Below are 57,671 nucleotides of genomic sequence, written 5' to 3' on the forward strand. Positions count from 1 at the left end.
ATTTATTCGGATACGTACGTTCCCAAGAACCAGGTTTTACGCTGTGGACCTGTACGTAACCGAGCAAGGCTGAATGCAGCTATCTCGATTCTTGAAGGTCAGGGAGCAATTCAGGTCTGCAGTGGGTACCGGGACAAGAGGACGTATCTTCGCTTGATGAATCACTACTTTGACCGGAGGGCGCTGTAAGCAGTCTTTGTACCAAGGGAGCCCCGGCGATAGGCCGGGGCTTTTCTAACGTGGTCAGCAGATGTCATTGCGATTCTGCGACTTTGTAGCAGAATCGCGGGTGAGGTACTGGCCTCTGTCTGATTTTAAGTGTCTGAAGCTACCTGCGCTTCTTTACGACATTGAGCATACTGCGACTTCTCGGCGTCGGCCATCTCCTTAACGAAGCGTTGGCCGAGGTGGCGCTCAGGGGGCCTGGAAATGCCTTGATCACGCAAGCTGCGGTGGTCTACGCGGGTTGAATAACCGTTTTCTTCAAGGAACTGATTCTGGGTGTCCGCTACAAGCTTTCGCTGTGCAGTCACCTGCTGCTTCAACTCCATTGGGCTCTTTCCGCCACTATCCTTGCGGCATCCGCCTGCGGAAGGATTCTTGGCGTTGTAGCGGGCGAAGGTCTGTTCAGGTGTACGGGGGATGCCATCAGGCAGTCTGTCTGAGCACATCAGATGGATGTGCGGGTTCGGATCCCCACCGAGTTTTCCTTCAGGTGCATGGAGCGCGTACTGGTAGGGTTTGATCCCTGCGAGATTCTTTGCAAGCCGGTCGGCAAGTTCGACCTGCTGTTCAGTACTGAGCTCACTCGGAAGAGTGATTTCGTGTTCTCGGTACACTGCTCCGTTGGCACGCTCATGCTTGTCAGCAACGCTCCAGAACCGTTTCGGATCATCTCCTGCCCATTCGGGCATGTTCCCATGTCCTGTTTGGATAAGGTCCTTCTTGTCACTATGAGATCCTTTACGATCGATATAGTTGGCGTGCCTGCGTGCGCTGCCTTTCTTTCCACTTTTGATGCTGTAATGGAAGCTTGCCATTGCTGTATCACCCTTTCTCTAAGGAGAATAAAAAAGCCGACAAGAGTGATTCTTGTCGGCTACCGGTAGATACTCATGATCGAAGATTGTTGTGATTAGATAGAAAGGGTAAGTGCGCGTACCACACCCTGCCTGTAATCTATCGTAAGTTCTATTTGATTCTATTCCCTTCGATGCCTTTCGTTCTTCGTGTTGTTACTTCGAAGGACGGGAGTGAGTTTCTACATATGTATAAGGGTGATGCAAGTTAAAAATTACATTGCATGCGAGGTGGCTTGATCTTCGATATATTGAATAAGGTCTTCGCAAAACATGTTGATCTTTACCTCGTATTCGTTGCCTGCTACGAGATCGAAGTGAGAATGAGCTATGGTCATGTGTTTCAGGTAGGCGAGCTGAAATTTCATGAATGCTTCCATTCGGTTGTTGCGTCCGAATAGTAATGATAAGACGATGCAGTATCGATGATAGAGAGTAATCATTGCGCCTTGCGGAATGTAATCCTCTTCATACAGCTCTCCGATGTCTCTTGATGGATCCAGGTGGCTCAGTAGACGAGATACCGTTTTTTCACTAGAGATCTGCCCTTTCCAGTAGGGCGTGTACTTCGTTTTTATCTTCTTTTGTATCTTTATAGCTGATATGGCTGCGATGCAGTCTGCCATTGAGATATTGACGGCCTCGGGATCTGTTCTGTGCCACTCGTGGAAGACATAGGCATGCAGAACCTTCTGCGTTTCGTCAGCTATGTTTGGGATTTCGCTGGATCTAAACTCTTCACCAGTGGCTTGGTGAACCAGACGTGCCAGCTCCTTTGCATGGGTTTTCAGGAAAGAGTGAATAGCTGCGAGTGATGTGACAGGTCGCAATAGGTCATCGCTCTCTGACGGTGAGGAGAGGGCGTGAGCGAAGAGTGGCTCTATCTTGTATTTACTTAACGCTTCGTTTTCTGATTCGATAATTCGTTGATACTCGCCAACGAAGTGCAAGAATGGAAGGTTTATCAAGTAGATGTATAGTCTTTCGTGGATGGGGGCGGCTTCTTTGCTGGTCAGGAGTGATGAGGGTTGATAGCTTTCTATTTGATGTGCGCCAAACATAAAAGCGCTTGCTATGGCTTCATCATCGCCGGCGAAAGCTATGTAGATGGGATCAATAAGTTCCTTTATTTGTCTGGCGTAGTATTCAAGGAGTTTCGAAGGCGTGAGCTTGTTGGTGTGTATGTGCTTAAGTATCTCCTCGTCGATCTCACGCTCAAGTGTGGACATGAGATAGGAGACTGCTTTGATGGTTTTTTCGTTTCTTGGGGTGTTGCGTTCCGTCCAGTGCTCGAAGGTGGCTTGGGATGGCCCTGGGAGGGAGATTCTTTCGAAAAGTTGTCCCTTAAATGATCTGTTGCTGCGATAGAGAAGCTTGATTGTTTTGATGGTCGTGATTGGTAGTTTTGAATTTATCGATGGTATTTCTATATTAAAGTTTGATTTGATGAAATTGATCGCCCCCTCTAAATTCTCTTTAGTTATTTCCTCTCTGTATATGGCTGGATTGGATTTTTGGCTGCCTTTTGGCTCATGTGGGGGCGTGCGGTTGAGCTCTTCTAAAAGTTCGTTGATGCTTCCAGTTGCTGATTGATCTGTTAATTGATCTTTTTCGAAGTTAAAGCGCGGCTTATACTTCCCTGGTTCGATGTTGCTGTCTTCCATTTTCAACCACCATCCTTTTGGTTGTGTATAGTGTTTGATGATCGCTATTTCGCCGATCCTTGTCAGCGCACCTGCAGAAGGTCGCCCCACTTCGTTGTATAGCTGGGCGACAACGAATGCAATATGGGTCGCCATTGAGCGTTGATAGTCACGTTGGACTGCTCTCCAAGTCTGGCTCCACCAACCCGCCAGCCCACGTTGCCTACTCCCACAGTGCCTCTGCCGAACTTCGCATTGATCTGGTCCAGCACGGCCATGGTGCGTTCGGCTTTCTCGTTAGGGCCAACGAAGAGGTCTGCCTGACGGGCTTCAGCCTGTACCAAGTTGGTCAGACCCACACCTCCACGTTTATAGGCCTGGATGCCTTGGCCACGGTCTGCCTGATCCATTATCGACTTGGCCAGGCGTCGCACTGTCCGTAGGACTTCCCCTGTGTCCTGCGTAGGAAAGGGGAAAGGTGCGGCTCTGCTGGCATGGAACGAATCGCCCTTGAAGGGGTTGCCGTCCAGCCAGACCCACAGTGCACCTGCCGCTTGGCCTCGCTTACGTAACTTCTCGCAGGCCACGCTGCAGAACGTGGCCAGGGCCTCCATCGGGTCGGTCACGTCACGACCAAAAGTACGGCTGACCACCAGTTGCTGGCGTTCGGGTTCTTCCAGTTCCAGATCGCTGCAGGGAATTCCCCGCAGCTCCATTTGGGTGCGGGCCAGAACTACCCCATAGTGCGCACGAACATGGTCGGTGGGGAGTGCGGCCAAATCTGCAGCAGTTCTTACCCCTTCGCCTGCCAGGCGTTCGGCGTAGCGCCTACCCACTCCCCACACATCCTCGACGGCCAGAGCGTTGACGTTCTGTGCGGTGGCATGGAAGACGGCCAAGGAGCCCGCATGGACGGCACGCTTGGACTGGTCCTTGGCGAGCTTGTTGCCTGCCTTGGCCAGGGTGCGTGTGGCACCCAGGCCAGCGCAGCAGGGAATGCCCACCCATTGCAGGATGCGTTGGCGTGCTTCCAGGCAGGCCGCAAGAGGGTCTTTGAGGCCTTCCAGGTCGACGAAATTTTCATCGATTGAATAGATCTCCACCCTGGGGAAGAGATCCTGCAGGATCGTCACAATCCTGGCTGACAGATCCCCGTACAGCGCGAAGTTGGCTGACCTGACGAGGACCTGTTTTCTGATGTCCTTGGGGACCTGGAAGATGGGCATACCCATCTTCAATCCCAAGGCCTTGGCCTCTGGCGACAGGGCGATACAGCATCCATCGCCATTGCCAAGCACAACAGTGGGCTTGCCTCGCAGCTTGGGGTCGAAGACCCGCTCGCATGAGACATAGAAGGTGTTGCCGTCGATAAGTCCGTAGCGCATGCGGGCACGGTACGGGGCTCATGTATCAGGAGCTGAGATCAGAGGTGCTGGGTGATGGACCAGCGAACCACACCCCAGATTTCCAGCTCGACATCCTCTGGCACGATGATGGAGGGATATCCGCTACCGCTGGCCAGGACCATGCAGTTGTTACGTATGTAGAGCTTCTTGCAGACGAAGCCGCCCTCCCACAGGGCCACGACAGTGTGCCCAGGCCGTGGGCTGATCGAACGATCGACAACCAAGAGATCGCCGTCGTGGATACCGAAATCGGCCATCGACCCGCCGCAGTCGGCCTGCACAAGGAACGTAGCTGGTGGGTTAGGCACCAGCTTGGCGTTGAGGTCCAAGCGGTCCTCTTCCCGGAAGAAGTCTTCGGCAGGGCTAGGAAAGCCGCAGGCTGCAGTCGAGGCCAGAACAGGTAGGTGTAGGGATGGCAAGCCGTCCCGGACAGGTAGAGCTATCGCAGGCAGAGTCATCATTGGTATGGCGCTCCATAGTCGTGAGTTGGAGCTAGATGTAGGCTTGTTAGTTATATTACTAACAAGTCATTTGAGGCAAGCAATTGAGGAGCAAAGTGGCCTCGACCTGGCTGGTAGGGCGGCTCCCAACTCCGCACTGATACTCCTTTTTCAGCCGGGCGGCGAGAGGAACCCATGGGCTCTAATCATTACGTATCATCGACTTACCCGGGTTCACCCCCGTTTTCACGGACACTTACAAGAAGGCCGATCGAGGCCATGAGGAGTGTTCATGTCAAAGCGTCGCAAGTTCAGTGCCGAGTTCAAGCGTGGTGCGGTGGAGCAAGCCAGGCGGCCAGGTGTCAGCTGCGCCCAGGTGGCCCGTGAGCTGGGCATCCGCGACAGTCTGCTGACCCGCTGGAAGCGGGAGGCGGAGACGGTGGGGAAAGCCGCCTTTGCGGGTACCGGGAGCCCGCGTGACGAGGAGGTGGCCCGGCTCAAGCGTGAGCTGGCCCGGATCACCAAGGAGCGGGATTTTTTGCGCGAAGCGGCGACGTTCTTTGCCAAGGGATCATCTTGAGGTATCAGGTGATCGAGCGTTGCCGCGATGAGTTTCCGATTCGCCTGATGTGCCGCTGCCTGCGGGTTTCGACCAGCGGCTACTACGACTGGAGCAAGCGCTTGCCCAGTGCCCGACAGCGCGACAATGAGCGCTTGCTGGGCCGTATCCACGCGCTGCATCAGGACAGCCGGGGCACGTTGGGTGCCGGCCGCATGCAGGAAGATCTGGTCGAGGAAGGGCTGACGGCCAGTCGGAACCGGGTTGCCCGGCTGATGGCGGCAGCGGGCCTGCAAGGCTGGCCGCGCCCGAAACGGCGTGGTCAGCGCGCCCAACCGGCACTGACGCCGCCGGGCGTTCGCAATCTGTTGGAGCGTGATTTCAGCGCCTCGGAGCCGGAAACCAAGTGGGTGACTGACATTACCGAGATCAAGACCCAGCAGGCCAAACTGTATCTGTGCGTCGTGCTGGACCTGTTTGATCAGCGCATTGTGGGTTGGTCCATGCACCACCGGCAGGACCGGCAGATGGTGATCAGGGCCGTGCAGATGGCGGTTTGGCAGCGTCAGGAGCAGCATCCGCTGATCCTGCATTCCGATCGCGGCAGCCAATTTCGTAGCGGTGATTACCAGGATTACCTGGCCGCCAATGGCCTGCTTTGCTCGATGAGTGCTGTGGGGCATTGTGGTGACAACGCCGCCTGCGGAGGCTTCTTTGGCCTGCTCAAACGCGAGCGGATCTATCGCACAACGTATCCAACACTCGATGCCGCCCGGTCCGATGTGTTCGAATACATCGAGCGCCGCCACAACCCCAGGATGCGACGGCGACGGGTCAAGCAGGATCAGAAGTTTTCAGCCCTTTCCAAACAGTCCGTGATTTCGGGGTAGAACCCGTTGAGAGCATTGGGTGAAAGGAGGATCGGAGCAAAGGCCGGCTTACTTCAATCGCGGCTGAACGATGATCTTCACCGCCGACTCATTGTTGTGGATCAGGGTGTCGAAGCCTTGTGAAACCAGGTCGTCCAGCTGGATGCGCTGGGTGATGAAAGGCTCCAGGTCGATCTTCCCCTGTTCCACCAGCTTGATGGTTTCCCGATGGTCGTTGCAGTAGGCGATGGTGCCGCGCACGTCCAGCTCCTTCATCACCACGCTGTGCACGTTGATGGTGGCCGGATGGCTCCAGATCGACACGATCACCACCACGCCGGTGGGCTTGGTCGCGGCCACCAGGGCGTCCAGCACCTTGTTCACGCTGGTGCATTCGAAGGACACGTCCACGCCCTTGTCGCCGGTGAGCTTCATCGTTTCCGCCACCACATCCACTTCGGACGGGTCCAGGATGTGATCGGCAACGCCGGATTCGCGGGCTTTCTCTTTCCGCTTGGCGCTCAGCTCGGTGATGATGACGGTCAGGCCCTTGGCTTTCAGGATCGCCGACAGCAGCAGGCCGATCGGGCCGGCGCCGCCGACCAGGGCCACGTCGCCGGCCTTGGCGCCGCTGCGGGTATAGGCGTGGTGGCCGACCGACAAGGGTTCGATCAAGGCGGCATGGTCCAGTGGGATGTCGCTGGAAATCGGGTGCACCCAGCGGCGCTTGACCGCGATCTTCTCCGACAGGCCGCCGCCGCGGCCGCCCAGGCCGATGAAGTTCATGTTTTTCGACAAGTGGTAGTTCTCGCCCGGCCCCGTGGGCACGTCGTCGGCCACGATGTAGGGCTCGACCACCACGTGCTGGCCGACTTCGATGTCGTCCACGCCTTCGCCGACGGCATACACCACGCCGGAAAACTCATGGCCCATGGTGACGGGGGCGGACTCCCCGGAAATCGGGTGCGGATGGCCGCAGGGCGGAATGAAGATCGGCCCTTCCATGAACTCGTGCAGGTCGGTGCCGCAGATGCCGCACCAGGCCACTTCGATGCCTACGGTGCCCGGCGCCACGACGGGTTCGGGGATGTCTTCGATGCGGATGTCGCCGCGGTCGTAAAAACGTGCTGCTTTCATCGGTCAGACTCCGTGCTCGTGAATTCCTGTGGTCGTTGCCGGAGCGCCTCGCCCCTTGCCGGGGAGTCGCTCCGGAAGCCTCCCGCTCAGCGCAGGTGATGCACTTCCTGCAGGCCATAGACCTGCACCGGCAGATCTTCCTGGCGCGCTTTCAACTGCAGCGCCAAGTATAGCGAGTAGTGGCGCGACTGGTGCAGGTTGCCGCCGTGGAACCACATGTTTTCCTGCTGCGTGGGCTTCCACATGTTGCGCTGTTCGCCTTCCCAGGGGCCGGGGTCCTTGGTCGTGTCCGAACCCAGCCCCCAGACCTTGCCGACCTTGTCGGCCACTTCCTGGCTGACCAGATCGGCGACCCATCCGTTCATCGAGCCATAGCCGGTGGCATAGACGACGAGGTCGGCGGGCAATTCGGTGCCGTCGTCCAGCACCACGGCGTTCTCGGTCAGGTGGCTGATGTCCTTGCCCGACTGCAGCTTGATGCTGCCGTCGATGACCAGATCGCAGGCGCCGACATCAATGTAGTAGCCCGAAGCGCGGCGCAGATACTTCATGAACAGGCCCGAGCCGTCGTCGCCGAAGTCGAGCATGAAGCCGGCTTCCTCGAGCTTGCGGTAGAACTCGGCGTCGCGCTCGCGGATGCGGTCGTACAGCGGGATCTGGAAGTCCGCCATGATGCGGTAGGGCAGCGAGGCGAAGATCAGGTCGGCCTTCTTCGTCGTCACGCCGTTGGCGACGGCGCGCTCGGAATACAGGGCGCCCAGGCCGATGTCCATCAGCGAATCCGAGCGCACGATGTGGGTGGAGGAGCGCTGCACCATCGTCACGTCGGCGCCGTGTTCCCACAGCGCGGCGCAGATGTCGTGCGCGGAGTTGTTGGCGCCGATCACCACCACCTTCTTGCCGCGGTAGGCATCCGGCCCCGGGTGCTGCGACGAATGCTGCTGCACGCCCTTGAAGACGTCCTGGCCCTCGATCTTCGGCACGTTGGCCTTGCCGGACATGCCGGTCGCGAACACCAGGTGCTTCGGCCGGATGACCAGCGTCTCGCCGTCGCGCTCCACCGTCACTTCCCATTCCTTGCGGGCCGCGTCGTAGCGGGCCTTCACGCAGTTGGTGGAAGACCAGTAATTGACTTCCATGACCTTGGTGTACATCTCCAGCCAGTCGCCGATCTTGTCCTTGGGTGCGAACACCGGCCCTTCTTGCAAGTCAGCCGCCTGCAGCCACGCTTGGGTCGCCTCCACCGGACACAACCGCGACAGCGCCGGCACCTTATAGGTGACGCCGGCCGCCTGCCGATCGCCCTTGCTGCGCGGCAGGAAGCAGGTCATCCCCTGTCCCGGCACCAAGGTGAGATGGGCCACTTCCAGACGCAGCAGTTCATCGCCACGGAAGCCACGCCAGAATCCGAGCAGCACCAGCGCTCGGTCCCGCTGGTAGCGAAGCGCCGCCGCACCGTCACCCCGGGCATGTGCCGCGGCGATCGCTGCAGCCAACCAGTCATCGAGCTCGACCAGCCGGCGGATCTGGAGCGGCGCGGCTTGCTTGACTTGGCCTGGGTGCAGGGTCTGCGCATAGGCGGCCAGGTACCGGGCGATGCTGTCAGGTGTGGCTGGGAGGTGGCCTTGCCATTCGACTTCAAAGTGCCGCAGCGCCGACGCATAGCTGCGCACCGTGTTCTGGCGCGTGGCCGCATCGAGGTAGCGGTCCACTTCGGTCACTGGTGCGCGGCCTCCACAGAAACCGGCTGGCGCAAGGTCGACAGGATGGTGCATTCAGCACGCTGCCCTCCGTGGCAACCGGCAATCACTCGTTCCAGCTCGCCGGCCATGCGCTGCAGGTCGGCCATCCGCGCACGCACGTCGGCCAAGTGGCTGCGGGCCAGCCGATCCACATCTGCGCATGAAAGGGCCTCATCCCCGGCCAACTGCAGCAAGCTGCGGACCTCTTCCAAGCTGAAACCCAGGTCCCGACCGCGCGCAATGAAGCGCAACCGTTCAATGTCCGCCGGGCCATAGACCCGGTAGCCATTGCCCGAGCGCCCCGGGCGCGGCAGAAGTCCGATCCGCTCGTAGTAGCGGATCGTCTCCAGGTGGCATCCGCTGGCATCGGCAGCCTCACTGATTTTCAATCGTAGTACGCTTGACTCCGTAGTAGCTACAGACTTTACCCTCACAGCCTGTGCCATGCCAGCCCCGCCCGGCGCGGCTTCCCTGCGACTGGAGAATGATCCGATGAGTGACTGCGGCTGCCATCACGAGGCCAAGAACGCGCAGGAGCGCCGCGTGCTCTGGATTGCCCTGGCCTTGAACGCGGCCATGGCCGTGATCGGCGGCATTGCGGGCTGGATCGCCCACTCCACCGGCCTGTTGGCCGACGCCCTGGACATGCTCTCCGACGCCACCGCCTATGCCATTGGCCTGGTCGCCATCGGGCGCACGGCCCGCTTCAAGGCGAACGCAGCCTGGGTCAGCGGTAGCGTACTGATGGTGCTGGGCGTGGGTGTGCTGGTGGAGGTCGGCCGTCGAGTGATGTACGGCGCCGAGCCGGTGAGTGGCTGGATGATCGGCACGGCGCTGCTATCGCTTGTGGTCAATATGACCGTGCTGCGCATGCTGGCGCCGCTGAAGTCCGGCGAAGTACACCTGCGGGCGACTTGGTTGTTCACCCGCGCCGATGTCGTGGCCAACGTCGGGGTGATTCTGGCCGGCCTGTTGGTGTGGTGGCTGGCCAGTCCGTACCCGGATTTCGTGATCGGCGCCTTGATCGGGCTGTATGTGATCAAGGAAGCCGTCGAGATCCTGGGTGATGCCCGCCGCGCACGTGCCGACGCACGCAAGACCCCTGCATGACCGCCCTTGGCCCGCTGCGGATGTGCCTACGCTGGCTGCTGCTATCGCAGCTGGCCGTGGGCTTGCTGGTCCAGCCGGTCTTGGGTATGGCGAGCGAACTGCACGTTCACGCTCATCGGGCCGCTGCCGCCCATGGTCCGGGAGCGGCCGCACCGGCACCTGAGCGTGGTATTGGCGCCGCCTTGCACCGGCTTCACCAACTGGCGCTGTGCTGCAGCCAGGCCGCACAGCCCCCTGAGATCCTGCTGACCGTTGCGAACATCGGCTCGCATCGGCCAGCGATGCAAGCCAAAGCGAGCACGTATCCGCACGCGCACCCGGTCGCGCCGTTTCGGCCCCCGATCGCAGGGTGATGTCCGCCGGCAGCGCCAGCCTAGCCAATCGATTGAGGTGGCAGGCGGCGACGGACGGTACATCGCGATGGTTCGATGCCAATGGTCAATTGGTGGCGACTGCGTATTGTTGGAGAGACGGTGGTCCGGATGGGCAAACGCACGGGGACTGCCTGTATGGCGAGGGTGCGGTGATTGCGCTGACCGAGATCGGCCGCACGCAGCTCGAAGGGCTCGTCGGCCCCCGCCGGGTCGAAACCGTGGCTCGGCGTGCTCGATCACATAACGCCCAGAACCAAGAGCGATTCGCTGCTTCGAGACCGCCCGACGATCCAGGATTACCTGAATAGTGCCGTTCGTCTTGTGCCGATATCTGAATCGCTTCCCCGCTAGCACTGAATAGTTGCATCGCCACCGGTCACATGCCTGTGATTCAACGCGGCTGGGAAGGCCGTGCTCATCTCCCCCGGCTGTTCTCGAAGGTCCGCTTCTGGCCGAAAGCGGACATCGGTGCCATGCCAAGAGTCCAACTGGCTGGCTGCTGTGACCACTTCGTTTGGCGGCGCTGTCCAACTGCTTGGTTGTTAGTAGCATGACCTGAGCAGGAACCGATGGGTCGCTACACAACTAGCCGAGGCCGGGGTCGAACTGTCGGCGGGCAGCGTGCACGATAGCTATGGCAGCACGCTGGCCGAGACGACCAATGGGCTGTACAAGGCCGAGGTGATCCATCGGCATTCGTGGCGCAATCGCGATCAGGTGGAGCTGGCTCCACGCTGGACTGGGTGTACTGGTACAACCACCAATGACTGCTGGGGCCGATCGGGAACATCCCGCCAGCGGAAGCCGAAGCGGCTTACTATCGGCAGCAAGCCGGTCAGGCCAAAGCGGCCTGAATCAAATCCAGTGCCTCCAAGAAAGTCGGAGCGGTTCAGTTACACAAAAAACCCTGCACACGCTCACCTATGGACGAAGGTTGTCGATTAGGTTTGTGACTGACGATGGCTCGCACTGAACTGTTGCGGCGTGACGGCCATTGATCTCGACATTGACCCCCGCCTCCCTGGCGCCACTCTCACTAGTCTGGTCGAAGATACTGTAGACCGTATTTCCCGTAGGAATCCTGACCGTTTCCATCGACGAGGTTCGCGCCACTGAAACCATGCTGTGGAGGACAGAGAGGTTCATCTCGGGCTTCTGCGTACGTCGCGCGAAGATGTATCGCAGCTCCGAGCCAGAATCGCAAAGCGCTACCTGCTTCTGGTTCGTGGTGGTGCAGCTAAAGATCAGCCGCTCAGCGTTTGTGCATGTCGTCGCATCAGTTGATAGCGATGTGTATGCAGGCTCCACAGGTGACTGCATGGAGCCGGCACTGTAAGGTGCAATACACTGACCAGACTCACATATCCGGTCACCCTTGCAGTCAGTATCCTTTCCGCATTGCGAGAATTCCGGCTCTTGCAAAGGGAGCTGAGATTCCTGCTGCTGCATTGCGGGGGGCGTGGCAAGTGACGGATTTGGAAGATCTACCGGCAGGTCAAGCCCGAGCGCGCGTCTGACCACGAAAGCGGCTTCTTTACCGACCCCGCAGCTCTCCAGCGTGTCGACCAGTGCCCCATTCCATTCCCGGTCCGGAAGCTTCTCGCCCCGAACATAGTCGTCGATCTGTTTGGTGCTGAACTTTCCTTTCAGTTCCTTGTACGAGCACGAGCACAGTTCTTTCGGGATGCCCTGAGCGGAACAGCTGGCCACATATCTGCTTCGCGATTTTCCATCGCATGCCACAAGTAGCATCGAAAGGATCATCGTCATGATGATGATTGTTGTGTTCTTTGCCATTTAGTTCACCTTTTCGATGCCAATACCAGACCCAGTACGCCAAGTAGAACAATGCCGCCGAGTATCTTTCCAAGCGACGGGAAGATGATTACAGGCCAGACAAATGATTTGCCCAGGTTGTATGCAAAGCCCCTGTAAGCGTCGTCGCCCCACCAGTTTCCGTAGAAAGCGAAGATGATTGCAATGATGAAATAAATTACGGCCAGTTTCTTCACGGTCATTCCTTGATTTTTAAGCTGTTTCTTAGATACTAGGCGATCCACTCAAGAAGTGCGCTCTCGATATTATCGTCAACTTCATCCAGAAATCCGGGAATGGCATCCGTGGGCAGATATGCGTCTGTTGCCTCGCGCATGAAGACCAGGAACTCGTTGCCGAACGCGGTCACTGGGTAGAGCTCCATAAGCGCGGGCGAGCGGATGGAATGCTCGAACTCATCAATCAAGCCGGAGGCATCCCGTTCTGATATCAGGAGCTTGTATCGGCTCCATCTACGCATGAATTCGTTGAAGAATCCCGAATTCCTTAGCTCCTGCTGGATGATCTCCATCTTGTGGAGGCCTCTGATGGCCTTGAGGCCACTGACTTCGATGATGCATTCGATCAGCATGGCAGTCGCAGTAGCTGCTGCGATCTCATCCGCATAATCACGCGCGTCCGGAATGTTTGCTCTGATCAAATGCTCAGCGGCGGCGATTGAGTATGTAAGGAGCTCAAAGCGAATGGCGTCGCTCGTCCAGAGTGAACGCACGTCGCGAGGAACCGCGCTGTCTGATTCAATCCATTCTCCAAGCGAGAGGGATATCGGCAGCAGCAGGTTAGCAAGCTGCATGACCGCTTGCTCCGCTCCTTCAGTGGCCCTGATTTTCTTTCCTATATTTTGCTCAAAAGTCTTGTAGTAGCCCTTTTCCAGCAGCGTGATGGCTCTATGTCCTGTTCCGGCAGAAGCCGGGCGCTTGTACCTGGTCTCGCGCGGCGCATTGGCACGGCGCTGCTGACAAAAGGCATTGAAGAGATCAAAGAAATGATGGACTTCGTCTGAGTCAGGTACGTTCAGTTTCCCAAAATCATGCCCATTGACTTTGATCCTGCTCTTATAAGCCTCGATGCTTTCGATCTTTTCCACTTGGACCGAGCAGAGGGATTCGAAGACCGCCTTGAATCTGACCTCATGCTCTGTGATAAGCACGCCCTCTTTGGCACTTCCAAAGACGGTGTCGTCGATCAGCGCGATGACATTGCGCGGGTTTAGCCCTCGGCCGTAGCTTTCCAGAGCACCACCCAGCTTTTTCTGCGGGATGTTGGGAGCGACATGTATCTTCTGGAAGAACTCGTTGTCCGGTGCATGCCGCTGAAGAAATTCCAGCAACGACCTGTGTTCGTCTTGCTCCGGAATAGGTGGTGGTGAAGCGGCCGGTTTGGCAGATTGCTTCCCGCGCTGCTGATCAAACCGAGCCCGCTCACTCTGATCTTTAAGAATGGCGTAGGCCGCGTTCAGTTCCTTCATTTTTTCCGTGGCCCAAGCGAGGGTCTCGGAATCGGAGCTGGCATAACGATCTGGGTGATACTGGCTCCTCCGTCCCTTGTACGCGAGATCGATTTCGTCGATTGACGCACTGGGGCGGATTCCCAGCACTTCGTAATAATCCTTTTCCAACATGCATCCCCCCTGATGCTTCCTTTCTCGCCTTTGACTTTTCGTCAAAATTGTTTGGAAGAATAGCATCAATGATGAATGGAAGGGGGGATTCCGTTTTTTGGGGGATCCCAAAGCAGATTTAGGTAGCCATGCCTGTTTTGCATCGACGTGAGGCTTTGTTGCATCTTCGGTCCGCCCAATTGGCTGGAGCGGTTGATCAGTGCGTCCCGTACTTGCAGCTCCGTTACCTGCCGTTCGAAGGTGCAGCGCCGCCGCAGTCGGCCTGTACCAGGAACGTTGCTGGTGGGTTGGGTGCCAGCTTGGCATTGAGATCCAAGCGATCCTCTTCCCGGAAGAAGTCTTCAGCAGGACTGGGGAAGCCGCAGGCGACAGTGCTACCGAGAACGGGTAGAGGTAGGGACGATGAGGCGTCCCGGACAGGCCAGACTGTCACAGGCAAGGTTTTCATGGGCGTCGATGGCCAAAGCCGTGAGCTATGGCGCGATGGGAGTTGTGTTAGTAATATTACTACTTCCCATCTGCCCGTCTGTCCACCCCCATCCTAGTGAGATGGGGGTAGAGCCCTGTTCAACTTGTCGTGGGAGATCCAGAGATTGAGTCGAGGCCGGATGTCTTGAACACTATTCGTGTCGGTCTATGGGCTGACTAGAGCAGTCCGGAGCAGGTCTGGGGAGGATGAAATCAGCCCATGCCTGCATCATGGGGCGTCGTTGCTCCAGCAGATCGGTGCGGTGATAGGCAGCTTCGACCTTGTTTTGGACAGTGTGGGCCAGCGCGCGTTCAGCAAGATCCCGAGCATAGCCTTCCTCGCTGCACCAGTCGCGAAAGCTTGACCGGAAGCCGTGCGCGGTGGCTATCCGCTTGTCGCTATCGCTGTGGGCCTTCAGGCGGCGCAATAGCGCAGTTAGGGTCATGTCCGAGAGGACTGTTCGGGAATGGATCGATGGGAAGACCAGATGATCGTGCTTGCCTACCTGTACCTGCAGCAAAGTGATGGCTTGCTCAGAGAGTGGGACTCGATGGGTCTGGCTGGCTTTCATGCGATCGGCAGGAATGATCCAGACTTTGTTGCGCAAATTGACCTCATCCCAAGTCATTCCCCTGACTTCGCCAGAGCGCGCAGCGGTCAAGATCAAAAACAGCAGCGCACGTTTGGTGACATCTAGCTCGTATGTATCCACCAGTCTGGTTTTGACAAACGCCGGGATGTCAGTCCAGGGCATGGCAGGTTGGTGCTCTTGTCGGACCGTCTTGCTGGGTTGTACCGGTAGCAGATGGGTGACTACATCCACAGGGTTGGCTTGGTTGAACCCGTGCGCCCAGCCCCAGGCCATCACGGCATGCAAACGCTGCTTTACCCGGGAAGCGGTCTCCGCTTTTTCCAGCCAGATCGGGCGCAAGACATCGGCCATATGACGGGGCTGAAGTTGGTCCATCGGCAAGGAGCCGATCTTGGGGAAGGCGTACTCGGTAAGCGTGTTGATCCACTGCTGGGCGTGCTTGGCATTCTTCCACCCTGGCTTGAGTTCGGCATGTACCTGTTCTGCCGCCTCTTGGAAGGTTGGCATCACGGGTGCAGCAACTGCGGGCGCCTTGGTCGCCAGGGGATCTTGCCCAAGTGCAATCTCTTCGCGCATTTCGCGAGCCAGCTTGCCGGCAAGGGCGATGCTCACATGCGGGTAGCTGCCGAGGCCTGCATTGCGGCGTTTGCCAGTGGCAGGGCTCACGTAGCGTAGGACCCACTTACCTTGCCCCTTCTTTGTGCGTGAAGGATGCAGGCTTAGGCCGGGGACTCCGCCGTGTGGCAGTGCTGTGCTCCCGGGAGTGGTGCTTCTGGCTTTGATGTCGGTAAGCAGTGCCATGGGTGTCTGGTATGCCATCTGGTATGCCATCCAGTATGCCATCTGGTATGCCATTTCGCGTTGGGTGGTGATGGCTGTTGCTGGACGGTGCTGGATGATGTCACTTGTAAGCCATTGAAATTAAATGGCAAATATAATTTATTTGCGATGCCGCTGGATTTCCTTGGACGGATCTATGGCAGTCCCCCTCTCCGCCAGATAAAAGAAAAGGGCTGCCGAAAGGCAGCCCTTTTCTTTTATCTGGCGCGGGACACGACGCGCGTTTCGCGCGTCGCCCCACACGTTGCGTGGCAACGCGTGGGCCCCTCCCTTTGCCTGCCTCTCCCCGCCCCTGTCGGGGCAGCCCCTCAACAGAGGGACTTGTTTCACCCGGCGATTCCCTGTGTGGCGGATGCAAGTCATTGCTTGGATGAGTTCGGTGATCATCCCCTCGACTGGAGAGGGCTGCCGAAAGGCAGCCTTTCTTCTTTCATCTGGCGCGGGAACGCGACGCGCGTTTCGCGCGTCGCCCGAGACGTTGCGCCGCTCGTTGCCCGCTGGGTGCATCCACGCACGGCGTGGAAGGCAAGGCCATTCGCACAGGGTGGGGATCCATGCCCTGTGCGAATGGCGTGTGCTCAGAACGTGTAGCCCAGCCCCAGCTGTATGCCGTTCTGGGTCTGGCCGTCGCGCCGTTCGCCCACGTAATCAACCATCACCGACAGGCGCTTGCTGGCACGGCTGGTCACGCCCAGGTTCCAGGCCAGGACCTGCTCACCGACGGGCTGGCTGCTGGCACTGAACAGCAGGTCCGGGGCGGCGGCGAAGCCGTTGCTGTAGCGGGCCTGGGTATCGCCCAGCTCCTTCTGCCAGACCACGCGGGCACGGGGGGTGATGCGCTCGCCGTTGTTGCCGTCGAAGGTCTTGAACAACTGCAGGCCAGCGCCCACCCGGATGCTCTCCAGGCTGCCACTGCGGCCGACCAGTGCGGCCGCGTCCTGGCCTTCATTGAACCGCGTGGCCGAGGTGCGCGTGTAGTCGATCACCGGCAGCAGCGGCTGGATCACCACGCCGTTGCCGGTGGTGAACGAGAACGCATGCTCCACGCGTGCGGAAATCGCGTCGTTGCTGTACTTCGCACGTAGCGGTCCCTGCAGGCCTTCAATGCCCTCGATGCTGCGACGGGTGTCGTGGCGAAGATCGGTGTAGCGGACGGCGGCGGACAGGTAGCCACGCGAATAGAGCGCGTCCACGTAGCCGCCGATATCCAGCGCGCGGACATCGCCGCTGAATCCTGCACCTTCGCTGGACCGGGTCGACATGTCGGCCGCGGCAAGGCTCACGCCCAGTGTCACGCGGTCGTCTGCCAGACGGGTATCGGCACCAAGCGCGATGCCGCCGATGGTGTGGTTCAGGCCGGCGACGCCCGCACCACCCTCGATACGGCCATGGCTGCCGAACCCGCGCGCCCAGAAGCTGCGGTTGTGTCCGGCGTCGCCCGCATCACTGCCTGCATCTGCCGGTGCGACCAGGTGCATCGCCAGCTGGTTGAACAGGCGACTGCCGGTCGTTGCCGATTGCGCCGAGGCGGTCTGCGCGGCCTGTGCTGCCAGGCCGTCCGCATCGCCACCGCTGCGCGATGCTGCCTGGTGCTGCTGCACGACGTTGCCGATGCTGCCGACCAGTGCGGTATCGGCCAGGCGCAGGCTGGCATGCGCGTCGCCGCGCAATGCTCCCGCCTGGCGCGCGATGTCATCGCGGTCAGCGAACTGCAGGGCACCCAGCAGTCCGCTCATCGAGGAGGTGCGCTGCGCAGCGGCCTGTTGCAGTGCGATGCCCAGACCGTCGCCGGATGCGGCGTTGCCGAACAAGCGTGTGTCGTCGAAGGAGGGATTGGCGGTCAGCCACAGGCCGCTGCCGGTCTGGTTGACGGTGAAGCTGAGCAGTGAATTGTGGCGAGGGCGGAATACAGCGCCGGGAGCGGTGAGGTCCACCGCGCTGCCGGCCTCGCCACTGCGCTCGACGTACTGGAAGCGCCCTTCGATGAAGTCCGACACCGGCGCTGCGCGGGTCAGGGTATCGGGCGTAGCGGTGCGGCACCACAGGCCAGCGTACTCACCGTTCGACGCGCTGCAGGGGGCGATGGGCAGCTGCAGGGCGCTGGCATCCACCTGGGTTCCCACCAGGTGGTTCTGCTGCCCGGCCGGGAAGAACGCCTGCTTGATGTCCAGCGTCAGCCTGGCGCTGGGGGCAATGCTCAGCACGGCGCGGTTGATGTTGCCGTACAGGTTGTAGTCACCGGACCGCCGGTCCTCTTCGACCAGGAAGTAGCGAGCTTCTTCCAGCGTCAGTGCCGGTGCGGTGCGCTGGCTGTCGACCTGGAAGGCCAGGTTCGCACCGTCATTGAGGTTGATGTAGCGCCCCTTGCCGATCCGGAAGCGTTCGCTGGTGAACACGTCGTCGCCACCCGGCGCGAGTGCTTCCAGCGAGTAGGGGCGCATGACGATGCCGGAGGGCGCGAGCGTTCCGCCCTCGTTGATGTCGATCGTGGCATTCAATGAACCGTGTCCGGTCAGCACGCCGCCGCGTTCGACCACGGTCAGGCTGCGCAGTGCGCCCTGCTGCAGCTCGATGCGCCCGCCATTGCGGGCGCCGATGGCTTCGGCGTGGTGGATCCAGCCATTCTGCTGCAGGCGCAGCGTGCCACCATCGGCCACTACATACTGCGCGGCTGAGGCGGAATCCAGCGACCAGACGCCGCCCTTGCCGATGCGGATCACGCCGAAGGCGTCGTCCAGCCGGATGTCCGGGGCCGATTGCTGGAAGTAGCGCAGGTTGGCCAGTGCATTGGTGTAACGGCCGCGCACGGCCAGGTTCGGATTGAGGTCTCCGCTCACGTCCTTGTCGATGGAGAGCACGTCGCCGGGCTGGACGTAACCGGCTTCGGTAACGACGCGATCACTGTAGAAGGTGACACCGGGATACGCGGTGCAGTTGCCTGCCGCGCTCTGGTCGCGGGTCGGGCAGAAGCGCGTGGCCACGGCCGCCACGTTCGGGTCGAAGTAGCGCAGGAAGCCCGACTGCTGGGTCAGTTCATAGTGCGCCTGGACGATGCGCGCTTCGATGACCGCGAAGTCGGTCGGGCCGAACATGTCCCGGTAGTACTTGATGTACTTGTCCTGCCCCGGGTACGGGGTAGGGCCGTTCGGGCCGGATTCGCCATGGATGCCCAGCACCGTCTCCGTGTAGTTGCCGTGCGCTGGCAGCAGGCCGAACTGCGTGACCTTGCGCTTCACGCCGGCAACGAAGGCGTCGGCGCAGGCCGAGTAGCAGCCGCCGTCCAGCACGGTATCCAGCCCATGCTGGCGGATGATGGCGCCCATGCCCACGCCACCGGAGGCGGCCCCGCCCGGCGAGTTGCGGAACACCACCTGGCGCAGCGGCGTACCACGGGCCTGCGCGGCCAGGATGTAGGCCTCCAGCGTCTGCGGATCGGTCGCCAGCACGTTGCCGGTGTAGTAGAGCGTGTCTCCATTCACATGGAAGGCACTGGCATGGGCCTGCGGCGCGGCAGCGATGCCGAGAAGTGCAACAAGGGCACTGCCGAGGACGGTGGCGCGACGGGTGGGGAGGGCGGGATATCGATGCATGCGGAGTTCCACGGAAAGGAGTGAAGTGCGGTTGCCGCCCCTTTTTCGCTGCATGAACACGCTGATGCGGCGTGGTTTCAACACGTTGCAGCCTGGGCAGGGCGGGTCGCGCGCGCTCGGCCGTTGGACTGGCCGGGCGAGGAGGGCGACAGGCCGCCTCTCCAGACCGCTAACGCAGCTGCGGGGGGATCTCCCCCAGTCATCGCGCTCGGCTGACCCTGCAGGCGACGGGGCGCAGCGTTTGCGCCGCGCGGGTTACCATGTATGCATCACCTGCTGGAGCCTTCCCCCATGAGCGCTGAAATCCTTGTCCCCGTGTCCTTCGGCGAGCTGCTGGACAAGATCTCGATCCTGCAGATCAAGTCCGAGCGCATCAGCGACGAGGGCAAGCTGGCCAACGTGCGCAGGGAGCTGTCGGCGCTGGAGCAGACCTGGATGGCGCACCCGGCGGCGGTGAAGGACATCGCCAAGCTGCGTGCCGAGCTGAAGGCGGTCAACGAGCAGCTGTGGGACATCGAGGACGACATCCGCCTGAAGGAAAAGGCGCAGGCGTTCGACCAGGGCTTCGTCGACCTGGCGCGCAGCGTCTACCTGCGCAACGACGAGCGTGCGCGCATCAAGAAGGCGATCAACCTGGCGCTGGGCTCGGCGTACGTGGAAGAGAAGTCCTACCAGGATTACGCGCAGCGCGCGTAATCCCGGCGGCCAAAAGGGGGAGGTCCACGCCACGCGTGGATGAAACCGCAGGGCGCAGGCCAACGCCCGGCCGGCCCATCACCCCAGATGATCGGCCACGTAACGCTCGAAAGCCGCGATGCCGTCTTCGACAGTGATCAGTTCCATCACATCGTCGAACTCGATCTTGGTGCCCCATTTCAGATCGGCGGCCTGCTTGGCCAGGTACTTGCGCGCGGCATCGTCGTAGCGGTCCACGCAGTAGCGGCGGTCCGAGTACGGGCCGCTGCGGTTCGGGTTGCTGGCCGCATGCAGGCCCAGCACCTTGGCACCCATCGCGTTGGCAATGTGCATCGGGCCCGAGTCCGGGGTCATCACCAGGTTGGCGCGGGCCAGCAGGGCCGGCAGCTGCTTGAGCGTGTCCTTGCCGACCAGGTCCAGTGCGGGAGTCTGCAGCTGCGCCTGGATGGCATCGGCCATGCTGCGCTCCAGTTCACTGCGGCCGCCGCACAGCACCACCTGCCAGCCGCGCTGGACGGCATGGTTGGCCACGGCGGCGTAGCGGTCGGCGTACCAGTTGCGGCGCACGTGGCTGGAACAGGGCGAGATCATCAGCACCGGGCGGCCATCGTCCTGCCACTGCGCCGCAGCCCACTCGTACGCGGATTGCGGCACGGCCAGATCCCAGCTGACCTCGGTCTGGCGCAGGCCCAGCGGCTCGCAGAAGCTGCCGATGGCGTCCAGCACATGGATGCCGGGGCGGTCGGGGATGCGCTCGTTGATGAAGAGCCCATGCAGGTCCTTGGAGCGGCTGCGGTCGTAGCCGATGCGGCGCTCGGCGGGAATGAAGGCCGACAGCAGGTTGGCGCGGAACGCCACCTGCATCTGCAGCAGCGCTTCAAAACGCCCCGGTGGCAGCTGCTTGCGCAGCTCCTTGACCCCCGCCATGCCGCTCTTCTTGTCGTAGGCGTGGAAGGTGACGCCGGGCAGGCCATCGAGCAGTTTGTGGCCGACCTTGTCGATGATCCAGTGGATCGGCGTGTCCGGACGCGCAGCCTGCAGGGTGCGCACCAGGGGCACCACGTGGGTGACATCGCCGAGTGCGGACAGGCGCAGGAGGCACAAGGAGGAGGACGCTGATGCCATGTGTTGTTAGACTCAATGAAATGGTCGCATTCGACGCCAATGAAGCGCTGACGCCATGCCGCGAGGGTCGCGGCATCGGGGCCATTCTGTTCGACCGCGAGCGGCTGCGGCAAGCCGAGGTTGGCCTGTTCTCGCCCCAGCACTGGGGCAGCAAGGCCCGGCCGGTCGGCGAGGGCGGCCGCGGCAGCGCCTGGTTCATCGATGCGCCGTTCGGCGCCAGCGTGCTGCGCCACTACCTGCGCGGCGGCCTGGCAGCGAAGATCAGCCATGACCAGTACCTCTGGCGTGGCTCGGACCGGACCCGGAGCTTTGCCGAATTCCGCCTGATGCGCGCCCTGCGCGAGAAGAAGCTGCCGGTGCCCAGGCCGATCGCCGCGTACTACATGCGCGAAGGCCTGCGCTACCGGGCGGCAATCCTGATGGAGCGGATCGAGGGCGTGCGCTCGCTGGCCGACCGTGCGCTGGTCGCCGGACGGGGCGCGCCCTGGGAAGAGACCGGGCGGCTGATCGCCCGCTTCCACCGTGCCGGCCTGGACCATGCCGACCTCAACGCGCACAACATCCTGTTCGATGGCAACGGCCATGGCTGGCTGATCGACTTCGACCGTGGGGTGATCCGCATTCCGGCCACCGCCTGGCGCGAACGCAACCTCAAGCGCCTGCTGCGCTCGCTGATCAAGCTGCGCGGCGAGCGCAGCGTGGAGGACGTGCAGAAGGACTACGCGCGGCTGAGGCGCGCCTATGACATGGCCTGGAACCGGGGCACCTGATGGGCTGGTCGTTGCGTTTCCTCGGCGTCGGCAACGCGTCGGCGGTCGAGCTGGGGTCGCCGATGTCGGTGATCGAGCGGGACGGGCGGCCATGGCTGACGATCGACTGCGGCGGCGAAGGCCTGACCGCGTTCAAGGCGCACTATGGGCACATGCCGCAGGCACTGTTCGTCACCCATGTGCACCTGGATCACGTGGCCGGTTTCGAGCGGCTGTTCGTCGATACCTTCTTCAGTACGCAGCGCCGCGGCAAGGTGCGCCTGTATGTGCCTGCCACCGTGGTGCCGCTGCTGCACAAGCGCATCGGTGACTACCCGAACGTGCTGGCCGAGGGCGGTGCCAACTTCTGGGATGCGTTCCAGTTGATCGTGGTGGGCGAGGCGTTCTGGCACGAGGGCGTGCGCCTGGAAGTATTCCCGGTACGCCACCACTGGCCGGAGACGGCGTACGGCCTGCGCCTGCAGGGCGCGCTGACCTGGAGCGGCGATACCCGGCCGATTCCGGAGATGCTGGCACGCTACGCCAACGAGAACGAACTGATCGCCCACGACTGCGGCCTGCAGGGTAATCCGTCGCATACCGGTGTGGACGACCTGGAGCGTGAGTACAGCGCCGAGCTGCAATCGCGGATGATGCTCTACCACTACGCCAGCGTGGCTGACGGTGCGGCGCTGGCCGCGCGCGGCCACCGCGTGGCGCAGCCGGGGCAGTGCGTGCCGCTGGCGACCCCCACTGCACCGCACGTGCTGGCGCAGGATCCGCCGTGAGCGGTGCCGGCCAGCCCGCCGACGCGGCGCTGGCAGCCGGACTGGAGGTGCTGGAGCGCGCGCTGCATGCGCCTGCGGTGCGGGCCGATCCTGAGCGCCTTGACGCATTGCTGGACGAGGATTTCAGCGAGATCGGCAGTTCCGGGCAATGCTACGGCCGTGATGCAGCCTTGCAGGAGATCCCGTTGGAGCGCGCGCAGGTGCTGATCGAATCGGAACAGTACGCGGTGTGGTTGTTGGCCGACGGTCTGGCCCGGGTGCGTTATCGCAGCCGCCATTACCTCGACGGCCAGCCGCAAGGCTGGGTGCTGCGCAGCTCGCTGTGGCGCCGGCACGGGGATGGATGGCGGATGCTGTTCCACCAGGGCACGCCCGAGGCACGGTAGGACCGGGCCATGTCCGGCGAAGGGCGCCAACCAGGGTTGGCACCTGCCAGGGGTGGGGCGTCGCCGGAAAAGGCGATGGCCCCGCCGGCTGACCTCGGCGCCCGCGTCGATCGATACCGTTGCTGCCTTCCGGCCCTGGCGGGGTTTTCGACCTAGCGTCGCGAGGGGCCGACGGGGCCACCATAGAGACGTCGGCCGCCCGGAGGGCAGCCAGTTCACGGACCAGGGGAAGCAGCGCGCGATGCGCCAGAGACCACAGCCGGACTGCGCATCGGCTGGCCGATGGCAGGCGCGTAGTCTAGCGCAGGCAGGTGCATCGACGCCAGCTTCACGCGCTGAATCCGCTGTAACCCGTTCCCGCCCATGGCGGCCCGGGCCACCCGCCGTTGCTAGAATGCCGGCCAGGAGGAACGGCCTCCCCCATATCGGGAATCAAAGACCAGGACGGCCTGGCCCTACCAAGAGGAGGGCCGTCATGGCCTGGATCTATCTGTTGTTCGCCGGCCTGCTGGAAATCGTCTGGGCCGTGTCCATGAAGCAGTCCGAAGGCTTCACCAAGCTCACCCCCACCGTGGTCACGATCGTCGGCATGATCGCCAGCTTCTGGTTGCTGGCGGTGGCCATGCGCAGCCTGCCGCTGGGCACCGCCTATACGATCTGGACCGGCATCGGCGCGGTCGGTGCGTTCGTGGTTGGCATCGTGTTCCTCGGCGAGCAGGTCAGCCCGATGCGGATCGGTGCAGCGGTGCTGATCGTTTCCGGCCTGGTGCTGATGAAACTCTCGAGCAGCTGAATGATTTACTTATGGCGGGGAAAGGAATCTCCGCTTCCGGCAGGTATATGCATTTTCGGCAAGACCATTTTGTCCGCCCGTTTTATTTGACGTACGTCATGAAAATAACGAGCGTGATTCACATGCCGCTGGCACCGACGGTCGCACAGTGCCGCCATTCGTCGGGCGAAACCGGGGAGTTTTCGCCTTGAGGGACACGCTGTCGTACCTGTCACCGGGTGCGACTGCGTGAAGATGTGAAGATTTTCAGGAGTTAATGCCTTCAAACCTTGTTTCCGCATCGGGAGCCGGGGTGGGCCGCATTGTCTCCAAAAAACCTGCCAGCTGTGCCATCCGGTCTTTTCATGGAGATTTACCGATGAACCGCATTTACCGTCTGGTTTTCAATCGTGCCCTTGGGGTAATGCAGGTTGCTTCGGAGGTCGCCCGGAATCCCGGCGGAAGCGCGGTCAGCGCAGGGCGGGTGCCGCGATTGCGGGCGCACCAGCTGGCGGTGGCTTTGGCCGCCACACTGGCCAGCGGATCGGCATTCGCAGCGTGCACCGGCACCACAACCGTAAACTGCGACAGCACCACCAACATCAACAACTACTCCAACGCGACCAACGGCCTCACGCTGAACATCGCCGCGGGTGCATTGCTGCGTACGCCGCCGGTCGTAGGTGGCGGCAACGCAGCAACGCTGACCGGCGACAACGTGACGGTCAACAACAATGGCACGATCGATCCGAGCTCGATCATCCTCGCCTCGCCCGGCCTGGTCATCGGCAATGGTTCTGCCAACAACAGCGCGATCGTCGTCAACAACAACGCCAGCGGACAGATCAAGGGTGTCGTCAACATCGCAACGCTGCTGGGCTTCGGTGGACAGGCGCTGGTGGCACAGAATGTCAACGGCACCACCACCATCAACAACGCCGGCCTGATCAGCACGTCGCTGATCGGTGCAGGCAGCGTTTCCGACGCGACCACGGTGGTGACCTATGGTGGTGCAGCCGCCAATGTGACCAACACAGGCACCATCGACGGACGCGTCGGCCTGGGTGCTTCTGGCGGTAACACGTTCCTCAATGCGGGGGCGGTCAGTGGCAGCGTTCACCTGGGTGATTCAACCGGCGGCAACACCTTCACCGCAGTGTCGGGTTCCAGCGTTGTGAGCGGCGGCGGCAGCGCTCTTGCCGGCGTGATTACCGGTGTCACCGGGGTAAAGGTTGCGGCTGCGGGATCGGTCGACGCCGGTACCGGCAGTGGTGCGGCCAACAACACGCTGGTGTTGCAGAACGTCGTCAGCGGTCCGGGGTCCGGCATCGGCGGAGCGGTGACCACGCTGGGCTGGAACCAGTACCTCAACTTCCAGAAGCTCACCGTCAACAGCGGCACCTGGAACCTGCAGGGTGCGTGGGCGGGTGCGGGTACGACCACGCTCAATGATGGCCTGGTCAATTTCAACAATGCCGGTTCCTTCGGCACAGGGCTGTTCACCGCCAACGGCGGTGCCATCGCCTCCGCCACGGCCGGTCTGAACCTGGCCAACCCTTTCAGCCTTGGTGGCAATCTGTCCCTGGCAGGGACCAATGCGTTCAGCCTGGGGGGCTTGCTGTCCGGTACTGGCGGGCTGACGGTCAACAACACCGGCATCGTTACTCTCGGCGGCGCAAACCTGTTCTCCGGCGGCGTCAACCTCAATGCCGGCGGCCTGGTGCTGGGCAATGCCGGTGCACTGGGCAGCGGCAACCTGACCGTGGGTGGCAGCGCTTCACTGGATACGACGGCGGGCTTCACCCTGGGCAACAATCTGGTGATCAATGGCGGGGGCTCGCTGAACCTGCTGGGCAGCAATGCGTTGTCATTGAACGGTTCGATCTCCGGTGCCGGCAACCTGACCAAGAGCGGCGCCGGCACCCTCACCTTGAACGGCGCCAATGCGCTGACCGGCAGTTTCAACCTGGCCGGAGGCGCGTTGGCGCTGGGCGCGGGCGGCAGCCTGTCACCCACCGGCGCGATCACGGTCGGCGTCGGTACCACCCTGGACCTGTCGGCGGCCGCCAACCAGACCATCGGTTCGCTGGCGGGCCTCGGCGGTTCGGTCAACCTGGGCAGCCACACGCTCACCCTCGCGGGGCTGGGCGATACCAGCTACAGCGGTACGTTCGCCGCAGGCACGGGTGGCCTGGTCAAGCTGGGCACCGGCGTGCAGACCTTGTCGGGCGTGAACAACCTCAGTGGCGGCGTGGCACTCAACGGCGGTGGCCTGCTGCTGGGCAATGCTGCTGCGCTGGGCAGCGGTGCGCTCAGTGTCGGCGGCAACGTGACGCTCGATGGAACCACGGGGGCGCTTGCACTGGCCAACGCGGTCAACCTCGGTTCGGGTGCCAGCCTCAATCTGCTCGGCAACCAGGCGTTGACGTTCAACGGCGTGATCGGTGGCACCGGCAGCCTGGTCAAGAGTGGTGCGACCACGCTGACCCTCAACGCTGCAAATACCTTTGGTGGTGGGCTGGCGCTCAATGCCGGTGGCCTGGTCCTGGGCAATGCCGGCGCGCTCGGAACCGGCGCGCTGAATGTCGGCGGTGCGACAACGCTCGATGCCAGCGCGGCGCTGAGCGTGGGCAATGGCATCAACCTCGGCGCAGGTGGCCTGCTGAATGTACTGGGCAGCAGTGCATTGACGCTGGGCGGCGCCATCGGTGGCACCGGCAGCCTGGTCAAGAACGGTGCAGCCACGCTTACGCTGGGTGGCGCAAATACCTTCACCGGCGGCCTGGCGATCAATGCCGGCAAGGTTGCGGTGGGCAGCGGCGGAAGCCTGGCCGCCGGCGGTGCGGTCAGCCTGGCCGGCGTTGGCGCGGACCTGGACATCTCGCTGGGTGGCAACCAGACCATCGGTGCGTTGTCCGGCGTGGCTGGCAGCACCCTGTCGCTGGGCAGCAGCACGCTGACCTTCGGTGATGCCACCAACCAGACCTTCGCCGGCGTCATCGGCGGCACCGGTGGCCTGATCAAGCAGGGCACCGGCGTGCAGACGCTGACCAGCGCCAGCACCTTCAGCGGTGGGGTGAATCTTGCCGCTGGTGGCCTGGTGCTGGGCAACGCCGGTGCGCTGGGAAGCGGTGCGCTGACCGTCAGTGGCAACGGTTCGCTGGACGCCACTGCTGCACTGAACCTGGGCAATGCGATCAACCTCGGCGCGGCGTTGACCCTGCCGGGCAGCCAGAACCTGGCCCTGGCCGGCAACGTCACCGGCACCGGCAGCCTGGTCAAGAATGGCGCGTCGACACTGACCTTGAACGGTACCAACACCTTCAGCGGTGGACTGAGCGCAAACGCCGGCAGTCTGCTGCTGGGCAACAGTGGCGCACTCGGTACGGGAGTATTGGGCATTGGCGGCAGCGTCTCGCTCGATGGCGGCGCCCCGCTGAACCTGGCCAACAATGTGTCCCTGGGCGCGGGTGCCGCGCTGTCGCTGCCGGGCTCGCAGGCGATCACGCTGGGTGGCGTGGTGTCCGGTGCCGGCAGGCTGGTCAAGAATGGTGCCACCACCTTGACCCTCAACGGCGCCAACAGCTTCGGTGGTGGGCTGACCGTCAACGGCGGCGGCGTGTTCCTGGGGAACGCCGGCGCACTGGGCACCGGTGCACTGTCGGTGGGCGCCAATGCCACGCTGGACAGTTCAGTAGCGCTGAACCTCGCCAACGACCTCAACCTTGGGGCAGGCGCGGCGCTGGATCTGCTGGGCAGCCAGAACGTGTCGCTGGGCGGTCTCATCAGTGGTACTGGCAGCCTGGTCAAAAACGGTACGGCGACGCTGGCGTTGAACGGCGCCAATACGTTCAGCGGGGGCGTCGGCCTCAACGCGGGCCTGCTGCAGCTGGGCAATGCGCAGGCGCTGGGTACCGGCCAGCTGGAGGTGGGCGGCAACGCTTCGCTGGAGGCCACAACGGCGCTGGCGCTGGGCAACAACATCGGTCTCGCTGCCGGTGCCAACCTTTCCGTGCTGGGCAGCAATGACCTGACGCTGGCCGGTCCGGTATTCGGTGCCGGTGGGCTGATCAAGGACGGCACGGCGCGGTTGACGTTGTCGGGCGCCAATACCTACAACGGAGGCACCACCATCAACGCCGGCACGCTGGCGCTGGGCGCAGGCGGCAGTCTCGCCGCAGCCGGTGCGGTGAATCTTGCCGGTGCGGGCGCGACACTGGACATCTCCGCAGCCGGTGCGGCACAGACCATCGGCGCGTTGAATGGCGTGGCGGGCAGCCAGCTGGCGCTGGGCGCGCAGTCGCTGACCTTTGGCGGTGCCAGCAATGGCAGCTTTGCCGGTGTGATCGGTGGTACCGGCGGCCTGGTCAAGACCGGCACGGGCGTGCAGACGCTGTCCGGTGCAAACACGTTCAGTGGTGGCCTTGCGCTCAACGCGGGTGGGTTGGTACTGGGCGATGCAGGTGCGCTTGGTACCGGTGCGCTGGGTATTGGCGGCACCACCACGCTGGACAGCACGGTGGCATTGAATCTGGCCAACGCGGTGAACTTCGGTGCCGGCACCCAGCTCACCCTGGGCGGAACCAGTGACGTTGCATTCGGAGGCGTGCTGAGCGGCAACGGCAGCCTGGTCAAGAATGGTGCGGGCCTGCTGACCCTCAACAACACCAATACCTTCGGTGGCGGCCTGACCTTGAACGGTGGTGGCCTGGTGGTCGGCGCGAATGGTGCGCTCGGTACCGGTGCGCTGGCGGTCAATGCCAGCACCACGCTGGATGCAGGTACTGCAGTGACGCTCGGCAATGCGGTCACGCTGGGCTCGGGCGTCGCACTCACGCTGCCCGGCAGCAATGCGCTGACGCTGTCCGGCGTGGTCGGCGGCAATGGCAGCCTGATCAAGAATGGCGGCACCACGCTGACGCTGTCCGGTGCCAACACCTACACCGGCGGTACCACCATCAACGCCGGCACGCTCGCGTTGAGTACGGGTGGCAGTCTCGCCGCAGTCGGTGATGTCACGCTGGGCGCAGGCGCTGGCTTCGATATCTCCGGCGCCGGCAGCAACCAGACCATCGGTGCACTCAACGGAGCGGGGGGAAGCACGCTGACGCTGGGCGGCAATTCGCTCACCTTCGGTACCGCTGGCAACGCCGCGTTCGATGGCGTGATCAGCGGCGGTGGTGGCCTGGTCAAGGTGGGCGCGGGCGTACAGACCTTGTCCGGCGCCAATACCTTCGGTGGTGGCGTGACGCTCAATGCAGGCGGACTGGTGCTCGGCAATGACGCAGCGCTGGGCACGGGCGCATTGACCGTCGGTGGTGCTGCCACGCTGGATACCACCGGTCTGGCAACGCTGGCCAACAACATCGCGCTCAACGCCGGGCTGACCGTAATCGGGACCAATGCACTGACGCTCAACGGCGTCCTTTCCGGTACCGGCAGCCTCACCAAGAATGGCAGCGCGACGCTGACCCTGAACGGCATCAACACCTACACCGGTGGCACCAACATCAACGCCGGCACGCTGGCGCTGGGGGCCGGTGCCAGCCTGGCCGCGAGCGGTACCGTCAATCTTGCCACCGGCGCCACGCTGGACCTGTCGGCCGGCAGTGGCACGCAGCAGTTCGGCACGCTGGTCGGCAACGGTACGGTGAACCTCGGTGCCAACTCGATCGAAGTGGGCGGCGCCACCGATGGCACCTTCAGTGGCTCGATCGCAGGCACCGGTGGCCTGACCAAGGTCGGTGCCGGCATCGAGACGCTGACCGGTGCCAACACCTACACCGGCGGCACTTTCATCAACGCCGGTACCCTGGCGATCGGCCCCGGCGGCAGTCTGGCCGCGACCGGTGCGGTGACGCTCACTGCGGCAGGCACAGGCTTCGATATCTCCACTGCCGGCGCCAACCAGACCATCGGGGCGTTGAACGGCGTGGCGGGTTCGACGGTGAGCCTGGGGGCACAGACACTGACCCTGGGCGGCGTTGGCAACAGCATCTTCGATGGCGCGATCTCCGGCACCGGCGGCCTGGTCAAGAATGGCGCCGGCAGCCTCACGCTGGGCGGTGCCAACCTGTTCAGCGGTGGCGTCGCGCTCAATGGCGGCGCATTGGTGGTCGGCAACAACGCTGCGCTCGGCAGCGGTGCGCTGACGGTGGGAAGCAACGCGACGCTGGATGCATCCACCGGCGTCAGCCTGGCCAACAACATCAACCTCGCATCGGGTGCCAACCTCGATCTGCTCGGCAGCCAGGCGCTGACCCTGGGCGGCGTGATCTCCGGCACGGGCGGGCTGATCAAGGACGGTGCGGCCACGGTGACCCTGAGCGGCGCCAACACCTACACCGGTGGCACCACCATCAACAGCGGCACGCTGGCGATCGGCGCTGGTGGCAGCCTCGCCGCGGCCGGCGCAGTGAACCTGGCCGGTGCCGGCACGTTCGACATTTCGGCGGGCAACCAGGCCATCGGTTCGCTGGCCGGCGTCGCCGGCAGTACGGTGGCGCTGGGCGGCAGCACGCTGACCCTGGGCGGCACCGTGGACAGCACCTTCAGCGGTGCGATCAGTGGCAACGGCGGCCTGGTCAAGAACGGCGCAGGCGTGCAGACGTTCAACGGCGCCAGCACCTTCAGCGGCGGCGTAGCGCTCAACGCCGGTGGCCTGGTGGTCGGCAACAATGCTGCGTTGGGCACCGGTGCGGTGACGGTCGGAGGCGCTGCGACGCTCGATTCGAACACGGCGGTCACCCTCGCCAACAACTTCACCCTCAACAACGCGTTGACCGTCCTCGGCAGCAACAACCTCACCCTCAACGGCATCCTCAGTGGTACCGGCTCACTGACCAAGGAGGGTGCCGCGACGCTGACCTTGAATGGTGCCAACACCTATACCGGCGGTACTTTCATCAACGCCGGCACCCTGGCACTGGGTGCTGGCGCCAGCCTGGCCTCCTCAGGCACCGTCAACCTGGCCACGGGGGCGACCTTCGATCTGTCAGCAGGCAGCGGCACGCAGCAGTTCGGTACCCTGATCGGCAGCGGTACAGTGAATCTGGGCGCCAACACGCTGACGATCGGAGGCCCTGCCAATGGCACCTTCAGTGGCTCGGTGGCCGGCTCCGGTGGCCTGATCAAGGAAGGTTTGGGCACCCAGACGTTGACCGGCACCAACACCTTCACCGGTGGCACCACCATCAACGCCGGCACGCTGGCGATCGGTGCCGGCGGCAGCCTCGCGGCGACTGGTGCGGTGAACCTGGCCAATGCCGGTACCGCCTTTGACATCAGCGCGGGTGGTGCGCAGGCGATCGGTTCGCTGGCAGGCGTGGCGGGTTCGACAGTGGCGCTGGGCGGCAGCACGCTGACCCTCAATGGCGTGGGCAATACCACGTTCGCCGGCACCATCGGAGGGGCCGGTGGCCTGGTAAAGAACGGCGCAGGCATCCAGGGCTTGACTGGCGTCAACGTCTTCACGGGCGGCGTGGCCCTCAATGCCGGTGGCCTGCTGCTGGGCAACGACGGTTCGCTGGGCATCGGCGCGCTGACCGTAGGCGGCAACGCCAGCCTGGATGGCACCAGTGCGCTGACTCTGGCCAACACCGTGCAGCTGGCCAGCGGCACGCTGACTCTGGCCGGCAGCAACGCGCTGACCTTGAACGGACCGATCAGCGGTGCCGGTGGCCTGCTGAAGGATGGCGCGGCGACGGTCACCCTGGGCGGTGCCAGCAGCTATACCGGCACCACCACCATCAACAGCGGCACGCTGGCGGTAGCAGCCGGCGGCAGCCTGTCCGGTGCCAGCACGGTCAACCTGGCCGGTGCTGGCACACTGGATATCAGCGCCGGTGGCAACCAGAGCATCGGCGGCCTGGCCGGTGTGGCCGGCAGCACGGTGGCGCTGGGAGGCGCAACGCTGACTACCGGCGTCAACAACGCCAGCACCGTGTTCGCTGGCGTCCTCAGTGGCACCGGCGGCCTGGTGCAGGGAGGTACCGGTACGCTGACCCTGAGCGGCGACAACACCTATACCGGCGGTACCACCATCAACGGTGGCAGCACCCTGCAGATCGGCAACGGTGGCAGCACCGGTTCGGTGCTGGGCGACATCACCAACAATGGCAGCCTGGTCTACAACCTCGGCACCACGGCAACCGTGGGTGCGGTGGTCAGTGGCAATGGCGGTCTGACCCAGGACGGCAGCGGCACGCTGGTGCTGACCGGCAACAACACCTACACCGGAGGGACCACCATCAATGCCGGCGGCACGCTGCAGATCGGCAACGGTGGTGCGACCGGTGCGATCGTCGGCGACATCACCAACAACGGCGCGCTGGTGTCCAACGTGGCCGGCAACACCACGCTCGGTGGCACCATCAGCGGCAGTGGCGGCCTGACCCAGGCCGGCAGCGGCGTGCTGGTGCTGACCGGCAACAACACCTATACCGGCGGCACCACCGTCAATGCCGGTGGCACCCTGCAGGTGGGCAATGGCGGTGCGACCGGTGCGATCACCGGCAACGTTGCCAACAACGGCAGCCTGGTATTCAACGTGGGCGGCAACACCACGGTCGGTGGCGCGATCAGCGGCAGCGGTGGCCTGACCCAGGCCGGCAGCGGCGTGCTGACCCTGGTCGGCAACAACACCTATACCGGTGGCACCACGATCAATACCGGCGGTACGCTGCAGGTCGGCAACGGCGGGGCAACCGGCGCCATCGCTGGAGACATCACCAACAATGGCGCGTTGATCTCCAACGTGGCCGGCAACACCGCGCTGGGCGGCACCATCAGCGGTACGGGTGGCCTGACCCAGGCGGGCAGTGGGTCGCTGGTGCTGACTGGGACCAACACCTACACCGGCGGTACCACCATCAACGCCGGCGGCACGCTGCAGCTGGGCAATGGTGGTGCGACCGGCTCGATCGTCGGTGACGTCACCAACAACGGCACGCTGGTGTCCAACGTGGCGGGCAACACCACGCTGGGTGGCACCATCAGCGGCAGCGGCGGCCTGACCCAGGCCGGCAGCGGCACTCTGACCGTGACCGGCAACAACACCTACACCGGGCCGACCACGATCAATGCAGGCGGCACGCTGCAGGTCGGCAACGGCGGTGCGACCGGCGCGATCGGTGGCAACGTCACCAACAACGGCAACCTGGTGTTCAACGTGGCCGGCAATACCACGGTCGGTGGCGCCATCAGCGGCAGCGGTGGCCTGACCCAGGCCGGCAGCGGCACGTTGATCCTGGGCGGCAACAACACCTATACCGGTGGCACCACCATCAATACCGGCGGCACGTTGCAGGTCGGCAATGGCGGCGCCAGCGGCGCGATCGCCGGCAACGTCAGCAACAACGGCAGCCTGGTGTTCAACGTGGGCGGCAACACCACCGTCGGAGGCACCATCAGCGGCAATGGTGGCCTGACCCAGGCCGGCACCGGAACGGTCACCCTGACCGGCAACAACACCTACACCGGCGGCACCACCATCAATGCCGGCGGCACCGTGCAGGTCGGCAATGGCGGCGCCAGCGGCTCGATCACCGGCAATATCACCAACAACGGTGGCCTGGTCATCAACACCGGCGGCACCACCACGCTGGGCGGCACCATCAGCGGTGGTGGCAGCATCGTGCAGGCAGGCCCGGGCGGCCTGAACCTAGGCGGCAACAGCGGCGGCTTCAGCGGCACCGGCCAGGTCACCGGGGGTGGCCTGAATGTCACCGGCAACATCGGTGGCCAGTGGACCATCGGCAGCGGTACCACGCTGTCCGGTACCGGGACCATCGGTGGCACGGGTGGCGGCGTGACGGTGTCCAGCGGCGGCGTGCTGTCGCCGGGCAATGGCCCGGGCAACGGCAGTGGTGCAGGCAATGGCACCGGCACGATCACGGTGGGCGGCAACCTGACGTTGTCGCCGGGCAGCACGCTGGGCGTCGATCTGGGTGCCAGCGGCAGCGACACGGTGCAGGTGGGCGGCAGCGCCAACGTGGGTGGCAGCATCGTCAAGGTGAATACCATCTCGCCGAACACCAGCTACCAGCAGGGCCAGCAGTACACCGTGATCAACGCGGGTGGTGGCGTCAGCGGGCAGTTCGCTTCGGCGACCTCGCCGTCGGCCTTCCTGACCATCACCCCGGTCTATACCGCCAACACGGCCAACCTGCAGATCGACGTAGCGCAGACCGCGGCATTCACCACGGCGGCGAAGACGCGCAACCAGTACAACACCGCTGCAGCGCTGGACAGCCTGCCGCAGAGTGGTTCGGCACTGGGCCTGTACAACACGCTGCTGATGTATGACGCGGGTACCGCGCGTGCGGCGTTCGACCAGTTGTCCGGCGAGGTGCATGCGGCCAGCCGTGCGGTGCTGCTGTACGACAACTACCTGGAAGAGGGCATCCGCCAGCGTCTCGGCAGCGAACTGCCGACCGTGCGTGGCGAGCGTGCCTCGGCCTGGCTGGCCGGCAGCGGCAAGGTGTTCCGCCAGGACGGTGACGGCAACGGCGATGACATCCGCTCCAACCGCAATGCACTGATGGCGGGCGTGGACTGGCAGCTGGGCGAACACGTGGTGCTGGGTGCGGCCGCAGGCAACGAGCGGCTGGATACCCGCCTGTACGATCGCAGCTCGCGGGCCCGCCTGCGCGGCAACACGTTCGGCCTGTATGCGCAGGGCCAGTGGAACAACGGCTTTGCGGTCGGCGGCAGCGTATCGCGCGGTGACTACCGCACGCGTACCACGCGTGAGGTGCCGCTGCTGGGCCAGACCCTGTACAGCCGCCAGGATTCGGATGTGACCATCGCGCAGGTGGAGGGCAGCTGGACCTGGACCCATGGCAGGACCCAACTGCAGCCGTATGTGCAGTTCACCAGGCACTGGGTCGACAGCGATCGTGCGGTGGAGCAGGGCGGCACGGCTGCGCTGGTGCTGGAAGGCGGCAAGGACACGCTCAATGTCAGCACCGTGGGGGTGCGCGGCCGTTGGGATGTGGGCAGCGGCGAGCGCTTCCCGGCGCAGCTGACGGTTGGCCTGGGCTGGCAGCATGCATCGGGTGATACCGATGTGGCCAGCCGCAACCGCTTCGCCGTTGGTGGCAACGCGTTCGATGTCTACAGCGCGGTGATGGCGCGCAACGCGCTGGTCAGCCAGGTCGGCGTGGCGGTGGGCCTGGGTCGCAACAGCCAGCTGTCGATGTTCGTGCAGGGCCAGTACGGCGATGGTCGCCGCGATGTCGGCGGGCAGATCAACCTGCGCGTGGGCTTCTGAGGGGAGCAGGGCAGCAAGGGATCCACGCGCGGCGTGGATCCGGGCCGGGGCGGAGGGCTACACCCTCCGCTCCATCTCCACGGCGTCGATCCCGGCGCCGTGGCCATCGGGTACCACCCGTGTCACCTGGAAGCCGAGGCCAGCGTAGAACCCTTGGGTGTGCTGGCTGGTGCTGAGCGTGATGCGCGCAATCGAGGCATCACGTTCGGCCTGCTGCAGTCGTGCCACCGCCAGTTCGCGGCCGATTCCCTGCCGGTGCAGCGCGCGCTGCACCATGCCCCAGCAGAAGCCGGCGCTGCCATCGTCGCGGCGCGAGAGCCCGCCGCAGGCAATGATGCTGCCGTCGCGCTCGATGACCTGGAACGCGCAGTCCGTGGCCTGCTCATGCAGGAAGCGTTCGAAATCGCTGCGCTCTTCGGGCGCGAAGTAGGTGGGTACGTTGCTGTCGAAGATCGACAGACAGGCGCTGGCATCCGTGTGGCGGTAGAGGCGGAGTGTCATGTGCCCACAATAGACGATCGTCAGTAGATCCACGCCATGCGTGGATTCATGGGCCGGATACCGTGCGTGCTTCGCTCAGGCCGAGATTCCCGCCAGCACCGCATACATCACCACGAAGCTGACCAGGAACAGGTAGACGCCGCCGATGGCCAGGTAGCGCAGCACGGTCAACGCCTTGTTGCCGCCATACACGCGCTGCTGCATCCACAGCAGATAGACCGGGACCGCCAGCCACAGCAGTGCATACAGCCATTGGCTGACGGCGCCGAATGCGGGGGATGCGAGCGCGCCGCTGATGCCGGCGATGAGGAACGTGGCCAGCGGCACCATCATCAGCCAGCAATGGCTGTACAGCGCGACCACCAGGTGTTCCAGATAGCCCATCGGCCGCGGGATGTAGGCGATGCGCAGCACCAGCGCGAACACTGGCATCAGGAAGAACAGGGCGCCGGGCAGGGCGGTCAGGATCGCCTGCATGTACAGGTCGGTCTTGCCGCCCATGCGCTGGATGTTGGTGTTGCCGTTCTGCAGGCGCTTGTTGAGCCAGTTGTTGGCGAACATCGGCCAGCCGGCAACCACGATGGGATTGGTGTCCGCATCCCAGGGCTTGCCGTTGACGGTGTGGTTGAAGAACGTGCCGTGCTCCGTCGCGGCGGCCTGCTTGCCGGTGCCAGTGAGTTCGGCCTTGCGCTGCGCGGCTGCGGCATTCACTGCGGCCCTGGCCATGGCAAATCCGGCGTTGCCGGTGGCGGGTGAGCTGGACTGCTGGCGATCGATCATCGCCAGCTGTTCCGCGCGGGCGGCTTCGACCTGTTCAACCGTGGACGCCTTGGCGTACAGCGGTTCACCACGGCCCATGTTGATGTCGTCGACGTGGACGAACAGCTTGCCGATGAAGAACGTAAACAGGGTGAGGATGACGAACAGCCGCAGCGGCTGCACGTACCCCACCCGGCGGCCTTTGAGGTAGTTCAGCGCGATGCGGCCCGGGACCCACAGATCGCGCAGCGTGCGGAAGATGCGCCCATCCAGGTGCCAGAAGGATTCGAACACTTCCTCGATGGCATGGCCCACATGCTTGAGCGGGTTGTGCGCGGATTGGCCGCAGCGATGGCAGTAGTGGCCATGCAGGGCGGTGTCGCAGTTCTCGCAGGCGGCGTGCGCGCTGTCGGTCGAGCTCATGGGCAATGGGCCAAGCGTCGGTTGAAGGCGCCTACGATAGCGAATTTTCAGGTTTCGTTCAGTTTTGTTATGTGGCGTACGGAGGGCGTGGGCCGTCGTGAGGAGCATCCACGCATGGCGTGGATCTACCGACGCATCTGGAGGAACAAGCCCCTCTGTTGAGGGGCTGCCACGCAGGCGCGGGGAGATGGATCGATTTCAGCCAAGGTCTCTGTTCCTTTGGTACGAAACACTGCAAAAGTAGGGGGCCCATGATTCATGATCAGAGCAAATTTAGAGAAGAAGACGATTTCGGTACAGAATCATGCAGCTCGATGTTCTATGAAAGATGGTTCTGTCGCAATTGATACGGTTAATCTCGACTCCTGAGATCAGACTGTGCTCTGATGTCGGCTCCTAAGAGAGTAGGAGGTATGTGATGAAAGATGGTATCTATCACGTCAATTTTTCATCGAACATGCAGAGTATGGGGGACGGTGTGGCAGTTTTTAAAGGTCAATCTGTTAATGGTGGAGATGCTGGGTACACCTACTCAGGTCATCTTGATGGTAATGATCATGGCTTTGCCTCTACCCTTTCCATTAAGCGTTGGAATGATTTCTCGGAGTCGGTTTTCGGGGCGTTGGATGAGTTTCGGCTTCAATTCACGGGGAAGTTTGACGACTTCGGGTTCGATGCAGAGGGTTACATCGTGGGGCAGCCACAAGCGAGAATTACTGTCCGCGGTCGATTCTTGGCGCCGGTAGCTTGACGGCCTGCTTTACGAAAACTAAGAAGCCCCGCTGTGCGGGGCTTCTTAGTTTTTTAGTTTTTATATAAGGTGTGGTAGCTGAAAGCTTGCCCGTATCTATTTGGTGACGTTAAGGGCTTGGAGGGCTCGGATTAGTAGGCTTTCCGCCAATACGGAGTTCGAATGGTCTATATCGCCACACGTCTATTCAGATGGGAACTTTGATCTTTCCTCTCGCGACGCAGACGCCGTCTTTAATGGCATATGCCTCGACGTAGTGCTCGCCGGAAAAATCGGCAGTCTCGTACTTTTGTTCTAGCCCGTCTTTGTCAAACGTTATTTCACCTCGAAGCATTTTTTTGCTGATCGCAATTTGTCCCTGGTTTCGGACCTTCCATGCAATCATATATGGCCTTGGGACATCGCATTCAGCCACATAAAACCGTAGGTGACGTCCAAGAGGTACGCATTCACGGCGACGCAGCGCTTGTCGCAAGCGATCGCTGATATTGGTTCCTTCACGCAGTTCAGCTTCGACTTCGAGGGTATAGCGGACATCAATCCCAAATCGCTCTTCGATAAACTGCTCCTGATCGTAGGATAGGCTCAAGGGCTCATTTAGGGATTCCATAGCCAGTGCAGTGATTGTTGCGGAAGGGAATTTGCGACCAAAAACCTTCTTCCATAGTTTAACTTTTGTAGATTCGTTCGTGGCGTCAATGGCTTCCTGGCAACGCGTAGCGGCCCGCTTCGCCTTTGATTGGAATTTTGTCTTGCACTTAACGCGCTGATTGCTTCCTGGAGCCATCCAGTAGTCTTGCATGTCAAGTCCGCCAAGATGGGCGAACAAGGAAACCAGCAGCTGTGGATAATTCTTGTAGGTCGCGTTGTGATAGTTAATATGTTCGATGAAAAAATTGTATGTAAGCGTATCGATTAGAAGCCCCCCAATACCAACGCCAACTTGATTTTTCCACTGACGAAGCATCCTGCAGCAGGCTTTTAGGTTGCCATTCGTTACCCTGTTAAGGTCGTTAAATGCCTTGATCTCAGGTCGGGGCTTGGTTAACTTGAACTCACCAGTGTTTGTGTCCCCATGCCAGAAATCGCCGTTGGCATCCTCATATGCGGGGAGAACCTCCACATGATAGTTGCTGTAGAATACGCCAACAATCTGTCCGTCGACTTTGATTTTCGTCTTGTCATATCGCTTCTCGAGTGATTTCTTAACCTCGTTAAGCATTTCTTTGGGGCCTTCCTTGCCCAGGTCCTTATAGTAATCGTACTTGCTCTTCGGGATCGAGAAGGCCATGTCCAAATCGCTGACGCCATCAATGGCCGTGTATCTTCCGTAAGAACCGATCTGTAGAGTGTGGGCGGTCTCTGAGTCCGAATTCCAGAAGTCCTTGTTCAGACGAGTCGTGATGCTCTCATATTTCGTTGAAATATCGTCGGCATTGCTGACGGTGAGGTTGTCCATAAAAGAGCAGAACAGGCTTGCGTCACTCATGCGCACCCCGCGAACATTTTGATTATTTTAATTGTTACAAGGGACAGGCCCAGAATCAGGGTGAGCGCGACAGTTATGCTGAGGGTGAGTGGAATCTTGTCGCGCCAGAATTTAAAGTGAAGCTGCTCGTCAAGCCAATCAATTTGCGCTTGCCAGAATATCTTGTAGTGAGCGTACCAGTCGCTGATAAAGATGTGTTTGTGGAGCCAGTCTTGCTCGGCTTCCTTTAGTGCTTCGCGATACCTGGATTCTAGGTCGTCCACATTGTCGCTTGGTCCGCGGCTTTTGGCGTCGTGGTAAATGCCCCGCAAGACGTTGAAATTGCTGACGAGCTTTCCTCCTGCCTTGGCATACTTTTCTCGACCATCTTGGAATTGATTAAAGTAGATCGATGCAACGCCAATAACGAGGATCGCCGCTGACAAGTAGTTGTTCGTGAGGGCCGGAATGATAAGCCCAAAGATTCCGACGGCAATTGTGGAGATCGTGAGCCAACCCGGTACCTTTTCGACGATGTCGAAGGTCGCAAAGTGCTTCTTTGCGGAGTACAGGACGTTATAGCCTGTTGTTGCTACCTCTTTGAGTAGCTGATCTCGGTTCATCTTGTCCCCTGTTCTTGGCTCGGCGTCTAGCTAGACCTTCGGTGTTACTTATGGGCAGAGAAGTCGGAAAGCAAGATGCGGGCTGCTACCGCGAAACTTACGACTCATGGAGGCGGAAAAGTTCACCCTTTGGGGCGTTTCCCCCGTAAGTGGCCGGTGACCATGAGACATAGAGGGGCGTCGTGCGGAGTTTCGTGGCTTCTTGGCCAGATCCCCTTGCTATTAGATGTAAGGGGGAAGGCGGGTGCATTCCCATGCACGGATCCCGATCCCGATCCCGATCCCGATGCCGATGCCGATCCCGATGCCGATGCCGATCCCGATGCCGATGCCGATCCCGATGCCGATGCCGATCCCGGCGCGCTGCGCGCTGGGACCCGCCTTCGGCGGTCCGGTTCTGCTCCTGCAGAACCGTCGAACCCCGGCAGGGCTTCTCTCGCCCGATGCTCTCCGCCAGCCAAATAAAAAAGCCGCCCAGAGGGCGGCTTCTTCATTTATCTGGCGGAGAGAGGGGGATTCGAACCCCCGAAGCGCGGTTTAGACGCTTACACACTTTCCAGGCGTGCTCCTTCAACCACTCGGACACCTCTCCGGATCCCTGCCATCGGCAAACGCCTCAGCAGGGGCGCAGATTCTAGCGGGCTGCGCGGCACTTCACAAGCACCCCGGCCAGGAACCTGCGAAGGGCGTGCCGGAGGCGAGGGGGCTGGACAGGCATGGCACAATGGAACATCCGATGGAAAACGGTGGCCTGATGTCCTATCTCGTCCTTGCCCGCAAGTGGCGTCCGAAGCGTTTTGCCGAGCTGGTGGGCCAGGAACACGTGGTCCGTGCGCTCAGCAACGCGCTCGACAGCGGCCGGGTCCACCACGCGTTCCTGTTCACCGGTACCCGCGGCGTGGGCAAGACCACCATCGCGCGCATCTTCGCCAAGTCGCTGAACTGCGAGCAGGGCACCAGCGCCGACCCGTGTGGCCAGTGCGCAGCCTGCCTGGACATCGACGCCGGCCGCTACATCGACCTGCTGGAAATCGACGCCGCGTCCAACACCGGCGTGGACGACGTGCGCGAGGTGATCGAGAACGCGCAGTACATGCCTTCGCGTGGCAAGTACAAGGTCTACCTGATCGACGAAGTGCACATGCTGTCCAAGGCGGCGTTCAACGCGCTGCTGAAGACGCTGGAAGAGCCGCCGGAGCACGTGAAGTTCCTGCTGGCCACCACCGATCCGCAGAAGCTGCCGGTCACCGTGCTCAGCCGCTGCCTGCAGTTCAACCTCAAGCGCCTGGACGAGGACCAGATCCAGGGCCAGATGACCCGCATCCTGGCGGCCGAGGAGATCGAGGCCGACGGCAGTGCCATCGTGCAGCTGGCCAAGGCCGCTGATGGCAGCCTGCGGGATGGCCTGTCGCTGCTGGACCAGGCGATTGCCTATGCCGGCGGCGCGCTGCGCGAGGACGTGGTGCGTACCATGCTGGGCACGGTCGACCGCACCCAGGTGGCGGCGATGCTCGATGCGCTGGCTGACGGCGATGGCCCGCGCCTGCTGCAGGTGGTGGCCGCGCTGGCCGAATTCTCGCCGGACTGGAGTGGCGTGCTGGAAGCGCTGGCCGAAGGCCTGCACCGCATCCAGGTGCAGCAGCTGGTACCGGGTGCGGCCGTTGCCGAAGGCCTGGATGCCGCCGCATTCGCCGAGCGCCTGCGCCCGGAAGTGGTGCAGCTCTGGTACCAGATGGCCTTGAACGGCCGTCGTGACCTGCCGATGGCGCCGAGCCCGCGCGCGGGCTTCGAGATGGCCGTGCTGCGCATGCTGGCGTTCCGCCCGGCCGCGGCGGTCCCGCCGGTGCCGAAGTCGGTGGAGGGGGCAGGCAATGCGCCGGGTGGCAATGCTGCCGGTGGTGGCACCGGTGCGGGTACCCACGAAGCGACGCCGGCGACTGCCGCCGCTTCGGCAAGCCCGGCCTTGGTGGCGCAGGTGGCTGCTCCGGTGCAGGCCGCGCCGCGCGAACCTGAACCCGAACCGGACCCGGCCCCGCAACCCGAACCGGACCCGACGCCGGAGCCCGAGCCGGTTCCGGTGGAAGAGCCGGTGTCACCGCCGCCGGTGAAGGCCGAAGCAGCGGCGCCGCCGTCCGTTGAAACAGAAGCGGGCGACGACCTGCCGCCGTGGGCCACCGACGAAGCCGAGGCACGTGACGAGGCGCTGGCGGCCGAGATGGCTGGGCCGGAAGCTGCCATGGTGGCGCCCTGGCATGAGCCGCCGGCTCCCGTCGCGGCTCCCAGCGAGCCTGCACCGCCCGCACGCCCGTTCCGCACGGAAGGCATTGCCATCGCGCCGGTCGAGCCGGCGCCAGTGCAGGAGAACGCGCCGCTGGAAGGTGTGAGCGACCTGGCCAGCGCCGAGGACTGGCTGGATCTGGTCGCCAACAGTGGCCTGAGCGGCCCGTCGCGGCAGCTGGCCGCCAACGCTGCCTTCATCAGTTGCCAGCACGGGACCTTGAAACTGGGCCTTTCGCCCGGATTTGAATACCTGCGCTCGGAGCGCGCGCTGGCCGCCCTGGGCGAGATGCTGGAGAAGGCCCTCGGCCAGGCGCCGAAGATCGTGGTCGAGACCGTGGAAACCGAACACGTTCCGGCCGAGACCCTGCACCAGCGTGCCGACCGCCAGCGTAGTGAGCGGCAGCAGGTGGCAGAGGCCGTTTTCATGGACGACCCGGAAGTGCAGGTGCTGATCCAACAGCACGGTGCCCGGGTTGTTTCCGATTCCATCCGTTCTTTTGACGAGTAAGACACCATGCGCGGAAACATCGCACAACTGATGCAGCAGGCCCAGAAAATGCAGGAAAACCTGCAGAAGGCCCAGGAAGAAATCGCCAAGATCGAAGTGACCGGCAGCGCCGGCGGCGGCATGGTCAGCGTGACCCTGACCGGTGCCAAGGAATGCCGCAAGGTGCGCATCGACCCGTCGCTGACCAGCGACCCGGAGATGCTGGAAGACCTGATCGCCGCCGCCTTCAATGATGCGTCGAACAAGATCGATGCCGAGTCGAAGTCGAAGATGGGGTCGGCCACCGCCGGCATGCAGCTGCCGCCGGGCATGAAGCTGCCGTTCTGATTTCCCAGGGGGGCGCCTGCCGCTGCAGGTGCCCGCTCCAACCCTCGGTCGAGCATGGCTCGACTCTACAGACAGCTGTCGAGCGTGCTCGACGCCATGAAAGCATGCCGCCGTGTCCGCACCCCTGCTTGAACAATTGATCGACGCATTGCGGGTGCTGCCTGGCGTCGGCCAGAAGACTGCACAGCGCATGGCCTATCACCTGCTCGAGCGCGAGCGCGAAGGTGGCCAGCGTCTGGCCGAGACACTGGCATTGGCGGTGGAGCGAATCGGCCACTGCGTGCAGTGCCGCGATTTCAGCGAAACCGAGCTGTGCCCGACCTGTGCCAACGGCAGCCGCGAGCGCAGCCAGCTGTGCGTGGTCGAATCGCCGGCCGACCGCCTGGCCATCGAGAACGCCACCGGCTTCCGCGGTGTCTACTTCGTGCTGCAGGGGCGGCTGTCGCCGCTCGATGGCATCGGCCCGCGCGAGCTGGGCCTGGAGCAATTGGAGCGACGGTTGGCCGAAGGCGAGGTGCAGGAGCTGATCATCGCCACCAGCGCCACTGTCGAGGGCGAGGCCACCGCGCATTACCTGGCGCAGCTGGCGCGCGCACGCAAGGTACAGCCGAGCCGTTTGGCGCAGGGCCTGCCACTTGGCGGTGAACTCGAATACGTCGATCGCGGCACGCTCTCGCACGCGTTCGGAACGCGCAGCGAATTCCGCGATTGAATGCCGGCCGGGCATCCCCCGGCGCGGCCGGCCTACAATGCGGATGACATCCCCGCCGAGGCCGACCATGAGCAACGAAACCCTTTTCAGCAAGATCATCCGTCGCGAGATCCCGGCCACCATCGTCTACGAGGATGACGAGGTGCTGGGCTTCAAGGACATCGCACCGCAGGCACCGGTGCACGTGCTGTTCATTCCGAAGAACGAGATCATTCCGACCCTGGATGACCTGCAGCCGTCGCAGGCGCACCTGATCGGCAAGCTGGCGCTGGCTGCCGCCGAGTACGCGCGCCGCGAGGGCTTCGCACAGGACGGCTACCGCATCGTGATGAACTGCCGCGAGCATGCCGGGCAGACCGTGTTCCATATCCACATGCACCTGCTGGCCGGTGCGCCGCTGGGGCACTTCGGTACCCCGGGGCGTTGAGCCTGCGCACCGCATGGATCCACAGGATGCAAAAAGGCCGCCCGAGGGCGGCCTTTTCCGTCATGCCTGTGCGGTGACGATCACCACCAGCCCCAGCGACCATAGCCGCCCCAGTACGGACCATACGGGCCCGGGCCCCACGGGCCATAGGGGTAGGGCACCACGTCGACCTGGCGCTGTTCCGGCCACAGGTAGATCACATCGGCCGACAGCTTGGGCAGGCGGTAGTCGTACTCGCCGATGCGGGTGTTCTGGTAGCCGTCGATCTTGCCGATGAAGGTCACGTCACGACCGGCTTCGAACACGGCCGGGTCGTAGAAGCCGGCACGGCAGGCGATGAAGCGGCCGTCGCTGGCGTCGGACGAGGTGGTGTTCGGACGGCCACTGCCATTGAGCGGGCGCGAGATGATCTGGAAGCAGGTCTCGCCCTGGCCGGGCTTGGTTTCGATGATGCGACCGCCCCAACGGACCGGCGTACCGACCTGCTGGGTGGCGACCGAGTCGCGCGGGGAGACCAGGCTGAACTGTCCCTGCAGCGGCTTGGGGGCCGTGGCGCAGGCCGACAGGGCCAGCGTGGCCACAGCGGTGAGAAGGAACTTGGTGTTCATGGGGAGGCTCCGGAAGTCGGGCGATGCCTGCGCAGGTCCCGCAATAATGAAGCGAGGTCGGTGCAAGTTCCAGCGTAGCGCGCGTCGGCGAAACGCTGGCTGAGTGCGAGCAGGGCCGGGTCAGGGCGCTGCCGGTGCACCCGCTGGGCCCAGTCCTGTGCGGTTTCGTGCGGTTCACGGGCCAGGCCGGGGCGGGCGTAGCGCCGTCCGAGCCGGTGCCAGGCGCGCAGCAGCGGGTCGCGTTCGCGCTCGCCACGGGCCAGCAGCCAGGCCATCCACGCCAAGGCCAGCATCGTTGCCACCACGAAGCCAGCGACAAGTTGCGTGGGACCCAGATCATCCAGCCCGAACGGCGTGAGCAGTTGCTGCTGGCGGCGTGCATCGAACGAGAGCACCAGGTCGTTCCAGCCGCGGCGCAGCCAGTCGCCCATCTGCCCCAGCTGCTGCCAGCGTTGCTGCAGTGGCGTGTCCGTACCGGCCTGCAGGCGGTCGTCCAGTGTGTCCAGGATGCGTTCCGGTGCCACGGCTGCGGTCGGGTCAACCCGTACCCAGCCGCGCTGCGGCAGCCATACCTCGGCCCAGGCGTGGGCGTCCATCCGCCGCACGATCCAGTAGTCGCCAAGGCGGTTGTAGGTGCCGCCGGCAAAGCCGGTCACCACCCGTGCCGGGACGCCGGCGTTGCGCATCAACACCACGAAGGCCGAGCTGAAGTGTTCACAGAAGCCGGCCTTGTAGCCGAACAGGAACTCGTCGATCGGGTCGCGCCCTGCCGCAGGGGTGTCCAGCGTGTACGAGAAGTCGGTGGTGATCCACTGCAGCGCGCGGCGCACGATGGCCTCGTCATCGCTGCCAGCCTGCTGCCGCCATTGCTGCGCCAACGTGGCGGTGCGCGGGTTGAAGCCACTGGGCAACTGCAGCGCGGCCCGTCGCAGATAGGGTGACAGCGTGCTGTCGAAGCGTTGTGGTGGCGCCGAATGCAACCGCCAGCGGCTCAGCGACGCCAGTGACCGCTCGCTGCTCAGGCTCATGTCCGCATCCAGCGTGCTGCCTGCAGGCGCGCGGCTGGGCAGGTCCAGTGCCACCAGCTGGCGCCGGTCGGTGGGTTCGTAGTCGATCTGGTAGTCCCAGCCCTGCGTGCCGGCCTCGACCACGGCCGCCGGCCGTCGCTCGCTGGCGCGGTCACGTGTCCAGCGCCGGCCATCGAAGGCGGTCAGTACCGGTCCTCGCCAGTAGCGTTGCATCGGCTCGGGTACCGCGCCGAAGAACTGCACGCGCAGCGCCGGGCTGTCGTCGGCCATCAGGTCCAGCCACTGGCCGGGCTCCATGCTGTCGGACAACCCCGGCGTACCCACGGCGCGCTCGGGAACACCCCACAGTGGCGTGGCCAGGCGGGGGAACAGCCAGAAGCAGGCCAATGCCAGCGGCAGGCCGATCGCCAGCAGGCGGCCAACGCCGCGCAGCTGCCCTCGCAAGGGCAGCTGGGCGGCGTGGCCTTCATCCCCGGCCAGCCGTTGCAGGGCGAGCAGCGCGCTGATCCCCGCCAGTGCGGCCAACACCGTGGTCAGTGGTCCTTGGTCGAGCAGGAACGCCGCAAACGGGGAAAACAGCGCGAACCCGAGCAGGCTGCGGGCATCGCGCCGGCTGCGCAGTTCGCTGGACTTGATCGCCAGCATCGCTGCCAGCAGGGCGCAACCGGTATCGCGCCCAGGTCGGACCATCCCCATCTGCCAGGCGATGGCACCGAGCATGGCCAGCACCAGCAGCAGGCGCACCGGCATGGGCAGCACCTTCCGCCACGACAGGACCGCAGTCACGAGCGCTGCGGCCGCGATCACGCCCGCCAGCAGGGGCGGCAACTGCAGCAGCAACGGCAACAGCGCCAACGCCGCGCTGGCCAGGGTCCAGTTGCGGGCATTGCGGTCGAGCGCGGGCGTGGTCTCAGTCATGCGGCATCAATGCCAGTGCACGCAGGCACAGGTGGTGGTGGCCGGCGCCCTGGCCTGGCCCGAATGGCGGGTGTGCAGGCAGCAGCAGGGTGTAGCGGCGGCCTTCGCGCTCGGCCATGTCGACCCATCGCGCCAAACGCGCGATGCGTGCTTCATGGCCCAGCGGGGACAGCGTGCGCCAATCGAGGATGACTTCGATGCCAACCGGCTTTTCGTACTCGCGCACCAGCAGGCTGTCGCGGCGTGCCGAGTGCTTCCAGGAAATGCTGCGTGGCGCATCGCCCGCACGATAGGGCCGTAGCTGATGCAGTTCCTCGCCGCTGGCGTGGGCCCGGGTATGCAGCGGATCGTTGCCGCTTTCCGGCAGTGCAGGGGCCAGCGCCTCGGGTTGCGGATAGACCAGCAGCGGTTGTTCCGGCCACACCCACGACCATGCCCGCACCAGGCCCACTGGCTGGGTGGTGGAGAGGCGGATGCGCGGGAGCTCCAGCCAGCCGCGGCGTTCGCTGGGAACCTGCAGCTCCACTTCACCGCGGCCGTGTGCAGGCAGCGAGGTCCAGGCTTCGCTGTCACCCAGCTGCAGGTGCAGGCCGTGGCGTGCGCGCGGATCACGCAGTGACAGGTCCACGCGCAGGCGCAGTGGTTGCCCGGCAGGAACCGGCTCGGCGGAGATCGCGTCGATCTGTACGCCGGACAGCTGCAGGTGCGCGGCGATGGCGCTGGCGATCGCCGCTGCCGCCAGCAGCAGGGCCAGCAGCAACGCCGGGTTGTTGTTGTAGTTCAGTGCGCCCAGCAGCATCGCCGCCAGCAGCGCGGCGACGAACAGGCCGAAACGGGTGGGCAGCACGTAGATGCGATGGCGGTCCAGGCGCTGCGGCAGTGCTTCAGGCCTGCGCGGGCGTGCCAGCAGTTGCAGTCGTGCCCAGCGCGTGGCCACCCTCAATCCACCGCAACGGTCTGCAGGATGGCCCGTGCCAGTGCCGGCCCCGAGCTGGACTCGGCTTCGGCCACGAGGCGATGACCGGCTACCGCCACGAACAGGGTCTGCACGTCCTCGGGCACCACGTGGCCGCGGCCCAGCAGAAGTGCATGCGCCCTGGCCGCGCGCAGCAGCGCAAGGCCGGCACGCGGTGACAGGCCCACGCGCACGCCGGCGTGCTGGCGGCTGCGGGTCAGCAGGGCCTGCACGTAGTCGACCAGCGCATCGCTGGCATGGACCCGGCTGACGGCTTCACGCAGCGTGCGTACCTGGGTGTCATCCAGCTTCGGTACGGCACGTGCGATCAGGTCGCGGCGGTCTGTACCACGCAGCAGTTCGCGTTCGGCCTGCGCACTGGGGTAGCCCATCGCCAGTCGCAGCAGGAAACGATCCAGCTGCGAATCCGGCAGCGGGAAGGTACCGGACAGGTCCACCGGGTTCTGCGTGGCGATCACGAAGAACGGATCGGGCAGGGGATGGGTCTGCCCATCCAGGGTGACCTGCTGTTCGGCCATCGCCTCCAGCAGCGCGCTCTGCGTGCGCGGTGGCGCACGGTTGATCTCATCGGCCAGCAGCACGTGGGTGAACACCGGCCCCGGGTGGAACTGGAACTGGCGGCTGCCGGCCTCGTACACCGAAACGCCCAGTACATCGGCGGGCAGCAGGTCGGAGGTGAACTGCACGCGCTGGAAACTGAGGCCCAGGCTGCTGGCCAACGCATGCGCCAGCGTGGTCTTGCCCAGGCCGGGCAGATCCTCGATCAGCAGATGGCCACCGGAAAGCAGGGCGACGAAAGCCAGCCTGACTTCCGGCACCTTGCCCAGCACCAGTGCGTTTACCTGATCCTGTGCCTCCAGCAGGGCCTGGCGCAGTTGATCGGTTAGCATGCTGGGATTGGGGGACGAGGCTGGCATGATCGTCTCAGGTCTGGAATCCATTCGATTATCCATAGAGCAATGCAGGGCGAACAGCGCGCGCGGACAATATTTCTCTGGTTATGGACGCTGGTCACAGCGGCCAAGCTGGTAGTGGCTGCGCGGCTGCCACTGTTTGTTGACGAGGCGTTCTATTGGCAGGAAGGCCAGCATCTGGCCGCTGCGTATTCGGACCTTCCCGGACTGACCGCGTGGTTGGCGCGCCTGGGTGTGGAGATCGGTGGCCACCATGTGCTCGCGTTGCGCCTGCCGTTCCTGGCCATCGGCGCGCTGCTGCCGTTGCTGGTGGTGCGCACGGCCACGCGCTGGTTCGGCAATGTGGCCGGTTGGCAAGCGGGCAGCCTCACGCTGTTGATGCCATTGTCGGCGACGCTGGGCCTGCTGGCGGTGCCGGATGTGCCCATGGCACTGGCCGCGGTGATCTGCCTGCACGCCGGTGCGCGGCTGCTGCACAACGTTGATGCATCGTCGGCGATGAAGCTTGCGCTGGGCCTGTCGATCGGTGCACTCAGTCACTACCGTTTCATCGGTGTCATCGGCGTTGGCTTCATCGCGTTGCTGGCGCTGCCGCAGGGGCGGCGCATGCTGGCCGATCCGCGCGTATGGGTCGCGCTGGCGGTGGGCGTGCTGGCGTGGCTGCCGTTGCTGGCATGGAACGCGGACAACCACGACGCCGGCCTGAAGTTCCAGGTGGTCGAGCGCCATCCCTGGACGTTCGAATGGAACGGGCTGTGGTTCCTGGTGATCCAGCCCATGCTGGTCACCCCGATCCTGTGCATGGCGATGTGGAAGGTGGCGCTGGCCGGTACCCGCAGGGGCGGCGGCACGCGCGTGCAGTGGCGCTACTTCGGCCTGGTCGGGGGCGTATCCACGCTGGGCATCTTCCTGCTGGGCTTCTTCACCGACGTCGAGCGGATCAGTTTCCATTGGCCGCTGCCGGGCTACCTGGCGCTGCTGGTGGCGGTGCCGGTGGTGCTCAACGGCTGGCCACGCTGGCTGCGGCGCACCGGCTGGTGGCTGGCGGGCGCAGGCATGGTGCTGGCGTTCGGCTATTACCTGATGGCCTCCACGCCTGCGTTGCGCGAGCAGCTGGCAGGCAGCAAGTACTACCCGCGCAATTTCGCTGGCTGGCAGCCGTTGGCGATGGCGGTGCGCGAAGAGTTGCAGCAGATGCCGGCGGGCACGCGGGTGCTGGCGGGGAACTTCAAGGTTGGCGCCGAGCTGGGCTTCCAGCTCGGCAATGGCGATATCGAAGTGCTGCCGCATCCGCTCAACGACAAGCATGGGCGCACCGCGCAGCTGGCGCAGTGGGAACTGCTGCATGAGGGCAAGCGCTCGACGCCGATGCTGCTGGTGCTTTCACCCAGCGACCAGCGTTACCGCGATCTGCTGGCGCGCTATCACGCCATCTGCGGACAGGTGGGGCCGTTGCCGGCGCCGCGGGTGGTCAGCAGTGACCATGGCTTCCAGCGTTTCCTGCTGTTCCGGCTGCCGGCGCAGCGCGCGTCCGGGGCGTGCGTGACTCCGGCAATGGCGTGGCTGGATACGCCTTCCAACGGCGAAAAGGTGTCTGGCACGCTGGCGATCAAGGGATGGGCGTTCAAGGATGGTGTCGGCCTGGCACGGGTTGAGGTGCTGGTCGATGGCCGCTCGATGGGGGATGCGCGCTATGGCCGCGCATTCGACGTGCGCCAGACCTGGCCGGACAGCACCGATCCGCAGCATCCTGCGGTGGGCTTCGATGCTTCATTGGACACGAGCACGCTGGCGCCGGGACGGCATTGGCTGGGCCTGCGCCTGCACGGTCGCGATGGCAGCGTAGAGGAATGGCAGGAGCAGCCGTTCGAGGTTCGCGGGCGCTGAGGCGGAGCGCGGTCCAGGTGGTCGCGCGCCAGGTTGGTTGCGTGCTCCAGGTTGGTCGGGTGCTCCACGTTGGTAGAGTCGACTGTTAGTCGACTGCTCTTCCAGCCGCTGGCAAAACCCCGCGCTGCGCGCGATAGTCGACTGACAGTCGACGCTACCCGGCTTGGGTCCTACCCGGCCCATGTCCGGCCTGTTTCCGCGATCGGTGCCGGCAGTCAGTGTGCCGCCTTCAGGGCACTGCGAACCCCGCCTTGCGCAGCAACCCGCACAGCGCGATCAGCGGCAGGCCGATCAGCGCGGTCGGGTCGCGGTTGTCGATCGCTTCGAACAGGCTGATGCCCAGGCCCTCGCACTTGAAGCTGCCGGCACAATCCAACGGCTGTTCGGCGGCCACGTAGCGGGCGATCTCCTCCTGGCCCAGCGTGCGGAAACGGACCTCGGTCAGATCCACGGCGCTGAGTGATTCTCCGTCTCGCGTGAGACTGATTGCGGTATGGAAGCGAACCGTCTGCCCGGACATCGCCGCCAGCTGCGCGCGGGCCGCCTCGGCGGTGCCCGGCTTGCCCAGCGGCCGCCCGTTCAGGTCCGCGACCTGGTCCGAGCCGATCACCCAGGCGCCGGGGTAGCGGGCCGCGACTTCGGTTGCCTTGGCCGTGGCAAGGCGCGTTGCAAGGGCCAGCGGCGTCTCACCGTTCAACGGGGTTTCATCCACCTCCGGGCGCGCGCAGTCGAAGGGCAGGCCCAGCCGCTGCAGCAACTCGCGGCGGTAGCGGGAGGTGGAGGCCAGGACCAGTGACATGCGAGAATACCGGGGCAGGGTGCGGCAGTCTGGCCTGTGCGCAGCGCCAGCAGCAAGTGCTGTATGGCGGGCATTTGACAGCAGCCCCCCCGATCCTTAGTATTCAGCGGCTTATGTCCGCGAACGTGCCCGAATCGCTGGATGCTTGGCGGATGGTCGTAGCGCGAAGGCGCTTCGACGGCCAGGTCTCCCTGGCTGAATTGACCCGCCTGCAGGGGCTGGTCGCAGATACCGACGGCGAGTGTTCCTACTCGCTTGAATTCGGTCGCGACGAAGTCCTGCGGGTATCCTATGTGGAACTGACCATCGACACCGCGTTGCCGCTGACCTGTCAGCGCAGCATGCAGCGATTCCTGTTGCCGGTGAAGGTGACCCAGAGGCTTGGCCTGATCCGCGACGAGGACGAGGAATCGTCCCTGCCGGAGGAGTACGAGGCGTTGCTGGTGCCGGAAGACGGCCAGCTGCGTCCGCTGGACCTGGTCGAAGACGAGTTGGTGCTGGCGGTGCCGGTGGTTCCACTGTCGCCCGACGGTGAAGCAGTCGACAAGGACTGGGCGCCGAGCGAAGAAGAAACAAAGAAGGCCAATCCGTTCGCGGCATTGGCGGCATTGAAGAAACAATAGCAGCCGGATTGTCGTCGGCGGCTGCGGCGAAAGCGAAAGTGTGCTGGGCGCTGGCGTCCTGCGCGACGATACGACGAAGCAAAACGAACCGAGTTTGGAGCAATCCCATGGCTGTGCAGAAATCCCGTGTTACCCCGTCCCGCCGCGGCCAGCGCCGTTCGCATGACGCCCTGAGCGCCAAGCAGCTGTCGACCGACCCGACCACCGGCGAAGTGCACCTGCGTCACCACATCACTGCCGACGGTTTCTACCGCGGCAAGAAGGTCATCCAGACCAAGACCTCGGCCGTCGAAGAAGATTGATGTGCCGGGAAGGCCGCTGCCCCCGGGCAGCGGCCTTTGCCTTCTTTCCCGGGCGTGCCGGTGATCGGCGGCCCGCGCAACAGGAAACATGATGAGCAAGCGGATCTATTCGAGGATCGCGGGCACCGGTAGCTATTTGCCGGAAAAAGTCCTGACCAACGCCGACCTGGAAAAAATGGTCGAAACCTCGGATGAGTGGATCCAGTCGCGCACCGGAATTCGTGAACGGCACATCGCGGCCGAAGGCGAAACCACCAGCGACCTCGGCTACCAGGCCGCGTTGCGCGCACTTGAAGCGGCCGGTATCGACGCTTCGCAGCTCGACATGATCGTGGTCGGTACGACCACGCCCGACCTCATTTTCCCCTCCACCGCGTGCCTGATCCAGGCCAAGCTCGGTGTTGCGGGGTGCCCTGCCTTTGACGTCAACGCCGCCTGCTCGGGCTTCGTGTTCGCGCTGGGCGTGGCCGACAAGTTCATCCGTTCCGGCGACTGCAGGCACGTGCTGGTGATCGGCACCGAAACGCTGACCCGCATGGTCGACTGGAACGATCGCACCACCTGCGTGCTGTTCGGCGATGGCGCCGGCGCCGTCGTGCTCAAGGCCGACGAGGAAACCGGCATCCTCAGTACCCACCTGCATGCCGACGGCAGCAAGAAGGAGCTGCTGTGGAACCCGGTGGGCGTCTCGACCGGCTTCAAGGACGGCGCCAACGGTGGTGGCACCATCAACATGAAGGGCAACGACGTGTTCAAGTACGCCGTCAAGGCGCTGGACTCGGTCGTGGACGAGACCCTGGCTGCCAATGGCCTGGACAAGTCCGACCTGGATTGGCTGATTCCGCACCAGGCCAACCTGCGCATCATCGAAGCCACCGCCAAGCGCCTGGACATGTCGATGGACCAGGTGGTGGTGACTGTCGACAAGCACGGCAACACCTCGTCCGGCTCGGTGCCGCTGGCGCTGGACGCCGCGGTGCGTTCGGGCCGCGTCGAGCGCGGCCAGCTGCTGCTGCTGGAAGCCTTCGGCGGCGGCTTCACGTGGGGTTCGGCCCTGCTGCGCTATTGATAGTGCAAGTTACGACAATGTGAAGTTTTGTCGTTACGGCCCCTCTGGGGCCGTAACGCGTTTAAAGGAGTACACGTCATGGTTGAGCCCATCGTCATCGAAGGGCAGCGCGCCTGGCTGAAGCAGTACGGCAAGGGAAGCCGCGCAGTGGCCCTGGGCCTGCTCAATTTCGTTGCCCGCCGTTTCCATCTGGACGCCCTGCGGCCACCGCCGCACCGTGGTGGTGATGCCGCGCGAGAAACCGAAGCCCGTCGCCTGGGAGAACTGCAGGCGCAAGGCGTGAACGTGCCCGACGTGCTGGGCAGCGGCCACGCCGCGCTGGTGATCGGTGACAACGGCAGCTCGTTCAATACCTGCCTGCGCCAGGCCGATGAGGCCGGCCGCGACCGGCTGGTGATGGCGGCCATGCAGGCCATCGCCGAAGCGCATGCGCGCGGCGCCTATTTCGGCCAGCCGCTGCCGCGCAACCTCACCTGGGATGGGCAGAAGGTGGGCTTCATCGACTTCGAGGAAGATCCGCTGGAAGTGATGGATCTGTCCGAAGCGCAGGCCCGCGACTGGCTGATGTTCGGTTACGGCGTGGCCAAGTACTACGCCGACCGCCCCGAGCAGCTGCAGGCGATGATGGCCGAGGCGATGGGCGAGGCCCAGGCGCCTGTGCGCGAACACGTGCACGCGGTCAGCGGCCGCCTGCGCAGCCTGGCCCGGGTCTGCATGAAGCTGGGCCGTTCAGCGCGCGCGCTGGCGCATTCGATCTTCATCGCCCATGGCGCCAGCACGGCGGGCGTACTGATGCTGGTGGGCCTGTGCGTGGACTTCCTCGCCGACGGCGACCTGGACGTGCTGCAGCTGTTCTGCTGATGGCAGGTTCGCGCTGCTGGCAGGTTGGCGCTGCGGTAGAGTCGACTGTCAGTCGACTTCCGCGCGCAGCGCAGGTTTTCAGCGGCTGATCGAAGGGCAGTCGACTGTCACTCGACTCTACCTGGGCGGGGCACCGCACCGGATGCGGGGTTGTCCCGCGGCGGCGCTCCATACGCCTGCATACGCGCACGTACAGACGACACAGCGGATTCGCCCTTATCATGGCCCGCTTCGATTGCAACAAGCGGATGACCGCGTGACCGTATCCACCCTCGCTTTTGTCTTCCCCGGCCAGGGCTCGCAGTCTGTGGGCATGGTGGCCGAGCTGGCCGAACTGCACCCGCAGGTGCGTGAAGCCTTCACCGAAGCATCCGATGGTGCCGGCGTCGACCTGTGGGCGCTGTCCCAGGGTGGCCCGGAGGAAATGCTCAACCGTACCGAATACACCCAGCCGGCCCTGCTGGCCGCGAGCATCGGCGTGTGGCGCGTCTGGAACGCCGTGGGCGGTCCGCGCCCGTCGGTGCTGGCCGGCCACAGCCTGGGCGAGTACACCGCCCTGGTCGCCGCTGGCGCGCTGAGCCTGCATGACGGTGCGCACCTGGTGCGCCTGCGCGGCCAGCTGATGCAGGAAGCCGCACCGGCCGGTGTCGGCGCCATGGCCGCCGTGCTCGGTGCTGAAGACCAGCTGGTGCTGGACGTCTGCGCCGAAGCCGCGGGCAGCCAGGTGGTGGTGCCGGCCAACTTCAATTCGCCGGGCCAGATCGTGATCGGCGGCGACGCAGATGCGGTTGACCGCGCGCTGGCGCTGCTGGCCGGGAAGGGCGTGCGCAAGGCCGTCAAGCTGGCCGTGAGCGTGCCCTCGCACACCCCGCTGATGCGCGAAGCCGCCAACCGTCTGGCCGAAGTGATGGCCGGCCTGTCCTGGCAGGCACCGCAGCTGCCGGTGGTGCAGAACGTGGATGCCCAGGTGCATGACGGTATCGACGCGATCCGTACCGCGCTGGTCCAGCAGCTGTACCAGCCGGTGCAGTGGACCGGGTGCGTGCAGGCGCTGGCCGGCCGCGGCATCACCCGGATCGCCGAGTGCGGCCCGGGCAAGGTGCTGACCGGCCTGGTCAAGCGCATCGACAAGGCCATCGACGGCCGTTCACTGGCCACCCCGGGCGACTTCGAAGCCGCCCGCGAGGCATGGTCGGCCTGACTCCCCCTGTTCCTGCCGACCGTACCGGTGGCCGCTGCACGCGGTACGGGTACGGCGGCCGCCCCAGCCTGAGGAAAACATCATGAGCAAGCCCCTGCAGGGTGAAATCGCACTGGTCACCGGCGCCAGCCGTGGCATTGGTGCCGCCATCGCCGATCTGCTGGCCGCCCAGGGCGCCACCGTCATCGGCACCGCCACCACCGAATCCGGCGCTGCCGCGATTGGTGAGCGCCTGGCCGCCCACGGCGGCCACGGCCGTGCACTGAACGTGACCGACGCTGCCGCGCTGGACAGCGTGCTGGACGGCATCGCCAAGGAGTTCGGCCCGATCTCGATCCTGGTCAACAATGCCGGCATCACCCGCGACAACCTGCTGATGCGCATGAAGGACGAGGACTGGGCGTCGATCATCGACACCAACCTGACCAGCGTGTTCCGCACCAGCAAGGCGGTGATGCGCGGCATGATGAAGGCACGCAAGGGCCGCATCATCAACATCGCATCGGTGGTGGGCGTGACCGGCAATGCCGGCCAGGCCAACTACGCGGCCGCCAAGGCCGGCATCATCGGCTTCAGCAAGTCGCTGGCCAAGGAAATCGGTTCGCGCGGTGTTACCGTCAATGTGGTTGCTCCCGGCTTCATCGACACCGACATGACCAAGGCGTTGCCGGAAGAAGCGCGCACCGCGCTGATCAACGACATCGCCCTCGAACGCCTGGGTTCGCCGGAGGACATCGCCCATGCGGTGGCCTTCCTGGCCAGCCCGGCTGCCGGTTACATCACCGGCGAAACCCTCCATGTGAACGGTGGCATGTACATGCCGTAAGCAAGGGGCGCAGGGATTGCGCCGCAAGTGGTTGATCTGCTGAGGTTTTTGCTGCGATGCAAGGCCGCGCCGGTTTCCACTACACTATCCCACGGCCATCGCCTTTGATGGCGACCACTTTTGAACCACAACTCCATCTGGAGCGAGATCCCATGAGCACCATCGAAGAACGCGTCAAGAAAATCGTCGTCGAACAGCTTGGCGTCAAGGAAGAAGAAGTCACCAACAGCGCATCGTTCGTCGATGACCTGGGCGCTGACTCGCTGGACACCGTCGAGCTGGTGATGGCCCTGGAAGAAGAATTCGAGTGCGAGATCCCGGACGAAGAAGCCGAGAAGATCAGCACCGTGCAGGCCGCCATCGACTACGTCAAGGCCCACGTCAAGGCCTGATGTCAGACGGCAGTGCGCGTGCAGGTATTTCCTTGCCGCGCACCGCACCCCATGGGGCCGCTGTTGCGGCCCCGTGTGTTTGGGCATCACATCGAAGCAAACCGAGTTACCCGTAGAAATCATCCGGGTCAGGAGAAACAGCAATGAAGCGTCGCGTCGTCGTAACCGGCCTGGGTATCGTCTCGCCGTTGGGCAATGATCTGGCCAGCAGCTGGGAAGGCATCACCCACGGTCGTTCGGGCATCGGTCCGCTGACCAACGTTGCTGATGCCTACGTGGATCGGTTCACCACCAAGATTGCAGGTGAGGTCAAGGGATTCGACATCACCGCCGACAATGAACTGTTCGGCAAGTTCCGGGTCAGCGGCAAGGATGCCAAGAAGATGGACCCGTTCATCCATTACGGCCTCGGTGCCTCGTTCATGGCCCTGCATGATTCGGGCCTGGAGATCACCGACGCCAATGCCGAGCGCATCGGCGCCATCGTCGGCGCCGGCATCGGCGGCCTGCTCGGCATCGAAGAGCAGACCATCGAGTTCCACGAGGGCAAGAAGATCTCGCCCTTCTACGTACCCAAGACCATCATCAACATGCTGCCGGGCCAGCTGAGCATCATCACCGGCCTGAAGGGTCCGTCGTTCTCGGCGGTCTCGGCGTGCGCGACCTCGAACCACTCGATCGGTACCGCGATGCGCATGATCCAGTACGGCGATGCTGACGTGATGGTGGTCGGCGGTGCCGAGCGTGGCTCGTCGCCGACCGCGCTGGGCGGCTTCTGCGCGATGAAGGCCATGAGCACCCGCAACGATGCCCCGGAACAGGCTTCGCGCCCGTGGGACAAGGACCGTGACGGCTTCGTGCTGGGCGACGGCGCCGGCATCCTGATCCTGGAAGAGTACGAGCACGCCAAGGCCCGTGGTGCGAAGATCTACTGCGAACTGGCCGGCTTCGGCGCCAGCTCCGACGCGTACCACATGACCGCACCGAGCGAGAACGGTGAAGGCGCCGCGCGCTGCATGGTCATGGCCATGAAGGACGCCGGCGTGACCCCGGAGCAGGTGGGTTACCTCAACGCGCACGGCACCTCCACGCCGCTGGGCGACCTGGGCGAGACCATGGCGATGAAGACCGCCTTCGGCGACCACGCCTACAAGATGATGGTCAGCTCCACCAAGTCGATGACCGGCCACCTGCTGGGTGCAGCGGGCGGCGTGGAAGCGATCTTCTCGGTGATGGCGCTGCAGGACAACGTCATCCCGCCGACCATCAACCTGCAGCAGCCGGGCGAAGGCTGCGACCTGGACTACGTACCGAACGAAGCACGCCAGGCCAAGGTGGACGTGGTGATGTCCAATGGCTTCGGCTTCGGCGGCACCAACGGCACGCTGATCTT

45 protein-coding genes, 1 tRNA gene, 1 other RNA gene and 2 pseudogenes (2 of these 49 cut by a window edge) are annotated in these 57,671 nt (G+C 63.6%); 24 read left to right on the forward strand and 25 right to left on the reverse strand.

The features are described 5' to 3' along the window. Positions 1-189 carry the 3' end of a YfjI family protein gene (locus tag AC5P9L_RS06940; RefSeq protein ID WP_495230588.1) on the forward strand. The gene continues 1,269 nt to the left of window position 1, outside the view, so 189 of the gene's 1,458 nt are visible here — the last part of the coding sequence; its start codon lies beyond the left edge, outside the window; it ends in the stop codon at positions 187-189. Between the two features lie 125 nt (positions 190-314). Here the strand turns inward: AC5P9L_RS06940 and AC5P9L_RS06945 are convergent, their stop codons facing one another. From AC5P9L_RS06945 to AC5P9L_RS06960, 4 genes are all read right to left on the reverse strand, one after another. Further along, on the reverse strand, positions 315-1,040 hold the full coding sequence (locus tag AC5P9L_RS06945; protein ID WP_495230589.1) for a MobA/MobL family protein: 726 nt from the start codon (positions 1,038-1,040) through the stop codon (positions 315-317). Positions 1,041-1,294: 254 nt separating this feature from the next. Continuing rightward, positions 1,295-2,878 (reverse strand): hypothetical protein, encoded by a 1,584-nt coding sequence (locus AC5P9L_RS06950; protein WP_495230590.1) that lies wholly within the window; start codon positions 2,876-2,878, stop codon positions 1,295-1,297. Next, positions 2,806-4,107: a Y-family DNA polymerase gene (locus AC5P9L_RS06955; protein ID WP_161613643.1), complete on the reverse strand. Its 1,302-nt coding sequence runs from the start codon at positions 4,105-4,107 to the stop codon at positions 2,806-2,808. The genes AC5P9L_RS06950 and AC5P9L_RS06955 overlap by 73 nt, the downstream gene beginning before the upstream one ends. Positions 4,108-4,145: 38 nt before the next feature. Next, entirely contained in the window at positions 4,146-4,547 is a 402-nt protein-coding gene (locus AC5P9L_RS06960; protein ID WP_495230594.1) for a LexA family protein, read from the reverse strand. A 313-nt stretch (positions 4,548-4,860) separates the two neighbouring features. Here AC5P9L_RS06960 and AC5P9L_RS06965 point away from each other — a divergent pair. Further along, positions 4,861-6,017 (forward strand): IS3 family transposase gene (locus AC5P9L_RS06965; RefSeq protein ID WP_495230591.1). Its coding sequence is split into 2 segments (ribosomal slippage): positions 4,861-5,101 and positions 5,101-6,017, totalling 1,158 coding nucleotides; the frame shifts between segments, so codons are not numbered across the junction. Positions 6,018-6,065: 48 nt separating this feature from the next. Here AC5P9L_RS06965 and AC5P9L_RS06970 read toward each other — a convergent pair. From AC5P9L_RS06970 to AC5P9L_RS06985, 4 genes and pseudogenes are all read right to left on the reverse strand, one after another. Further along, complete coding sequence (locus AC5P9L_RS06970; protein WP_099497895.1) at positions 6,066-7,133, reverse strand: 2,3-butanediol dehydrogenase; 1,068 nt, start codon at positions 7,131-7,133, stop codon at positions 6,066-6,068. An 86-nt stretch (positions 7,134-7,219) separates the two neighbouring features. Then, positions 7,220-8,287 (reverse strand): NAD(P)-binding domain-containing protein, encoded by a 1,068-nt coding sequence (locus AC5P9L_RS06975; protein ID WP_495230595.1) that lies wholly within the window; start codon positions 8,285-8,287, stop codon positions 7,220-7,222. Positions 8,288-8,299: 12 nt separating this feature from the next. Next, positions 8,300-8,854 (reverse strand): annotated as a pseudogene (locus AC5P9L_RS06980) (Tn3 family resolvase); the annotation flags it as partial. Continuing rightward, complete coding sequence (locus tag AC5P9L_RS06985) at positions 8,851-9,264, reverse strand: MerR family transcriptional regulator (protein ID WP_099475787.1); 414 nt, start codon at positions 9,262-9,264, stop codon at positions 8,851-8,853. The gene AC5P9L_RS06985 and the pseudogene AC5P9L_RS06980, both read right to left, overlap by 4 nt. 103 nt (positions 9,265-9,367) lie before the next feature. Here AC5P9L_RS06985 and AC5P9L_RS06990 point away from each other — a divergent pair, with 103 nt between their 5' ends. After that, positions 9,368-9,985: a cation efflux transmembrane domain-containing protein gene (locus AC5P9L_RS06990; RefSeq protein WP_062607640.1), complete on the forward strand. Its 618-nt coding sequence runs from the start codon at positions 9,368-9,370 to the stop codon at positions 9,983-9,985. A 956-nt stretch (positions 9,986-10,941) separates the two neighbouring features. Beyond that, positions 10,942-11,213, forward strand: a pseudogene (locus tag AC5P9L_RS06995) (integrase core domain-containing protein); the annotation flags it as partial. A 67-nt stretch (positions 11,214-11,280) separates the two neighbouring features. Here the strand turns inward: AC5P9L_RS06995 and AC5P9L_RS07000 are convergent. The 5 genes from AC5P9L_RS07000 to AC5P9L_RS07020 all read right to left on the reverse strand — a co-directional run bounded on the left by AC5P9L_RS07000 (position 11,281) and on the right by AC5P9L_RS07020 (position 19,307). Further along, on the reverse strand, positions 11,281-12,156 hold the full coding sequence (locus tag AC5P9L_RS07000) for a hypothetical protein (protein ID WP_075675221.1): 876 nt from the start codon (positions 12,154-12,156) through the stop codon (positions 11,281-11,283). A 5-nt stretch (positions 12,157-12,161) separates the two neighbouring features. Further along, a complete protein-coding gene (locus AC5P9L_RS07005) occupies positions 12,162-12,371 on the reverse strand; it encodes a hypothetical protein (RefSeq protein ID WP_197572745.1) in 210 nt (69 codons plus the stop codon). Positions 12,372-12,406: 35 nt separating this feature from the next. Further along, positions 12,407-13,816: a J domain-containing protein gene (locus AC5P9L_RS07010; protein WP_495230592.1), complete on the reverse strand. Its 1,410-nt coding sequence runs from the start codon at positions 13,814-13,816 to the stop codon at positions 12,407-12,409. A 620-nt stretch (positions 13,817-14,436) separates the two neighbouring features. After that, entirely contained in the window at positions 14,437-15,732 is a 1,296-nt protein-coding gene (locus tag AC5P9L_RS07015; protein ID WP_495230593.1) for a tyrosine-type recombinase/integrase, read from the reverse strand. Between the two features lie 563 nt (positions 15,733-16,295). Further along, on the reverse strand, positions 16,296-19,307 hold the full coding sequence (locus AC5P9L_RS07020) for an autotransporter outer membrane beta-barrel domain-containing protein (protein ID WP_262094772.1): 3,012 nt from the start codon (positions 19,305-19,307) through the stop codon (positions 16,296-16,298). 291 nt (positions 19,308-19,598) lie between these two features. Between AC5P9L_RS07020 and AC5P9L_RS07025 the strand changes: the two genes are divergently transcribed. Continuing rightward, positions 19,599-20,003: a DUF6165 family protein gene (locus tag AC5P9L_RS07025; RefSeq protein ID WP_005408281.1), complete on the forward strand. Its 405-nt coding sequence runs from the start codon at positions 19,599-19,601 to the stop codon at positions 20,001-20,003. A 78-nt stretch (positions 20,004-20,081) separates the two neighbouring features. Here AC5P9L_RS07025 and AC5P9L_RS07030 read toward each other — a convergent pair whose 3' ends face one another. Beyond that, entirely contained in the window at positions 20,082-21,128 is a 1,047-nt protein-coding gene (locus tag AC5P9L_RS07030; RefSeq protein WP_099474417.1) for a glycosyltransferase family 9 protein, read from the reverse strand. A gap of 20 nt (positions 21,129-21,148) precedes the next feature. Here AC5P9L_RS07030 and AC5P9L_RS07035 point away from each other — a divergent pair, with 20 nt between their 5' ends. From AC5P9L_RS07035 to AC5P9L_RS07045, 3 genes are read left to right on the forward strand one after another with little or no spacing between them, the layout of a single operon-like run. Continuing rightward, positions 21,149-21,898, forward strand: coding sequence for a 3-deoxy-D-manno-octulosonic acid kinase (locus AC5P9L_RS07035; protein ID WP_012479275.1), 750 nt, complete (start codon positions 21,149-21,151; stop codon positions 21,896-21,898). Then, positions 21,898-22,665 carry an MBL fold metallo-hydrolase gene (locus AC5P9L_RS07040; RefSeq protein ID WP_262101842.1) on the forward strand — a complete coding sequence of 256 codons (768 nt, stop codon included), beginning with the start codon at positions 21,898-21,900 and terminating at the stop codon, positions 22,663-22,665. The genes AC5P9L_RS07035 and AC5P9L_RS07040 overlap by 1 nt, the downstream gene beginning before the upstream one ends. After that, complete coding sequence (locus AC5P9L_RS07045; protein WP_262101843.1) at positions 22,662-23,051, forward strand: nuclear transport factor 2 family protein; 390 nt, start codon at positions 22,662-22,664, stop codon at positions 23,049-23,051. The genes AC5P9L_RS07040 and AC5P9L_RS07045 overlap by 4 nt, the downstream gene beginning before the upstream one ends. 78 nt (positions 23,052-23,129) lie before the next feature. Here AC5P9L_RS07045 and ffs read toward each other — a convergent pair. Continuing rightward, positions 23,130-23,226, reverse strand: an RNA gene (gene ffs, locus AC5P9L_RS07050) — signal recognition particle sRNA small type. Positions 23,227-23,526: 300 nt separating this feature from the next. Here ffs and AC5P9L_RS07055 point away from each other — a divergent pair. Continuing rightward, entirely contained in the window at positions 23,527-23,844 is a 318-nt protein-coding gene (locus AC5P9L_RS07055) for a DMT family transporter (protein ID WP_005408286.1), read from the forward strand. A gap of 358 nt (positions 23,845-24,202) precedes the next feature. Next, complete coding sequence (locus tag AC5P9L_RS07060) at positions 24,203-35,095, forward strand: autotransporter-associated beta strand repeat-containing protein (RefSeq protein ID WP_262101844.1); 10,893 nt, start codon at positions 24,203-24,205, stop codon at positions 35,093-35,095. 57 nt (positions 35,096-35,152) lie between these two features. Here AC5P9L_RS07060 and AC5P9L_RS07065 read toward each other — a convergent pair whose 3' ends face one another. Further along, positions 35,153-35,596, reverse strand: coding sequence for a GNAT family N-acetyltransferase (locus AC5P9L_RS07065; protein ID WP_262101845.1), 444 nt, complete (start codon positions 35,594-35,596; stop codon positions 35,153-35,155). A gap of 75 nt (positions 35,597-35,671) precedes the next feature. After that, on the reverse strand, positions 35,672-36,778 hold the full coding sequence (locus AC5P9L_RS07070; RefSeq protein WP_262101846.1) for a DUF3667 domain-containing protein: 1,107 nt from the start codon (positions 36,776-36,778) through the stop codon (positions 35,672-35,674). Between the two features lie 418 nt (positions 36,779-37,196). On the opposite strand from AC5P9L_RS07070, the gene AC5P9L_RS07075 reads away from it, so the two are divergent. Then, positions 37,197-37,529 (forward strand): GrlR family regulatory protein, encoded by a 333-nt coding sequence (locus AC5P9L_RS07075; protein ID WP_262101847.1) that lies wholly within the window; start codon positions 37,197-37,199, stop codon positions 37,527-37,529. 187 nt (positions 37,530-37,716) lie between these two features. On the opposite strand, the gene AC5P9L_RS07080 is transcribed toward AC5P9L_RS07075, so the two are convergent. From AC5P9L_RS07080 to AC5P9L_RS07090, 3 genes are all read right to left on the reverse strand, one after another. Further along, the gene (locus tag AC5P9L_RS07080) at positions 37,717-39,018 is read right to left on the reverse strand and encodes an SMODS domain-containing nucleotidyltransferase (RefSeq protein ID WP_262101848.1); all 1,302 of its coding nucleotides are present in this window, start codon (positions 39,016-39,018) and stop codon (positions 37,717-37,719) included. After that, a complete protein-coding gene (locus AC5P9L_RS07085) occupies positions 39,015-39,620 on the reverse strand; it encodes an SLATT domain-containing protein (protein ID WP_262101849.1) in 606 nt (201 codons plus the stop codon). Before AC5P9L_RS07085 ends, AC5P9L_RS07080 begins: the two co-directional genes overlap by 4 nt. Positions 39,621-40,119: 499 nt before the next feature. Then, positions 40,120-40,212 (reverse strand) — tRNA-Ser (locus AC5P9L_RS07090). Between the two features lie 144 nt (positions 40,213-40,356). Between AC5P9L_RS07090 and dnaX the strand changes: the two genes are divergently transcribed. The 4 genes from dnaX (at position 40,357) to AC5P9L_RS07110 (ending at position 43,874) form a co-directional block, all read left to right on the forward strand. Beyond that, on the forward strand, positions 40,357-42,408 hold the full coding sequence (gene dnaX, locus AC5P9L_RS07095; RefSeq protein ID WP_049397088.1) for a DNA polymerase III subunit gamma/tau: 2,052 nt from the start codon (positions 40,357-40,359) through the stop codon (positions 42,406-42,408). A 6-nt stretch (positions 42,409-42,414) separates the two neighbouring features. Further along, positions 42,415-42,735, forward strand: a complete 321-nt coding sequence (locus tag AC5P9L_RS07100; RefSeq protein ID WP_005408298.1) for a YbaB/EbfC family nucleoid-associated protein — start codon at positions 42,415-42,417, stop codon at positions 42,733-42,735. A 112-nt stretch (positions 42,736-42,847) separates the two neighbouring features. Further along, on the forward strand, positions 42,848-43,447 hold the full coding sequence (gene recR, locus AC5P9L_RS07105) for a recombination mediator RecR (RefSeq protein WP_005408299.1): 600 nt from the start codon (positions 42,848-42,850) through the stop codon (positions 43,445-43,447). A gap of 67 nt (positions 43,448-43,514) precedes the next feature. After that, the gene (locus AC5P9L_RS07110; RefSeq protein ID WP_014036181.1) at positions 43,515-43,874 is read left to right on the forward strand and encodes a histidine triad nucleotide-binding protein; all 360 of its coding nucleotides are present in this window, start codon (positions 43,515-43,517) and stop codon (positions 43,872-43,874) included. Between the two features lie 80 nt (positions 43,875-43,954). Here the strand turns inward: AC5P9L_RS07110 and AC5P9L_RS07115 are convergent, their stop codons facing one another. From AC5P9L_RS07115 to AC5P9L_RS07130, 4 genes are read right to left on the reverse strand one after another with little or no spacing between them, the layout of a single operon-like run. Further along, positions 43,955-44,482 (reverse strand): Slp family lipoprotein, encoded by a 528-nt coding sequence (locus AC5P9L_RS07115; protein WP_005408301.1) that lies wholly within the window; start codon positions 44,480-44,482, stop codon positions 43,955-43,957. Next, positions 44,479-46,428, reverse strand: coding sequence for a transglutaminase TgpA family protein (locus AC5P9L_RS07120; protein WP_005412439.1), 1,950 nt, complete (start codon positions 46,426-46,428; stop codon positions 44,479-44,481). Before AC5P9L_RS07120 ends, AC5P9L_RS07115 begins: the two co-directional genes overlap by 4 nt. Further along, entirely contained in the window at positions 46,421-47,365 is a 945-nt protein-coding gene (locus AC5P9L_RS07125) for a DUF58 domain-containing protein (protein ID WP_262101851.1), read from the reverse strand. The genes AC5P9L_RS07120 and AC5P9L_RS07125 overlap by 8 nt, the downstream gene beginning before the upstream one ends. Positions 47,366-47,367: 2 nt before the next feature. Then, entirely contained in the window at positions 47,368-48,321 is a 954-nt protein-coding gene (locus tag AC5P9L_RS07130; protein ID WP_262101860.1) for an AAA family ATPase, read from the reverse strand. Positions 48,322-48,363: 42 nt separating this feature from the next. Between AC5P9L_RS07130 and AC5P9L_RS07135 the strand changes: the two genes are divergently transcribed. Further along, positions 48,364-50,205 (forward strand): glycosyltransferase family 39 protein, encoded by a 1,842-nt coding sequence (locus AC5P9L_RS07135; protein ID WP_012479285.1) that lies wholly within the window; start codon positions 48,364-48,366, stop codon positions 50,203-50,205. Positions 50,206-50,434: 229 nt separating this feature from the next. Here the strand turns inward: AC5P9L_RS07135 and AC5P9L_RS07140 are convergent, their stop codons facing one another. Further along, a complete protein-coding gene (locus AC5P9L_RS07140; protein WP_227415251.1) occupies positions 50,435-51,004 on the reverse strand; it encodes a Maf family protein in 570 nt (189 codons plus the stop codon). Positions 51,005-51,117: 113 nt separating this feature from the next. Here AC5P9L_RS07140 and AC5P9L_RS07145 point away from each other — a divergent pair, with 113 nt between their 5' ends. The 8 genes from AC5P9L_RS07145 to fabF all read left to right on the forward strand — a co-directional run. Beyond that, positions 51,118-51,627: a YceD family protein gene (locus AC5P9L_RS07145; protein WP_012479287.1), complete on the forward strand. Its 510-nt coding sequence runs from the start codon at positions 51,118-51,120 to the stop codon at positions 51,625-51,627. 107 nt (positions 51,628-51,734) lie between these two features. Then, positions 51,735-51,929 carry a 50S ribosomal protein L32 gene (gene rpmF / locus AC5P9L_RS07150; RefSeq protein WP_005408308.1) on the forward strand — a complete coding sequence of 65 codons (195 nt, stop codon included), beginning with the start codon at positions 51,735-51,737 and terminating at the stop codon, positions 51,927-51,929. 91 nt (positions 51,930-52,020) lie between these two features. Then, the gene (locus tag AC5P9L_RS07155; RefSeq protein ID WP_005408309.1) at positions 52,021-52,998 is read left to right on the forward strand and encodes a beta-ketoacyl-ACP synthase III; all 978 of its coding nucleotides are present in this window, start codon (positions 52,021-52,023) and stop codon (positions 52,996-52,998) included. Positions 52,999-53,076: 78 nt separating this feature from the next. Continuing rightward, the gene (locus AC5P9L_RS07160) at positions 53,077-53,859 is read left to right on the forward strand and encodes a BUD32 family EKC/KEOPS complex subunit (protein WP_005408310.1); all 783 of its coding nucleotides are present in this window, start codon (positions 53,077-53,079) and stop codon (positions 53,857-53,859) included. Positions 53,860-54,115: 256 nt separating this feature from the next. Beyond that, complete coding sequence (gene fabD, locus AC5P9L_RS07165; RefSeq protein WP_197596551.1) at positions 54,116-55,060, forward strand: ACP S-malonyltransferase; 945 nt, start codon at positions 54,116-54,118, stop codon at positions 55,058-55,060. An 82-nt stretch (positions 55,061-55,142) separates the two neighbouring features. After that, positions 55,143-55,886 carry a 3-oxoacyl-ACP reductase FabG gene (fabG, locus tag AC5P9L_RS07170; protein ID WP_005408312.1) on the forward strand — a complete coding sequence of 248 codons (744 nt, stop codon included), beginning with the start codon at positions 55,143-55,145 and terminating at the stop codon, positions 55,884-55,886. A 152-nt stretch (positions 55,887-56,038) separates the two neighbouring features. Then, positions 56,039-56,278 carry an acyl carrier protein gene (gene acpP, locus AC5P9L_RS07175; RefSeq protein WP_005408313.1) on the forward strand — a complete coding sequence of 80 codons (240 nt, stop codon included), beginning with the start codon at positions 56,039-56,041 and terminating at the stop codon, positions 56,276-56,278. A gap of 143 nt (positions 56,279-56,421) precedes the next feature. Further along, positions 56,422-57,671: the 5' portion of a beta-ketoacyl-ACP synthase II gene (gene fabF / locus AC5P9L_RS07180; RefSeq protein WP_005412446.1), read on the forward strand. The gene runs 13 nt beyond the window's last position; only the first 1,250 of its 1,263 coding nucleotides appear in the window; its start codon is at positions 56,422-56,424; its stop codon lies off the right edge, out of view.

Source organism: Stenotrophomonas sp. YJH_SMC_64 (genome assembly GCF_059371375.1).

What these genes read in the sequence shown, in the direction of transcription:
- AC5P9L_RS06945 (WP_495230589.1), bottom strand. Translation starts at nt 1,040, where the DNA reads ATGGCAAGCTTCCATTACAGCATCAAAAGTGGAAAGAAAGGCAGCGCA.
- AC5P9L_RS06950 (WP_495230590.1), bottom strand. Translation starts at nt 2,878, where the DNA reads ATGGCGACCCATATTGCATTCGTTGTCGCCCAGCTATACAACGAAGTG.
- AC5P9L_RS06955 (WP_161613643.1), bottom strand. Translation starts at nt 4,107, where the DNA reads ATGCGCTACGGACTTATCGACGGCAACACCTTCTATGTCTCATGCGAG.
- AC5P9L_RS06970 (WP_099497895.1), bottom strand. Translation starts at nt 7,133, where the DNA reads ATGAAAGCAGCACGTTTTTACGACCGCGGCGACATCCGCATCGAAGAC.
- AC5P9L_RS06975 (WP_495230595.1), bottom strand. Translation starts at nt 8,287, where the DNA reads ATGTACACCAAGGTCATGGAAGTCAATTACTGGTCTTCCACCAACTGC.
- AC5P9L_RS06990 (WP_062607640.1), top strand. Translation starts at nt 9,368, where the DNA reads ATGAGTGACTGCGGCTGCCATCACGAGGCCAAGAACGCGCAGGAGCGC.
- AC5P9L_RS07000 (WP_075675221.1), bottom strand. Translation starts at nt 12,156, where the DNA reads ATGGCAAAGAACACAACAATCATCATCATGACGATGATCCTTTCGATG.
- AC5P9L_RS07010 (WP_495230592.1), bottom strand. Translation starts at nt 13,816, where the DNA reads ATGTTGGAAAAGGATTATTACGAAGTGCTGGGAATCCGCCCCAGTGCG.
- AC5P9L_RS07015 (WP_495230593.1), bottom strand. Translation starts at nt 15,732, where the DNA reads ATGGCATACCAGATGGCATACTGGATGGCATACCAGATGGCATACCAG.
- AC5P9L_RS07020 (WP_262094772.1), bottom strand. Translation starts at nt 19,307, where the DNA reads ATGCATCGATATCCCGCCCTCCCCACCCGTCGCGCCACCGTCCTCGGC.
- AC5P9L_RS07025 (WP_005408281.1), top strand. Translation starts at nt 19,599, where the DNA reads ATGAGCGCTGAAATCCTTGTCCCCGTGTCCTTCGGCGAGCTGCTGGAC.
- AC5P9L_RS07030 (WP_099474417.1), bottom strand. Translation starts at nt 21,128, where the DNA reads ATGGCATCAGCGTCCTCCTCCTTGTGCCTCCTGCGCCTGTCCGCACTC.
- AC5P9L_RS07035 (WP_012479275.1), top strand. Translation starts at nt 21,149, where the DNA reads ATGGTCGCATTCGACGCCAATGAAGCGCTGACGCCATGCCGCGAGGGT.
- AC5P9L_RS07040 (WP_262101842.1), top strand. Translation starts at nt 21,898, where the DNA reads ATGGGCTGGTCGTTGCGTTTCCTCGGCGTCGGCAACGCGTCGGCGGTC.
- AC5P9L_RS07055 (WP_005408286.1), top strand. Translation starts at nt 23,527, where the DNA reads ATGGCCTGGATCTATCTGTTGTTCGCCGGCCTGCTGGAAATCGTCTGG.
- AC5P9L_RS07060 (WP_262101844.1), top strand. Translation starts at nt 24,203, where the DNA reads ATGAACCGCATTTACCGTCTGGTTTTCAATCGTGCCCTTGGGGTAATG.
- AC5P9L_RS07065 (WP_262101845.1), bottom strand. Translation starts at nt 35,596, where the DNA reads ATGACACTCCGCCTCTACCGCCACACGGATGCCAGCGCCTGTCTGTCG.
- AC5P9L_RS07070 (WP_262101846.1), bottom strand. Translation starts at nt 36,778, where the DNA reads ATGAGCTCGACCGACAGCGCGCACGCCGCCTGCGAGAACTGCGACACC.
- AC5P9L_RS07075 (WP_262101847.1), top strand. Translation starts at nt 37,197, where the DNA reads ATGAAAGATGGTATCTATCACGTCAATTTTTCATCGAACATGCAGAGT.
- AC5P9L_RS07080 (WP_262101848.1), bottom strand. Translation starts at nt 39,018, where the DNA reads ATGAGTGACGCAAGCCTGTTCTGCTCTTTTATGGACAACCTCACCGTC.
- AC5P9L_RS07085 (WP_262101849.1), bottom strand. Translation starts at nt 39,620, where the DNA reads ATGAACCGAGATCAGCTACTCAAAGAGGTAGCAACAACAGGCTATAAC.
- dnaX (WP_049397088.1), top strand. Translation starts at nt 40,357, where the DNA reads ATGGAAAACGGTGGCCTGATGTCCTATCTCGTCCTTGCCCGCAAGTGG.
- AC5P9L_RS07100 (WP_005408298.1), top strand. Translation starts at nt 42,415, where the DNA reads ATGCGCGGAAACATCGCACAACTGATGCAGCAGGCCCAGAAAATGCAG.
- AC5P9L_RS07110 (WP_014036181.1), top strand. Translation starts at nt 43,515, where the DNA reads ATGAGCAACGAAACCCTTTTCAGCAAGATCATCCGTCGCGAGATCCCG.
- AC5P9L_RS07115 (WP_005408301.1), bottom strand. Translation starts at nt 44,482, where the DNA reads ATGAACACCAAGTTCCTTCTCACCGCTGTGGCCACGCTGGCCCTGTCG.
- AC5P9L_RS07120 (WP_005412439.1), bottom strand. Translation starts at nt 46,428, where the DNA reads ATGACTGAGACCACGCCCGCGCTCGACCGCAATGCCCGCAACTGGACC.
- AC5P9L_RS07130 (WP_262101860.1), bottom strand. Translation starts at nt 48,321, where the DNA reads ATGCCAGCCTCGTCCCCCAATCCCAGCATGCTAACCGATCAACTGCGC.
- AC5P9L_RS07135 (WP_012479285.1), top strand. Translation starts at nt 48,364, where the DNA reads ATGCAGGGCGAACAGCGCGCGCGGACAATATTTCTCTGGTTATGGACG.
- AC5P9L_RS07140 (WP_227415251.1), bottom strand. Translation starts at nt 51,004, where the DNA reads ATGTCACTGGTCCTGGCCTCCACCTCCCGCTACCGCCGCGAGTTGCTG.
- AC5P9L_RS07145 (WP_012479287.1), top strand. Translation starts at nt 51,118, where the DNA reads ATGTCCGCGAACGTGCCCGAATCGCTGGATGCTTGGCGGATGGTCGTA.
- rpmF (WP_005408308.1), top strand. Translation starts at nt 51,735, where the DNA reads ATGGCTGTGCAGAAATCCCGTGTTACCCCGTCCCGCCGCGGCCAGCGC.
- AC5P9L_RS07155 (WP_005408309.1), top strand. Translation starts at nt 52,021, where the DNA reads ATGAGCAAGCGGATCTATTCGAGGATCGCGGGCACCGGTAGCTATTTG.
- AC5P9L_RS07160 (WP_005408310.1), top strand. Translation starts at nt 53,077, where the DNA reads ATGGTTGAGCCCATCGTCATCGAAGGGCAGCGCGCCTGGCTGAAGCAG.
- fabG (WP_005408312.1), top strand. Translation starts at nt 55,143, where the DNA reads ATGAGCAAGCCCCTGCAGGGTGAAATCGCACTGGTCACCGGCGCCAGC.
- acpP (WP_005408313.1), top strand. Translation starts at nt 56,039, where the DNA reads ATGAGCACCATCGAAGAACGCGTCAAGAAAATCGTCGTCGAACAGCTT.